Source organism: Gallibacterium faecale, from assembly GCF_027920745.1.
In the GTDB taxonomy this organism is placed as follows: domain Bacteria; phylum Pseudomonadota; class Gammaproteobacteria; order Enterobacterales; family Pasteurellaceae; genus Gallibacterium; species Gallibacterium faecale.
Genome location: NZ_JAQIBB010000079.1, coordinates 1 through 57,671, shown reverse-complemented (window position 1 = coordinate 57,671; position 57,671 = coordinate 1). Strand labels below are relative to the sequence as shown.

Annotated in this window: 47 protein-coding genes, 3 tRNA genes and 1 other annotated feature (1 of these 51 running past the window's edge); of the genes, 43 read left to right on the top strand and 7 right to left on the bottom strand. The window is 37.7% G+C overall.

Annotated features, from left to right (window positions below; translation table 11 throughout):
- The 21 genes from radA to glnE all read left to right on the top strand — a co-directional run.
- A protein-coding gene (gene radA / locus PF272_RS09195; RefSeq protein ID WP_065239471.1) for a DNA repair protein RadA crosses the window boundary here: on the top strand, window positions 1-1,111 show its 3' portion. It extends 260 nt beyond the left edge of the window; the window shows 1,111 of its 1,371 coding nt (coding positions 261-1,371); its start codon lies off the left edge, out of view; the stop codon is at window positions 1,109-1,111.
- A gap of 193 nt (window positions 1,112-1,304) precedes the next feature.
- Complete coding sequence (gene rpsB / locus PF272_RS09190) at window positions 1,305-2,054, top strand: 30S ribosomal protein S2 (protein WP_065233957.1); 750 nt, start codon at window positions 1,305-1,307, stop codon at window positions 2,052-2,054.
- Window positions 2,055-2,184: 130 nt separating this feature from the next.
- On the top strand, window positions 2,185-3,039 hold the full coding sequence (gene tsf / locus PF272_RS09185) for a translation elongation factor Ts (RefSeq protein WP_065237279.1): 855 nt from the start codon (window positions 2,185-2,187) through the stop codon (window positions 3,037-3,039).
- Window positions 3,040-3,171: 132 nt separating this feature from the next.
- Window positions 3,172-3,900, top strand: a complete 729-nt coding sequence (gene pyrH / locus PF272_RS09180) for a UMP kinase (RefSeq protein ID WP_065233955.1) — start codon at window positions 3,172-3,174, stop codon at window positions 3,898-3,900.
- Window positions 3,901-3,974: 74 nt separating this feature from the next.
- Window positions 3,975-4,532, top strand: coding sequence for a ribosome recycling factor (frr, locus tag PF272_RS09175; protein ID WP_065237278.1), 558 nt, complete (start codon window positions 3,975-3,977; stop codon window positions 4,530-4,532).
- Window positions 4,533-4,608: 76 nt separating this feature from the next.
- Window positions 4,609-5,796: a 1-deoxy-D-xylulose-5-phosphate reductoisomerase gene (ispC, locus tag PF272_RS09170; RefSeq protein ID WP_271142511.1), complete on the top strand. Its 1,188-nt coding sequence runs from the start codon at window positions 4,609-4,611 to the stop codon at window positions 5,794-5,796.
- A 59-nt stretch (window positions 5,797-5,855) separates the two neighbouring features.
- On the top strand, window positions 5,856-6,581 hold the full coding sequence (gene uppS / locus PF272_RS09165; RefSeq protein ID WP_271142524.1) for a polyprenyl diphosphate synthase: 726 nt from the start codon (window positions 5,856-5,858) through the stop codon (window positions 6,579-6,581).
- A gap of 12 nt (window positions 6,582-6,593) precedes the next feature.
- The gene (locus PF272_RS09160; protein WP_271142510.1) at window positions 6,594-7,460 is read left to right on the top strand and encodes a CDP-archaeol synthase; all 867 of its coding nucleotides are present in this window, start codon (window positions 6,594-6,596) and stop codon (window positions 7,458-7,460) included.
- Between the two features lie 12 nt (window positions 7,461-7,472).
- Window positions 7,473-8,813 carry a sigma E protease regulator RseP gene (gene rseP / locus PF272_RS09155; protein WP_271142509.1) on the top strand — a complete coding sequence of 447 codons (1,341 nt, stop codon included), beginning with the start codon at window positions 7,473-7,475 and terminating at the stop codon, window positions 8,811-8,813.
- A gap of 55 nt (window positions 8,814-8,868) precedes the next feature.
- Complete coding sequence (bamA, locus tag PF272_RS09150; RefSeq protein ID WP_271142523.1) at window positions 8,869-11,280, top strand: outer membrane protein assembly factor BamA; 2,412 nt, start codon at window positions 8,869-8,871, stop codon at window positions 11,278-11,280.
- A gap of 79 nt (window positions 11,281-11,359) precedes the next feature.
- The gene (locus PF272_RS09145; protein ID WP_271142508.1) at window positions 11,360-11,893 is read left to right on the top strand and encodes an OmpH/Skp family outer membrane protein; all 534 of its coding nucleotides are present in this window, start codon (window positions 11,360-11,362) and stop codon (window positions 11,891-11,893) included.
- A 15-nt stretch (window positions 11,894-11,908) separates the two neighbouring features.
- Complete coding sequence (gene lpxD / locus PF272_RS09140) at window positions 11,909-12,943, top strand: UDP-3-O-(3-hydroxymyristoyl)glucosamine N-acyltransferase (protein WP_271142507.1); 1,035 nt, start codon at window positions 11,909-11,911, stop codon at window positions 12,941-12,943.
- Between the two features lie 27 nt (window positions 12,944-12,970).
- The gene (fabZ, locus tag PF272_RS09135; protein ID WP_065239479.1) at window positions 12,971-13,426 is read left to right on the top strand and encodes a 3-hydroxyacyl-ACP dehydratase FabZ; all 456 of its coding nucleotides are present in this window, start codon (window positions 12,971-12,973) and stop codon (window positions 13,424-13,426) included.
- Between the two features lies 1 nt (window position 13,427).
- The gene (gene lpxA, locus PF272_RS09130; RefSeq protein ID WP_271142506.1) at window positions 13,428-14,216 is read left to right on the top strand and encodes an acyl-ACP--UDP-N-acetylglucosamine O-acyltransferase; all 789 of its coding nucleotides are present in this window, start codon (window positions 13,428-13,430) and stop codon (window positions 14,214-14,216) included.
- 80 nt (window positions 14,217-14,296) lie between these two features.
- Window positions 14,297-15,487, top strand: a complete 1,191-nt coding sequence (lpxB, locus tag PF272_RS09125; RefSeq protein ID WP_271142505.1) for a lipid-A-disaccharide synthase — start codon at window positions 14,297-14,299, stop codon at window positions 15,485-15,487.
- A gap of 1 nt (window position 15,488) precedes the next feature.
- Window positions 15,489-16,079, top strand: a complete 591-nt coding sequence (rnhB, locus tag PF272_RS09120) for a ribonuclease HII (RefSeq protein WP_271142504.1) — start codon at window positions 15,489-15,491, stop codon at window positions 16,077-16,079.
- A 3-nt stretch (window positions 16,080-16,082) separates the two neighbouring features.
- Window positions 16,083-16,769, top strand: a complete 687-nt coding sequence (gene dsbC, locus PF272_RS09115; RefSeq protein ID WP_271142503.1) for a bifunctional protein-disulfide isomerase/oxidoreductase DsbC — start codon at window positions 16,083-16,085, stop codon at window positions 16,767-16,769.
- A 76-nt stretch (window positions 16,770-16,845) separates the two neighbouring features.
- The gene (recJ, locus tag PF272_RS09110; protein ID WP_271142502.1) at window positions 16,846-18,564 is read left to right on the top strand and encodes a single-stranded-DNA-specific exonuclease RecJ; all 1,719 of its coding nucleotides are present in this window, start codon (window positions 16,846-16,848) and stop codon (window positions 18,562-18,564) included.
- Window positions 18,565-18,567: 3 nt separating this feature from the next.
- Window positions 18,568-19,236, top strand: coding sequence for a thioredoxin domain-containing protein (locus tag PF272_RS09105; protein WP_271142501.1), 669 nt, complete (start codon window positions 18,568-18,570; stop codon window positions 19,234-19,236).
- Entirely contained in the window at window positions 19,233-19,928 is a 696-nt protein-coding gene (gene mtnN, locus PF272_RS09100) for a 5'-methylthioadenosine/S-adenosylhomocysteine nucleosidase (RefSeq protein WP_065237264.1), read from the top strand. The genes PF272_RS09105 and mtnN overlap by 4 nt, the downstream gene beginning before the upstream one ends.
- Window positions 19,929-19,985: 57 nt before the next feature.
- The gene (gene glnE, locus PF272_RS09095) at window positions 19,986-22,892 is read left to right on the top strand and encodes a bifunctional [glutamate--ammonia ligase]-adenylyl-L-tyrosine phosphorylase/[glutamate--ammonia-ligase] adenylyltransferase (RefSeq protein ID WP_271142500.1); all 2,907 of its coding nucleotides are present in this window, start codon (window positions 19,986-19,988) and stop codon (window positions 22,890-22,892) included.
- Between the two features lie 2 nt (window positions 22,893-22,894).
- Here the strand turns inward: glnE and folK are convergent, their stop codons facing one another.
- The 3 genes from folK to dksA form a co-directional block, all read right to left on the bottom strand.
- Window positions 22,895-23,395 (bottom strand): 2-amino-4-hydroxy-6-hydroxymethyldihydropteridine diphosphokinase, encoded by a 501-nt coding sequence (gene folK / locus PF272_RS09090; protein ID WP_271142499.1) that lies wholly within the window; start codon window positions 23,393-23,395, stop codon window positions 22,895-22,897.
- Window positions 23,396-23,398: 3 nt separating this feature from the next.
- A complete protein-coding gene (gene pcnB / locus PF272_RS09085) occupies window positions 23,399-24,835 on the bottom strand; it encodes a polynucleotide adenylyltransferase PcnB (RefSeq protein ID WP_413789445.1) in 1,437 nt (478 codons plus the stop codon).
- 175 nt (window positions 24,836-25,010) lie between these two features.
- Window positions 25,011-25,460 carry an RNA polymerase-binding protein DksA gene (gene dksA / locus PF272_RS09080; protein ID WP_271142497.1) on the bottom strand — a complete coding sequence of 150 codons (450 nt, stop codon included), beginning with the start codon at window positions 25,458-25,460 and terminating at the stop codon, window positions 25,011-25,013.
- Window positions 25,461-25,819: 359 nt separating this feature from the next.
- On the opposite strand from dksA, the gene PF272_RS09075 reads away from it, so the two are divergent.
- The 7 genes from PF272_RS09075 (at window position 25,820) to pgsA (ending at window position 34,450) form a co-directional block, all read left to right on the top strand.
- Window positions 25,820-28,246 (top strand): DNA internalization-related competence protein ComEC/Rec2, encoded by a 2,427-nt coding sequence (locus PF272_RS09075; protein ID WP_271142496.1) that lies wholly within the window; start codon window positions 25,820-25,822, stop codon window positions 28,244-28,246.
- 37 nt (window positions 28,247-28,283) lie between these two features.
- Window positions 28,284-30,032, top strand: coding sequence for a lipid A ABC transporter ATP-binding protein/permease MsbA (msbA, locus tag PF272_RS09070; protein WP_271142495.1), 1,749 nt, complete (start codon window positions 28,284-28,286; stop codon window positions 30,030-30,032).
- Between the two features lie 11 nt (window positions 30,033-30,043).
- Window positions 30,044-31,018, top strand: coding sequence for a tetraacyldisaccharide 4'-kinase (gene lpxK, locus PF272_RS09065; RefSeq protein ID WP_271142494.1), 975 nt, complete (start codon window positions 30,044-30,046; stop codon window positions 31,016-31,018).
- 2 nt (window positions 31,019-31,020) lie between these two features.
- Window positions 31,021-31,215: a Trm112 family protein gene (locus PF272_RS09060; RefSeq protein ID WP_271142493.1), complete on the top strand. Its 195-nt coding sequence runs from the start codon at window positions 31,021-31,023 to the stop codon at window positions 31,213-31,215.
- A 1-nt stretch (window position 31,216) separates the two neighbouring features.
- Window positions 31,217-31,993 carry a 3-deoxy-manno-octulosonate cytidylyltransferase gene (kdsB, locus tag PF272_RS09055; RefSeq protein ID WP_271142492.1) on the top strand — a complete coding sequence of 259 codons (777 nt, stop codon included), beginning with the start codon at window positions 31,217-31,219 and terminating at the stop codon, window positions 31,991-31,993.
- A gap of 5 nt (window positions 31,994-31,998) precedes the next feature.
- On the top strand, window positions 31,999-33,822 hold the full coding sequence (gene uvrC / locus PF272_RS09050) for an excinuclease ABC subunit UvrC (protein ID WP_271142491.1): 1,824 nt from the start codon (window positions 31,999-32,001) through the stop codon (window positions 33,820-33,822).
- A 73-nt stretch (window positions 33,823-33,895) separates the two neighbouring features.
- On the top strand, window positions 33,896-34,450 hold the full coding sequence (gene pgsA, locus PF272_RS09045) for a CDP-diacylglycerol--glycerol-3-phosphate 3-phosphatidyltransferase (RefSeq protein ID WP_065233929.1): 555 nt from the start codon (window positions 33,896-33,898) through the stop codon (window positions 34,448-34,450).
- Between the two features lie 65 nt (window positions 34,451-34,515).
- Here pgsA and gntR read toward each other — a convergent pair whose 3' ends face one another.
- Both gntR and typA read right to left on the bottom strand, forming a co-directional pair.
- Window positions 34,516-35,517 carry a gluconate operon transcriptional repressor GntR gene (gene gntR / locus PF272_RS09040; protein ID WP_271142490.1) on the bottom strand — a complete coding sequence of 334 codons (1,002 nt, stop codon included), beginning with the start codon at window positions 35,515-35,517 and terminating at the stop codon, window positions 34,516-34,518.
- A 68-nt stretch (window positions 35,518-35,585) separates the two neighbouring features.
- On the bottom strand, window positions 35,586-37,439 hold the full coding sequence (typA, locus tag PF272_RS09035) for a translational GTPase TypA (protein ID WP_271142489.1): 1,854 nt from the start codon (window positions 37,437-37,439) through the stop codon (window positions 35,586-35,588).
- A gap of 316 nt (window positions 37,440-37,755) precedes the next feature.
- Between typA and glnA the strand changes: the two genes are divergently transcribed.
- From glnA to pdxR, 11 genes are all read left to right on the top strand, one after another.
- Window positions 37,756-39,177 carry a glutamate--ammonia ligase gene (gene glnA, locus PF272_RS09030; protein ID WP_065233926.1) on the top strand — a complete coding sequence of 474 codons (1,422 nt, stop codon included), beginning with the start codon at window positions 37,756-37,758 and terminating at the stop codon, window positions 39,175-39,177.
- Between the two features lie 148 nt (window positions 39,178-39,325).
- A complete protein-coding gene (grxB, locus tag PF272_RS09025) occupies window positions 39,326-39,973 on the top strand; it encodes a glutaredoxin 2 (protein ID WP_271142522.1) in 648 nt (215 codons plus the stop codon).
- Window positions 39,974-40,115: 142 nt separating this feature from the next.
- Window positions 40,116-40,236, top strand: a sequence feature (His leader region).
- Between the two features lie 24 nt (window positions 40,237-40,260).
- Complete coding sequence (gene hisC / locus PF272_RS09020; protein WP_271142488.1) at window positions 40,261-41,331, top strand: histidinol-phosphate transaminase; 1,071 nt, start codon at window positions 40,261-40,263, stop codon at window positions 41,329-41,331.
- 1 nt (window position 41,332) lies between these two features.
- Entirely contained in the window at window positions 41,333-42,427 is a 1,095-nt protein-coding gene (hisB, locus tag PF272_RS09015; RefSeq protein ID WP_065239495.1) for a bifunctional histidinol-phosphatase/imidazoleglycerol-phosphate dehydratase HisB, read from the top strand.
- A 111-nt stretch (window positions 42,428-42,538) separates the two neighbouring features.
- Window positions 42,539-43,132, top strand: coding sequence for an imidazole glycerol phosphate synthase subunit HisH (gene hisH / locus PF272_RS09010; protein WP_271142487.1), 594 nt, complete (start codon window positions 42,539-42,541; stop codon window positions 43,130-43,132).
- Window positions 43,133-43,152: 20 nt separating this feature from the next.
- A complete protein-coding gene (gene hisA, locus PF272_RS09005; protein WP_271142486.1) occupies window positions 43,153-43,899 on the top strand; it encodes a 1-(5-phosphoribosyl)-5-[(5-phosphoribosylamino)methylideneamino]imidazole-4-carboxamide isomerase in 747 nt (248 codons plus the stop codon).
- Window positions 43,881-44,654 (top strand): imidazole glycerol phosphate synthase subunit HisF, encoded by a 774-nt coding sequence (gene hisF / locus PF272_RS09000; RefSeq protein WP_271142485.1) that lies wholly within the window; start codon window positions 43,881-43,883, stop codon window positions 44,652-44,654. Before hisA ends, hisF begins: the two co-directional genes overlap by 19 nt.
- A 24-nt stretch (window positions 44,655-44,678) precedes the next feature.
- Entirely contained in the window at window positions 44,679-45,281 is a 603-nt protein-coding gene (gene hisIE / locus PF272_RS08995; RefSeq protein ID WP_271142521.1) for a bifunctional phosphoribosyl-AMP cyclohydrolase/phosphoribosyl-ATP diphosphatase HisIE, read from the top strand.
- Between the two features lie 282 nt (window positions 45,282-45,563).
- The gene (gltB, locus tag PF272_RS08990; protein WP_271142484.1) at window positions 45,564-50,030 is read left to right on the top strand and encodes a glutamate synthase large subunit; all 4,467 of its coding nucleotides are present in this window, start codon (window positions 45,564-45,566) and stop codon (window positions 50,028-50,030) included.
- A gap of 63 nt (window positions 50,031-50,093) precedes the next feature.
- Window positions 50,094-51,521 (top strand): FAD-dependent oxidoreductase, encoded by a 1,428-nt coding sequence (locus tag PF272_RS08985; protein WP_065239460.1) that lies wholly within the window; start codon window positions 50,094-50,096, stop codon window positions 51,519-51,521.
- A 103-nt stretch (window positions 51,522-51,624) separates the two neighbouring features.
- Window positions 51,625-53,052, top strand: coding sequence for a MocR-like pyridoxine biosynthesis transcription factor PdxR (pdxR, locus tag PF272_RS08980; protein WP_271142483.1), 1,428 nt, complete (start codon window positions 51,625-51,627; stop codon window positions 53,050-53,052).
- A gap of 22 nt (window positions 53,053-53,074) precedes the next feature.
- Here pdxR and PF272_RS08975 read toward each other — a convergent pair whose 3' ends face one another.
- Together PF272_RS08975 and hemL are read right to left on the bottom strand one after the other, a co-directional pair.
- Window positions 53,075-54,463, bottom strand: coding sequence for a DegQ family serine endoprotease (locus PF272_RS08975; protein WP_271142482.1), 1,389 nt, complete (start codon window positions 54,461-54,463; stop codon window positions 53,075-53,077).
- Window positions 54,464-54,646: 183 nt separating this feature from the next.
- The gene (hemL, locus tag PF272_RS08970; RefSeq protein WP_271142481.1) at window positions 54,647-55,933 is read right to left on the bottom strand and encodes a glutamate-1-semialdehyde 2,1-aminomutase; all 1,287 of its coding nucleotides are present in this window, start codon (window positions 55,931-55,933) and stop codon (window positions 54,647-54,649) included.
- Between the two features lie 164 nt (window positions 55,934-56,097).
- Here hemL and wecA point away from each other — a divergent pair, with 164 nt between their 5' ends.
- The 4 genes from wecA (at window position 56,098) to PF272_RS08950 (ending at window position 57,664) form a co-directional block, all read left to right on the top strand.
- Window positions 56,098-57,174: a UDP-N-acetylglucosamine--undecaprenyl-phosphate N-acetylglucosaminephosphotransferase gene (gene wecA, locus PF272_RS08965; RefSeq protein ID WP_065234499.1), complete on the top strand. Its 1,077-nt coding sequence runs from the start codon at window positions 56,098-56,100 to the stop codon at window positions 57,172-57,174.
- Between the two features lie 201 nt (window positions 57,175-57,375).
- Window positions 57,376-57,452, top strand: a tRNA-Arg gene (locus PF272_RS08960).
- A 50-nt stretch (window positions 57,453-57,502) separates the two neighbouring features.
- Window positions 57,503-57,578 (top strand) — tRNA-His (locus PF272_RS08955).
- A 9-nt stretch (window positions 57,579-57,587) separates the two neighbouring features.
- A tRNA-Pro gene (locus PF272_RS08950) sits at window positions 57,588-57,664 on the top strand.
- Window positions 57,665-57,671 lie beyond the last annotated feature (7 nt).

Here is a 57,671-nt window from a genome sequence, read left to right as displayed (position 1 = left end):
AATTGTGCCGGGGAGTGCCATTCTGATTGGTGGACATCCGGGCGCAGGGAAAAGTACCTTATTGCTGCAAGTGATGTGTGGTTTAGCACAACAAATGCCAACGTTATATGTGACAGGTGAAGAATCATTACAACAGGTGGCGATGCGAGCTAAACGCTTAAATCTGCCGACAGAGAATTTACAGGTTTTATCGGAAACATCAGTAGAACAAATTTGTCTGCACGCAGATCAATTACAGCCAAAAATTATGGTAATTGATTCAATTCAAGTAATGCATTTAGCCGATATTCAATCCTCACCAGGGAGTGTGGCTCAGGTACGCGAGTGTGCCTCTTTTCTCACACGTTATGCGAAGACCAAACAAGTGGCGATTATTATGGTGGGGCATGTAACGAAAGATGGAACCTTAGCTGGGCCGAAAGTATTGGAACACTGTATTGACTGTTCTATTTTATTAGAGGGGGAAGCAGATTCCCGTTTTCGTACATTGCGCAGTCAGAAAAATCGTTTTGGTGCGGTAAATGAGTTAGGGGTTTTTGGTATGACTGAGCAAGGATTAAAAGAGGTGAAAAATCCTTCTGCAATCTTTTTAAGTCGAGGTGAAGAACAAACACCAGGCAGCTCAGTAGTTGTATTATGGGAAGGAACAAGACCGCTGTTAGTTGAGATTCAGGCATTAGTGGATCACTCTATGTTAGCCAATCCAAGACGAGTTGCTGTGGGGTTAGATCATAACCGAGTAGCGCTGTTATTGGCGGTTTTACATCGTCATGGCGGCTTACAGATGGCGGATCAAGATATTTTTGTGAATGTGGTTGGTGGGGTAAAGGTCAGTGAAACCAGTGCGGATTTGGCTTTATTGCTTGCATTAATTTCTAGTTTTCGTAATCGTGCGCTACCACGAGATTTAGTCGTGTTTGGTGAAGTTGGCTTGGCAGGTGAAATTCGTCCAGTGCCAAGTGGTCAAGAACGAATTAGTGAGGCGGCAAAGCATGGCTTTCGTCGTGCGATAGTGCCTTATGCGAATCGACCAAAAAATCCTATCGATAATATGCAAGTTTTTGTAGTGAAGAAATTGAGTGATGCCCTGCAAGTATTAGATGGCTTTTAAATAAAATATTTCTCGATAAGCATTGGTTTTTAGTACGTTTTATGGTATAAAACGCACCGCCTTTTTGTCGTAAAATTTTTGAAAGGCAAATTTATTATTTCACACACATATCTATACTAACAATCGGGGTGCCAAACGGTCGATTGTCTAGGGGTATGTGGAGGCTAAACCCCAATTAAATAAGGAAAAAATTATGGCACAAGTTACAATGCGTGAAATGCTACAAGCTGGCGTTCATTTCGGTCACCAAACTCGTTACTGGAACCCAAAAATGAAACCATTCATTTTCGGACCACGTAATGGCGTTCATATCATCAACTTAGAAAAAACTTTACCTATGTTTAATGCAGCGTTAGAAGAGTTAAAACGTATTGCAGCAAATAACGGTAAAATTCTTTTCGTTGGTACAAAACGTGCCGCAACTGATCCAGTACAAGCAGCAGCATTAGATTGCCAACAATACTATGTTAACCACCGTTGGTTAGGTGGTATGTTGACTAACTGGAAAACAGTTCGTCAATCAATCAAACGCTTAAAAGATTTAGAAACTCAATCTCAAGACGGTACTTTTGATAAATTAACCAAAAAAGAAGCGTTAATGCGTACTCGTGAGATGGAAAAATTAGAGTTAAGTCTTGGCGGTATCAAAGATATGGGCGGTTTACCAGATGCATTATTTGTTATTGCAGCTGATCACGAACATATCGCAATCAAAGAAGCAAATAATCTTGGTATTCCTGTGTTTGCAATTGTTGATACTAACTCTGATCCAGATGGCGTTGATTATGTGATTCCTGGTAACGATGACGCAGTAAGAGCAATCCAACTTTACTTAACTGCAGCAGCAGACGCTGTTAAAGAAGGTAAAGCACAAGCTCAAGGTGCAGTTGCAGAAGAAGCTTTTGAACAATTAGCAGCAGAAGCGGAAGCTAAAGCAGAATAATCTTATTGGGATCTAATAAGGTTAAATCCCTTATTAACCACAGTAAACTCATTGGTTAGCAGGGGACTCATTAGGGTTCCCTGTTTTATATAAAATGTGGTCTTATTTGACACAGAAAGAGGATTTAAAAATGGCTGAAATTACAGCATCATTAGTAAAAGAACTTCGTGAACGTACTGGCGCAGGTATGATGGAGTGCAAAAAAGCACTTGTTGAAGCTAATGGCGACATCGAATTAGCAATTGACAATATGCGTAAATCAGGTCAAGCGAAAGCAGCTAAAAAAGCAGGTCGTGTAGCAGCAGAAGGTGTTATCATCGTGCGTATTCAAGACGGTTACGGTGTTGCTGTTGAAATGAACTGTGAAACTGACTTCGTTGCAAAAGATGCAGGTTTCTTAGGATTAGCAAACAAAGTTGCTGATTATGCATTAGAAAATAAAGTAACTGATATCGAAGTATTAAAAGCTCACTTTGAAGATGAACGTGCAGCATTAGTTGCAAAAATCGGTGAAAATATGAATATCCGCCGTGTTGCAGCAATCAATGGTGCAGCAGTAGGTTCATACTTACACGGTGCGAAAATTGGTGTATTAGTTGCAGCAGAAAATGCTGATGAAGAATTAATGAAACACGTTGCAATGCACATTGCAGCAAGCCGCCCAGAATATGTAAATCCATCTGATGTTCCAGCAGAAGTTGTTGCTCACGAACGTCAAATCCAAGTGGATATTGCAATGCAATCTGGTAAACCACGTGAAATTGCAGAAAAAATGGTTGAAGGCCGTATGAAGAAATTCACTGGTGAAGTTTCTTTAACTGGTCAACCGTTTGTAATGGATCCATCAAAAACTGTTGGTGATTTATTAAAAGAAAAAGGTGCAACAGTTGTTAACTTCATCCGTTTAGAAGTTGGTGAAGGTATCGAGAAAGTTGAAGCAGACTTTGCAGCTGAAGTTGCAGCAATGTCAAAAACTTCTGCTTAATAGCTAAGTGAAAAAAGCGAGGAAACTCGCTTTTTTTATAAGCTGAAAATATAACCAAGTATTTCACTAGGCGAAGGAAGCTAGGTAAATTATTTGCTTATATTTTCACAACAACAAAAGAAGGAAAATCAGATGAGTCAATTAAAACCAGTATATAACCGTATTTTACTGAAACTAAGTGGTGAAGCATTACAAGGTGAAGAAGGCTTTGGGATCGATCCTTCTATTTTGGATCGTATGGCAGCAGAGATTAAAGATTTATTAGAACTAGGTGTTCAAGTTGCTGTTGTATTAGGTGGTGGAAATCTATTCCGTGGCGCTAAATTGGCGAAAGCTGGAATGAATCGTGTTGTTGGTGACCATATGGGAATGTTGGCAACCGTGATGAATGGCTTAGCAATGCGTGATTCATTACATCGTGCGGATGTCAATGCAAAATTAATGTCAGCATTTCCACTTAATGGTGTTTGTGATAGTTATAGTTGGGCACAAGCGATTCGTTTGTTAAGACAAGGTCAAGTTGTGATTTTTTCTGCAGGTACAGGTAACCCATTCTTCACTACAGATTCTGCTGCTTGTTTACGTGGTATAGAAATCGAGGCGGATGTTGTCTTAAAAGCGACTAAAGTAGATGGGGTTTATGACTGCGATCCAGCGACTAATCCTAATGCAAAATTATATTCACAATTAACTTATCAAGAAGTATTAGAAAAAGAGTTAAAAGTGATGGATTTAGCTGCGTTTACGCTTGCGCGTGACCATGGTATGCCAATTCGTGTGTTTAATATGAATAAACCAGGTGCTTTACGTCGTGTCGTGTTAGGTGAGAAAGAAGGCACTTTAATTACAGATAAAAAATAGATTTAAAAAAAGTGTTACATTAGTTAAAATTCGGCGGCAGTTGTTATTCGAGTTAAATTAAAAAGGAATATAGTGTGATTAAAACAATTAAAGATGAAGCGCAACAACGTATGGAAAAAAGCGTAGAAGCGTTAAAAAGTCAAATTTCTAAGATTCGTACTGGGCGTGCGCATCCAAGCCTATTAGATGGTATCCATGTCGAGTATTATGGTGCAGCAACACCATTACGCCAAGTGGCAAATGTGGTTGCTGAAGATGCTCGTACATTAGCAGTCACTGTATTTGATCGTAGCTTAATCTCAGCAGTAGAAAAAGCAATTATGGCTTCTGATCTTGGGCTAAACCCGGCGTCTGCGGGAACAACTATTCGTGTTCCATTACCGCCATTAACCGAAGAACGTCGCCGTGATTTAACTAAAGTTGTACGTGGTGAAGCAGAGCAAGGTCGTGTTGCGGTACGTAATATCCGTCGTGATGCGAATGATAAGATTAAAGCGCTATTAAAAGATAAAGAAATTAGTGAAAACGAAGAACGTAAAGCGCAAGAAGAGATCCAAAAATTAACTGATCTTTATGTGAAAAAAGTTGATGAAGCATTAGCTGAAAAAGAAAAAGAGCTAATGGATTTCTAATTTTTTCTTTTGGTAACTGGCGATCCTGTTCGCCAGTTATTTTTTTGTTCCCTCAATATAAGCCGCACATACTATTATGAAAAATATCATTATCTTAGGTTCTACTGGTTCTATTGGACAAAGTACACTTTCTGTAATTAAACAAAACAAGCAATATCAAGTTTTTGCTTTAGTTGCGAATAGCAATGTAGAGTTAGTGACGAAACAGTGTTTAGAATTTGAACCTGTATTTGTGGCGATGGCTAATCACGATGCAGCGAAACAAGTTGCAGAGAAATTGAAACATCAAGGTTGTGCAACAGAGGTAGTCGCTGGTGAACAAGCGATTTGTGAATTAGCAGCCCATGAAAAAGTAGATATGGTAATGGCAGCCATTGTTGGTGCAGCTGGATTGTTACCAACATTATCTGCAATTAAAGCTGGTAAACGTATTTTATTAGCAAATAAAGAATCTTTGGTAACTTGTGGCCAAGTGTTTTTAGATGCAGTGAAAAAATATGGTGCGACTTTATTACCTGTGGATAGTGAACATAATGCGATTTTTCAATCATTACCAGTAGAAGCACAACAAAATATTGGTTTTTGTGATTTGGCTGGACTAGGTATAAGTAAAATTGTTCTAACTGGCTCAGGTGGCCCATTTAGAACAAAACCTTTAGATGAGTTTGAGAGTATTACGCCAGCTCAGGCAATAGCTCATCCTAACTGGTCAATGGGAGCAAAAATTTCTGTTGATTCAGCTACGATGATGAATAAAGGATTGGAATACATTGAAGCGCGTTGGTTATTTAATGCAAGTGCGGAACAGATGGAAATTATTATTCATCCACAATCAATTATTCACTCTATGGTGCGTTATATTGATGGAAGCGTGATTGCACAAATGGGTAATCCTGATATGCGTACCCCGATAGCAGAAACAATGTCTTATCCACAGCGGATTGTGTCTGGCGTTGCACCATTAGATTTCACTAAACTCACTGAATTAACGTTTATGGCGCCAGATTTTCAACGTTATCCTAATCTCAAATTGGCTATTGAAGCGTTTGAAGCAGGGCAATATGCGACAACGGCAATGAATGCTGCAAATGAAGTGGCTGTAGATGCTTTTTTACATGACAGAATTAGCTTTACCCAAATTGCACAATTAAATCGCTTTGTGGTCGAAAAAATTCCAAGCCAAGCTATTACGGCGGTAGAGGATGTGTTAGCCGTTGATAAAATCGCCAGAGAAATAGCGAATGATCGGATTTTAAGTTTTTAATTAGTGGCTTGCGTGGTATATTGTCGCTCGACGTGAGCAACATTATTTTAAATTATTATATGGCGTTAGATCCTGAGAATATCCCACAACACGTTGCTATCATTATGGATGGTAATGGTCGTTGGGCAAAACAAAAAGGCAAGTTAAGAGTGTTTGGACACCGTAATGGTGTACAAGCGGTAAGGCGTGCCGTTTATTATGCTGCACAGACAGGAATTAAATATTTAACTCTGTATGCCTTTAGTAGTGAAAATTGGCAAAGACCTGAGTCAGAGGTTAATGCATTAATGGATCTCTTTATAAGAATGTTAGATCTTGAGGTGAGTAAATTACATAAAAATAATATTCGCCTGAAGATTTTGGGGGATACTTCCCGTTTTAGTGAAGGTTTACAAAAACGTATCCGTCATGCAGAAGAGCTTACTCAACATAATACCCAATTAACTTTAAACATTGCTGCCAATTACGGTGGATGTTGGGATATTTTACAAGCGACGAAACGTATTTGTAATGATGTACAAGCTGGTCATTTAGCTTTACAGCAATTAGATGAAAATAAGTTTGCAGAGTATCTGACAACTGCGGATCAACCGATGGTTGATTTATTGATCCGTACCAGTGGTGAACAGCGAATTAGTAATTTTTTATTGTGGCAAGTGGCCTATGCAGAACTCTATTTTACTGAAGTATTATGGCCTGATTTTTCAGAAAAAGAGTTTGAAGACGCATTAGATTTTTATCAACAACGAGAGCGCCGTTTTGGCTCTCTTTCTAAACAATCATAATAGGAGTTTATTTTGTTAAAGGCTCGAATCTTATCGGCACTGGTATTAGTTAGCCTAGTATTTATTGTGTTGTTTGTGTTTCCACCCCTATTATTTGCTTGTACCTGTGCATTATTAATTGTGCTAGCCGTTTGGGAATGGACACAATTTGCCAACATTAAACAACCTATTTTACGTTGGATTATTACAAGTATTGCCGCTGCATTTTTATATCTATTTATATATGCCAATAGTGATTTTATCGCTAGTGGTAAGATTTTAAATAATGTGTCTGAATTATTAATTGTGTCATCCTTAATTTGGTGGATTGTTGCCTTTATTTTGGTAATGACTTATCCGAAAAGTACGGCTTTTTGGGGAAATTCGACTATTGCTCAAATCTTATTTGCTTTCTTCACATTAGTTCCTTTCTTTTTAAGTTTACTTGCGCTCCGTTTTTATCATTACAATAGTAGTGCTTATCAAGGTATTACTTTATTACTGTATGTATTTTTATTGGTATGGGCAGCAGATACTGGAGCTTATTTTGCAGGAAGAAAGTTTGGTAAGCATAAACTTGCGGAAACAGTTTCACCCAAGAAAACGTGGGAAGGGGTTATTGGTGGAATTGTCCTCACGGTGATTGTGGCTGCAATTTTCTTAACGATTACCCCATTATATGAAGCAACTCGCTTATCTTTTGTGGAATTAGTTTCTGTTTCCGTATTAACTGTTGTTGTTTCTATTTTAGGTGATTTAACTGAGAGTATGTTGAAACGCCACTGCGGTATCAAAGATAGTAGCCAACTGATTCCAGGACATGGTGGGATTTTAGATCGTGTTGATAGTTTAACTGCTGCGTTACCAGTGTTTAGTGCATTCTTCTTTATTTTAACTTGATCGGAATTGAGTATGTTTTCGTTTTTATGGACTGTTGCTTCATTTATTATTGTTATCGCTGTCTTAGTTTTTGTACATGAACTAGGGCATTTTTGGGTAGCAAGGCGATGTGGAGTAGCGGTACAACGATTCTCTATCGGTTTCGGTAAAGTGTTATGGCGAAAGGTTGATAAACAAGGGACAGAGTTTGTTGTCTCGATGATCCCGCTTGGTGGCTACGTTAGAATGTTAGATGAACGTAATGAAGACGTGCCGCCTGAATTATTAGCTAAAGCATTTAATCGCCAGCCAGTCCGTTCTAGAATTATGATTTATGCAGCCGGACCTTTAGCTAATTTTATTTTCGCTTTACTTGCATTTTGGGTTGTTTATTTACTCGGTATTCCTACCTTAAAACCAATCATTGCTGATTTGCGTCAGAACTCCCTTGCGGCACAAGCTGCACTACCAACTAACTATCAAATTACAGCAATTGATAATGAACCTATCCATAACTGGGAAGATGTCAATTTGGTGTTGGCAGCAAAAATGGGAGATGGTGAAGTCGCATTCCGTTTACAAGATACAGATTCAGATAAAACCACTCAACGTACTATTGACTTATCGAATTGGAAGTTTGATCCAAGTAATGAAACTGCTTTTACCTCGTTAGGCATTGAGCCAAAAAGAGCTAAAGTTGATAATACAATCGCCAAAGTATCAGAAAATTCACCTGCTGAAAAAAGTGGTTTAATAGCCGGCGATAAAATTGTTGCCGTGGATGGTCAGAAAGTGGATTGGCAACAATTTGTTACTCAAATTCAGAAACATCCAAAACAAGCTATGGCGATTACAATTGAACGCAATGGTGAGCAGCAAATAATTTCATTAACGCCAGCATTAAACGATAAAGGGAAGCCGTATGTGGGTTTAGTACCTGTGGTACATTCTCTTAATCCACAAGATATTGAAATGCAACGTTATGGTCTATTGTCGGCTTTTTCTCATTCATGGCAAATGGTCGGACAACTTTCTTGGGCAACAATTAAGATTATTGGTAAACTTTTTACTGGAGAAGTAAGTCTAAACAGCCTGGGTGGTCCAATTTCTATTGCACAAGGTGCAGGGATATCATCAGAGAATGGTCTTACCTATTTTTTACGCTTTATGGCATTAATTAGTGTGAATTTAGGTATTATGAATCTATTCCCGCTGCCAGTATTAGATGGCGGACAACTTGTGTTTTTATTTATTGAAGGTTTGACTAAGAAACCAGTGCCAGAAAAAATACAGAATATGGCATATCGGCTTGGTGTGGCGTTATTGTTATGGCTTACGGTTTTTGTGTTATTTAATGATATAATGCGTTTATAATATGGCAGTAAATTTCACTTTTACTGTTATTGAAAAAACAACAGGATTGAACAATATGAAGAAACTTTTATTAACTAGTTTATTATTTAGCAGTACCGCAACGTTTGCTGCACCATTTGTCGTGAAAGATATTCGCTTAGATGGTGTTTCAGAAGGGAATAGAAGTGCAATTATGGCACATTTACCAGTCAAAGTTGGGCAAACTATTACCGATCAAGATATCTCTAATCTTGTTCGAGCATTATATCTGAATGGTTCCTTTTCTAATGTTCAAGCTTCTCGAGAAGGAAATACTTTAGTTCTTCATATTGCTGAAAGAGCTGTGATTAATAGCTTAGAGTTTTCTGGAAATGATTCGATTCCAAAAGATGCCTTGCAAGATAACCTCAATGCGAATGATATCAAAGCAGGCAGCTTACTTAATCGTGAAAAGTTAGATGCATTTAAAACTGAATTAGAAAATTATTATCACTCTATTGGTTTTTATAATGCCAAAGTTAATTTCGATATTGATCAAGTTGCAAGCAGCCAAGCTAATGTGAAATTAAATATCACTGAAGGCGATCGTGCATTAGTGAAAGAGATTAATTTTTCAGGCAATAAAGCATTCGATAAAGATACATTATTAGATCAAATGGAAGTTCAACCGGATGTTTCTTGGTGGAATTTCTTTGCAAGTAGTAAATTAGATCAACAAAAATTCCAAAATGATCTACAAGCGATTAAGACTTTTTATCTAAATAAAGGTTATCCAAAATTTAATATTACTGATGTAAAAACAAAAGTCAGTGATGATAAAAAAGATATTGCAATTACCATTGATGTTTCTGAAGGTGAACAATACACCGTAAGTGGCGTTCGTATTATAGGGGATACTGCGGGATTAATGCCACAAATGGAACCATTATTGAAGAAAATTTATGTAGGTGAATTGTTTAATGGTGATAATGCGAAAGATGTTGAAGATGGGATTAAAACTATCTTAGGTGACAATAGTTATGCTGCACCACAAGTGAATTTAGTGCCTGAATTTAATGAAGAAAAACATGAAGTGAATTTAATTTATGTGGTGGATGCAGGACGCCGTTATTACGTACGTAACATCTTATTCAAAGGTAATGATGCGAGTGCAGATAAAACATTACGTCAAGAAATGCGTCAACAAGAAGGTGCATTATATTCTTTATCTGCTATTCAACTAGGTAAATTACGCCTAGAACGTACAGGTTTCTTTGAAACTGTGAATAGTTCTACGGAAATGGTGAAAGGCACTAATGACCAAATGGATGTTATCTATAAAGTAAAAGAGCGCAATACCGGAAGTATTAACTTCGGTATTGGTTACGGTACAGAAAGTGGCTTGAGTTATAACGCAAGTGTAAAACAAGATAACTTCTTAGGAACTGGTGCATCAGCAAGCTTATCTGGAACACGCAATGACTATGGAATGAGTATCGCGTTAGGTTATAACGAACCGTATTTTACTAAAGATGGTGTGAGTCTTGGTGGTAATGTTTATTATGAAACATACGATAACTCAAAGAATAATAACCAAGCTTCTTACTCTAAAACCTCATATGGTATTGATACAACTTTAGGTTTCCCAGTAGATGAAAATAACTCTTACTATGTGGGATTAGGTTATGCACATAATAAATTGAAAGATATTGAGCCTGAATATAACCGTGCACTTTATTTGCAATCAATTGAAGCAAAAGAGTGGGAGTTTTCTAACCATGATTTCGATTTCAGCTTAGGTTGGGGATATAACAGCTTAAATCGTGGTTTCTTCCCAACACAAGGGATTAAAGCTAATATCGGCGGACGTATTAGTATCCCAGGTTCAGATAATAAATATTATAAATTGAATGCAAATATCGTAGGTTATTATCCATTAAATCGTGCGGAAACTTGGGTACTTTCTGGTAAAGCAGGATTCAATTATGCAAATGGATTTGGTGGTAAAAAATTACCGTTCTATCAATACTATACTGCTGGTGGAATTGGTTCATTGCGTGGTTTCTCTTATGGTGCGGTAGGTCCTAATGCGTTTTATCTTACTAATAACGCACCTAGCGGATGTTTAGATGGCACAATCCATAACGAATTTGAGTGTTATGTGAATGGACAAAGTACCGATGTTATTGGTGGTAATGCAATGGCAACTACCAGCATCGAATTGATTGTGCCGACACCATTTGTGAGTGATAAAAATCAAACAACAGTAAGAACCTCATTTTTTGTTGATGCCGCAAGTGTTTGGAATACACATTGGGATAAATCATTATCTACAAAATATAATTTACCAGATTACAGTGATCCGAGTCGGGTAAGAGCATCTGCAGGGATTTCATTCCAATGGCAATCACCAATTGGACCATTGGTATTCTCATATGCGAAACCAATCAAAAAATATGATGGTGATGATGTAGAACAGTTCCAATTTAGTATTGGTGGTACATTCTAAAAAATTTATGAGAACTTATTTATAAATAAGTTCTCTAATACAACCCAATTTAATTAATAAATATACTCTAGGAGTTTTTATGAAAAAATCTTTAAAAGTTGCAGGATTAACTTTAGCATTAGCAAGCAGTGCATTATTTGCTTCAGTAGCAAATGCAGAAGAAAATATTGCATTTATCAATTCTGCTTATATCTTCCAAAATGCACCAGAACGTCAAGCTGCATTGAAAAAATTGGATGAAGAATTTAAAGCACCTGTTGAACAGTTACGTGCAAAAGAACAAGCAATTGTAGATAAAATCCAAAAATTACAAAAAGACGGTAAGAATCTACGTCAAGCAGATATCAAAAAACGTGAAGATGAAATCAATAAATTACGTGCTGACTATGATAAAGAAGCTAATGAATTACAACAAAAAATCAACCAACGTCGTTCAGAAGAAGACAATAAAGTTGTAGAGTCTATCCAAAAAGTGGTTAATGAAATTGCAAAAGAGAAAAAATATACTTTCGTAATTGATGCTAATGCAGTGGCTTTTGCAGTTGATGGCAAAAACATTACTAAAGATGTGATGGATAAACTTGCTCCAGCAGCACAACCAGCGAAAAAATAAGGAATAGCTGGAATTATGCAACAATACCGTCTAAGTGAGTTGGCGGAAAAAGTCGGCGGTACTCTAAAGGGTAACGCCGATATTTTCGTAGAAAGTATCGCACCTTTAGAGCGCGCAACCTCACAACATTTAACATTTATTTCAAATCCTAAATTCCGCCCATTATTGGCTGAAAGTCAGGCGGGTGCATTATTAGTAAGCGAAGCAGATCTTCCACATTGTTCAGATAAACAAAATCTGATTGTGGTGAAAGATCCTTATGTTGCTTATGCGATTTTGGCACAATATATGGATAAAACACCGAAACCAGCAACAGAGATTGCTGAAAGTGCAGTCATTTCAGTAACCGCACTGTTAGGTAAGAATGTGAGTATCGGTGCTAATGCAGTCATCGAAGATGGAGTTGTTTTAGGTGATGATGTTTGTATTGGCGCTGGTTGTTTTATTGGTAAGAATGCCAAAATTGGTGCTAGAACAAAATTGTGGGCTAATGTTTCGGTTTACCATGAAGTAGAAATTGGTACAGATTGTTTAATTCAATCTTCTGCTGTGATTGGTAGTGATGGCTTTGGCTATGCAAATGAGCGTGGAAAATGGATTAAAATTCCACAAACAGGAACAGTGATTATTGGTAATCATGTCGAAATTGGTGCTTGCACTTGTATCGATCGTGGCGCATTAGATGCGACAGTAATTGAAGATAATGTGATTATTGATAATCTTTGTCAGATTGCACATAACGTACATATCGGTACAGGAACTGCAGTGGCTGGTGGTGTAATTATGGCGGGTAGTTTACACGTGGGACGTTATTGCTTAATTGGTGGCGCAAGTGTCATTAATGGACATATGGAAATTTGCGATGGTGTAACTATTACTGGAATGGGAATGGTTATGCGCCCAATTACTGAGCCAGGCGTTTATTCTTCAGGTATTCCATTACAACCTAATAAAGAGTGGCGTAAAACAGCAGCGCTTACATTAGGAATTAATGATATGAATAAGCGACTAAAAGAATTAGAAAAACAAATTAAAAATATCAGCGAATGATATAAATATTATTAAGGGGCAACCAAAGTGACAATTGAACGAGAACCAAGAATAGTTGATATCGACGAAATTATGCAGCTTTTGCCACACCGTTACCCATTTTTATTGGTTGATCGTGTGTTAGATTTTGAAGAAGGTAAATGGCTCAAAGCAGTAAAAAACGTGAGTGTGAATGAACCTTGTTTTACTGGGCATTTCCCACAAAAACCGATTTTTCCAGGGGTACTAATTTTAGAAGCGTTAGCACAATCTGCAGGGGTGTTAGCATTTAAGACAACACAACTTTCACCAAATGAGTTGTACTATTTTGCTGCAATTGATAATGCGCGCTTTAAGAAACCTGTGTTACCAGGCGATCAATTAATATTGCAAATTGAATTTGAACGTGAAAGACGTGGTGTGATGCGTTTTAAAGGAATTGCGACCGTTGATGGGCAATTAGTTTGTGAAGCCGATTTAATGTGTGCTAGACGAGGAGTTTAAGATGATCCATCCAAGTGCGAAAATCCATCCAACATCGATTGTTGAAGAAGGGACAACCATTGGTGCCAATGTCGTTATTGGGCCGTTTTGTATCATTGAAAAAGATGTAGAAATTGGTGCGAATACTGTATTGAATTCACATATCGTGATCAAAGGTAAAACCAAAATTGGTGAAAATAACCAAATTTATCAATTTGCGACAATTGGTGAAGTTAACCAAGATCTTAAATATAAAGGTGAACCAACATTAACCGTTATAGGTAATAACAATCGTATCCGTGAACACGTGACTATCCATCGTGGTACGGTACAGGGTGGTGGCACAACGAAGGTTGGTGACAATAATCTCTTTATGGTGAATGCACATATTGCACATGACTGCCAGATCAAAAATAACTGTATCCTAGCGAATAATGCGACATTAGCGGGACACGTTGAATTAGATGATTTTGTGATTGTTGGTGGAATGTCAGCTATTCATCAATTTGTAATCGTTGGGGCTCACGTTATGTTAGGTGGTGGTTCAATGGTAAGCCAAGATGTACCGCCTTATGTTATGGCTCAAGGTAACCACGCGCGCCCATTTGGGATCAATATTGAAGGTTTAAAACGTCGTGGTTTTGATAAACCAACATTACACGTTATTCGTAGCGTCTATAAATTGATCTATCGTAGTGAGAAAACGTTGGAACAAGTGATGCCTGAAATCGAACAAATTGCAGAAACTGAATCATCAATTAGTTTCTTCTTAGATTTCTTTAAACGTTCAACACGTGGCATTATCCGCTAATCATTCACTATTGAAACCGCACTCACTATCTGTTTTTGCGGATAGGGTGCGGTTTATTTATATCTGTTGAGGAGAAAATTATGCAACAAGCTGTTTCTGTGATTCCTTATGCGCCAAAAATTGCGATTGTCGCTGGTGAAGCATCAGGTGATATTTTAGGTGCAGGGTTAATTAATGCATTAAAAATTCGCTACCCTCAAGCGAAATTTATCGGTATTGCGGGACAGAAAATGTTGCAAGCAGGGTGTGAAACCTTATTTGATATGGAAGAGCTTAGCGTAATGGGGTTGGTTGAAGTGATTAAACATCTTCCTCGATTGCTCAAAATCCGCCAATCGTTGATTGAAAGTTTAATCAATATTAAGCCAGATATTTTTATTGGTATTGATGCGCCAGATTTTAATATTGGTGTTGAGCTGAAATTGAAGCAGCATGGAATTAAAACATTACACTATGTTAGCCCGTCAGTATGGGCTTGGCGTCAAAATCGTATTCACAAAATTGCTCAAGCAGTGAATATGATGTTGGTGTTTATGCCGTTTGAAAAAGCTTTTTATGATCAACACCAAGTTCCTTGTCGTTTTATTGGACATACCTTAGCGGATGCGTTGCCACTGAACCCCGATCGTTTGGAAGCTTGTGAGTTTTTACAGATCGATCCAACACAACGTTATTTAGCGATTTTAGTGGGCAGTCGTCATAATGAAGTGGCATTCTTAACAGAAACGTTTATCAAAACAGCCATTTTGTTACAGCAACAGTATCCTGATATAAAATTATTGGTGCCACTAGCAAATCAGAAACGTCGTCAGCAATTTGAACAGATTTTGCAACAAGTAGCGCCAAATTTAGAGGTCATTTTGATTGATGGTCATGCGAAACAGGCAATGATTGCGGCGGAGGCAACATTACTTGCGTCTGGGACAGCAGCATTAGAGGCAATGTTGTGTAAATCACCTATGGTCGTTGGTTATAAAATGAAAGCAAGTACATATTGGCTGGCGAAACGTTTGGTGAAAACAAATTATATTTCACTACCGAATATTTTAGCGAATGATCTGCTTGTGCCAGAAATGATCCAAGAACAGTGTGAGCCAGAGTTATTAGCAGCAAAATTAGCGATTTATTTTTCCAAAGAGGAACAAGATCTGCGGCATAAAGCTCAATTACGACAAACTTTTACGGATTTACATCGTTCAATTCAACAAGATGCAGATAAATTAGCTGCTGAAGCAGTGGTTACTTTATTAGAAAGTGAAGCGAGGATTTAAGATGGAATTTATTTATCCACCCGCTAACCTGATTGCAGGTGTGGATGAAGTGGGGCGAGGTCCACTGATTGGTGCGGTAGTTACGGCGGCAGTGATTCTTGATCCGAATAAACCGATTCAAGGTTTAGCTGATTCAAAAAAATTATCAGAAAAGAAACGTTTAATATTAGCGGAAGAGATTAAAGAAAAGGCTTTAGCTTGGAGTTTAGGCAGAGCTGAAGCTAATGAAATTGATCAAATTAATATTTTGCAAGCAACAATGTTAGCGATGTGTCGTGCAGTACAAGGATTACATATTCAGCCAGATTTTGTCTTGATTGATGGTAATCGTATTCCAAAAGATTTGGGGATTGCAGCACAGGCTGTGGTGAAAGGCGATAGTTTAGTTGCAGAGATTAGCGCAGCCTCGATTTTGGCGAAAGTGGCCCGAGATCAAGAGATGATCGAGTTACATCAAAGATACCCAGAGTATGGTTTTGATCGACATAAAGGCTATCCGACGGCCTTGCACCTAGAAAATTTGGCAAAATATGGTATTTTGCCTGAACACCGTAAAAGTTTTGCGCCTGTAAAACAATATATAAAAGGATAAATTATGAAGAAAAGTGCTCTAGCTCTATTACTTGCAATGACAACCACTGCTGCATTAGCCGATGATGCACAAATTACCTCAGAATTAAAAAAATTAGGGGTAAAGGAGGTACAAATTACGCCTTCGCCATTAGCAGGAATTAAGACAGCTGTGACTGATAAAGGAATTGTTTATGTATCAGAAGATGGTAAGTATGTGTTATATGGCAATCTTTACCAAATTACTGATAAAGGACCAGTAAATATGTCAAATAAATTACTGTTTGATCAGGTTGAAAAACTTTCTAAACAGATGATTGTATATCCTGCAAAAAATGAGAAATATGTTGTTACTGTGTTTATGGATATTACCTGTCATTACTGCCATTTGTTGCATGAACAGATGAAAGACTATAACGATCTTGGTATTACTGTGCGTTATTTAGCCTTTCCACGTGGTGGATTAGGTGGACAAGTTGCTCAACAAATGGAGAGTATTTGGACTGCCAAAGATCCTGCTTTTGCTTTAGACGAGGCTGAAAAAGGCAATCCACCGAAAGAGTTAAAAACACCACAAATGGTGGCGAAGCATTATCAATTAGGTCTGCAATATGGGGTAAATGGAACACCAAGTATTATCTTACCAAATGGTGAATTATTAGGCGGATACGTTCCACCGAAAGAATTATTGCAGATATTACAAGAGCCATAAGTTATTTCGCATTATAATAGGTGATGTTGGTATAAAAATATTGTTGTTGAAGTTGTAATAGAAAAAGGTTGTTGTTGTGATCAAAAAAATTGAAAGGAGAGCATTATCTGATGGAATTGCGGTAAGTCATGATCCTTTATTGGATCGTATTTACCGAAGCAGAGGGATCACAACAGACCAACATCTGAACTATGCTTTAAAATTTATGTTACCTCCTGCGTTGCTTACTCATTTAGAGCAGGCAACCACCTTACTAATTCAAGCCTATCAACAGCAGCAAAAAATTGTTATTGTCGGAGATTTTGATGCAGATGGTGCTACAAGTATTGCGTTAACTGTGTTTGCATTGCGTCAATTAGGATTTCAATTTGTTGATTATTTAGTACCGGATCGCTTTGAACAAGGGTATGGTTTAAGCGTTTCAGTCGCTGAACAAGTACTGGCAAGACAAGCTGATTTGGTGATTACTGTGGATAATGGTGTCTCTTCATTTGAGGGAATTACTTATTTGAAGCAGCATCAAATTAAAGTGATTGTGACAGATCATCACTTACCAGGCGAACAATTACCTGAGGCTGATGTGATTGTAAATCCAAATTTACGTGATTGCGGTTTTCCATCTAAATATTTAGCGGGTGTTGGTGTTGCGTTTTACTTAATGGTAGCGTTGCGTGCCGCATTTCGTGATCAAGGGCTTTTTGCTGATAAACAAGAACCAAATTTTGCCGAGTTATTGGACTTAGTTGCATTAGGCACCGTCGCTGATGTCGTGCCATTAGATTACAATAATCGTATTTTGGTTTCACAGGGTTTAGCGAGAATTCGTGCTGAACGTTGCCATTGTGGAATCAGAGCATTAATTGAAGTTGCTAATTTAGAGATTTCTCAAGTTGTGGCGAGTAATTTAGGGTTCTCAGTTGCACCACGTTTGAACGCTGCTGGGCGTATCGATAATATGTCGATTGGGGTTGAGTTGTTGTTGGCGGAAAGTATGGAGCAAGCACGTGCTTTGGCCCTGGAGCTGGATAGTTTGAATCAAACGCGTAAAGAAATTGAAACCGGAATGAAGCAAGAGGCTTTACATTTCTTACGTGAATTAAAACACGTCTATCAACAAGATACATTTGCGATAGCGTTATATCAACCTGATTGGCATCAAGGGGTATTGGGAATTTTAGCAGCAAGAATGAAAGATCAATTTCATCGGCCAACAGCAGTATTTGCCCAGGAAGAGGAAGGGATTTTACGTGGATCAGCCCGTTCTATTGAAGGGTTACATATTCGAGATTTATTAGAGTATATTCATAGTCAACACCCTGAAATCATTATTAAGTTTGGTGGCCACGCGATGGCGGCTGGTTTGAGTATTCATGAACAGTATTTCACTAAGTTTCAACAGTTATTTAATCAATATGCAAAAGCATGGTTAGATGAAAAATCATTACAAGGTGTGATTTATACAGATGGTGAGTTAGTGTCACAACAGATGAATGTTGAAACGGCAGAGAAATTACAATTTGCTGGCCCTTGGGGACAGCATTTTCCTGAGCCGCAATTTGATGGAGAATTTCGTATCTTACAGCAACGTATTGTAGGAGAAAAACATTTAAAAATGTTGGTAGAGCCTATTACCGGGGGTAATATGTTTGATGCCATTCAATTTAATGTAGATACTCGCTTATATCCAGATTTATCAATTAAATCAGCTAGAATGGTTTACCACCTAGCGGTCAATGAATATCGGGGAAATAGACAAGTACAATTATTAGTCAATTATATAGAAGCGTTAGGATAAGCAATGAATCGGATAAGATTTGTGATACGTTTTTTGGGGTTAGCTTGGCTAAGTGTTGTATTATCAACTAGTTACGCCGAACAATTACCTATTTTTAAGGATGGTAAGGATTATTTTTCCTATAAAAAACCATTACAGGAAGCGCCTTTACCAGAGAAAAAGGTCAAAATTAAATTTTTCTTTGCCTATGAATGTCGTATTTGTTTAATGGCAGCGGATAATTTAAGTTTATATAAGCGTATGAATCCGAATGATGTTGATATTGAATGGATTCCAGCGGCAACGGATACAGGACATTATTCTGCGTCTGTATATTATGCGTTAGAAAACCTAGGTCGTCCGGATCTTGCTGATCTATTTATTTTTGATACAGCAGAATTGAAATTTGACCAAAATCGTAAAGGACGTGGCGAATTTCTACAACAGTGGTTAGAGCGCAAGAAAGTCAATATCAATGCCTTTTCAGAGTTATTAAATTCACCTGTGACAGAAAGTAAAGTACAGAAAGCGATTGCTGACACTAAAAAATATGGGGTCTTTACCTTGCCTTTTGTTGCGGTTGGTGGACGTTATGTTTTAACAGAAAGTACGCTCTATAATGATGATTACACTATGGCCGTTTTAGATTCTCTCACAGATAAACTTTTACAAGAACAACGAGGACATAAATGAAAATCGGAATTGTTGGTGCAATGGCACAAGAAGTTGAAATTTTACAAGGTTTAATGCAAGACAAACAAGAAAAGCAGTTAGCGACTTGTACGATTTATGAAGGAAAAATTGGTCAACATGATGTGGCATTATTGAAATCTGGGATTGGTAAAAGTGCTGCAGCGATGGGAACAACAGCATTAATTTTAACTTGTCAGCCAGATTGTATTATCAATACTGGATCAGCGGGTGGTTTAGATCCAGAACTCAATATTGGCGATATTATCATTTCAGATCTGGTTTGTTACCATGATGCAGATGTGACCGCATTTGGTTATGCCAAAGGGCAGCTACCAGCTTGTCCAGAGAAATTTGTTGCCGATCAGAAGTTAATTGATGTGGTAGCAACAGTTGTGGAAGAGCAGGGGCAACACGCAGTGACTGGCTTGATTTGTTCAGGTGATCAATTTATCAATGGTATTGAGGCAATAGCACGTATTCGTCAAGATTTTCCAACTGTTGCCGCAGTAGAAATGGAAGCCGCAGCCATTGCACATATTTGTTATGCTTTTAAAGTACCGTTTGTGGTGATTCGTGCAATTTCTGATGTGGCAGATAAAGAATCTCATATCTCTTTTGATGAATTTTTACCGACAGCCGTCAAACATTCTTCACAAATTGTTTTAGCGACCTTAGAAAAATTGGTAAATTAATAGCCATGATTTCTCTCTCGGCAGTGGAGCACTGCCGAGCAAAATAAGGATTCGCTTATGCAACTTTCGCCAACACAACAACAACGTTTATTCGATCTATTACAAACAGCCCATCTTGATCAACAATATTCACTTCCGCTTGAAATTAATGCTTTACCAACGGGATTAAAACAGATAGCAATAGCAATCTATTTCTCTGATTTTGTTGCGGACACACTGCATAAATATCCAAATTTATTTCAGCAATGGCTTGCTTCACCACCACAATTTTCCGATTGCGATAATTATCAACAACGCTTACGAGAAAAATTGGCAGAGATCACAGATGAAACTCAGCTTTATCAAATATTGCGTCATTTTCGTCATCATGAGATGGCAAAATTAAGTTTTTGTCAGAGCCTAAATTTAGCCAGTGTTGAACAAATTTTCCGTCAACTTTCTGCTTTAGCTGAAGCGATTATTGTTGTGACCAAAGATTGGTTATATGAAAAGTTATGTGCCGAATTAGGAACACCAATGAATTCGGAAGGTGAAGCACAAAAATTAATTATTTTAGGAATGGGAAAATTAGGTGGTAGAGAGCTGAATTTTTCATCAGATATTGATCTCATTTTTACTTATCCAGATCACGGTGAAACCGTAGGCGCAAGACGAAGTATTGATAATGGACAATTCTTTGTACGTTTAGGGCAACGTTTTATTAAAGCATTAGAACAACAAACGATTGATGGCTTTGTGTATCGGGTTGATATGCGTTTACGCCCGTTTGGTGATGCGGGTGCATTAGCACTCAGTTTTGCTTCAATGGAAGATTATTACCAAGAACAAGGGCGAGATTGGGAGCGTTATGCCATGATTAAAGCGCGGATTATGGGGGAAGATAGCAACGATATTAACCATCGCTATTTGAATCAACTGTTACGTCCATTTGTTTATCGCCGTTATATTGATTTTAGTGCGATCCAGTCCTTGCGTGATATGAAGCAAAAGATTAATGCGGAAGTTCGGCGGCGTGGTTTAGTTGATAATATTAAATTAGGCGCAGGTGGAATCCGAGAAATTGAATTTATTGTACAAGTTTTTCAACTTATTCGTGGTGGACGTGAAAAGAGCTTACAACAACGAGAGTTATTAGCCATCTTACCGAAATTAGTCGAGTTAGACTTGTTAAAACAGTTGGAAGCGAACCATTTATCACAAGCGTACCTCTTTTTAAGACGAGTGGAGAATGTATTACAAGCGATTAATGATCAGCAAACTCAACTGTTGCCAACCAATGAACAGGATAAACAACGCTTAGTTGAAGCTTGCCGTGCATTTACTTATTTTAATCAACAAGGGCAGGTGGTGACGCTAGAGTATCCAATTTATGATTGGCAAAGTTTTTATCAAATTTTGACTCAACACCAACAAAATGTGCGAGAAGTGTTCCACCATTTGATTGGCAGTGAAGATGAAAAAGATGAAGCGACCGAAAGTGAATGGCAGGACTTTCTTGGTATCAGTTTTAATTTGCAAGATGTGACCACGTTATTAGCTTCATTGGCAATTGATAATCAGGAAAAAATTGCTGAAGATCTTTGGCAGTTTAAACAAGATATCTTACGCAAATCTATTGGTGTTCGAGGACGGGATGTATTAGAGCAGTTGTTACCTGTATTAATTGATGAAATGCTAGCAATGGAACAAGCGGCAGTATTAGTTCCTCGGATTTTAGAAATTATTGGCCGAATTGCAACACGTACTACCTATTTGGAATTGCTACGTGAAAATCCAAATTCACGTACATTATTAATGAAATTGTGTAGTGCTTCGCCTTTTGTGGCAAGACAGATTGCAGATTATCCACTGTTGTTAGATGAGTTATTAAATCCTAATACCTTATTATCACCACCGCCATTTACACAGTATCAAGCAGAATTAGAACATTATTTGTTACGTGTACCACAAGAAGATGAAGAACAGATGATTGATGTGCTGCGCCAATTTAAGTTAGCAACGCAATTACGTGTTGCTGCTGCTGATATTTTAGGTGCATTGCCTGTCATGAAGGTGAGTGATCATTTAACTTATTTAGCGGAAGCGATTATTGCGAGTGTCGTTAATTTAGCATGGCGACAAGTCACACAGCGTTTTGGTACGCCGGATCATTTACAAGGTGATGAGAAATCGTTCTTAGTGGTTGGTTATGGAAAACTTGGAGGCATTGAATTAGGGTATAAATCAGATTTAGATTTAGTATTTTTATATGATGCACCGGCGAATGGTCAAACTGTTGGGGGGAAACGTAGTATTGATAGTGGGCAGTTTTATTTACGCTTGGCACAAAAGATTAATAGTATCTTTAATATTAATACAAATTCTGGGATTTTATATGAAGTCGATATGCGATTGCGTCCTTCAGGCAGTGCAGGGTTGTTAGTCAGCTCAATTCATGCGTTTCATGATTACCAACAAAATGAAGCTTGGACTTGGGAGAAACAAGCCTTAGTCAGAGCAAGAGCAGTATATGGAGAAACAGTGATGCGTCAGCAGTTTAATTCAATTCGCCGTGCCGTGTTATCGACAGCTCAAGATCAACAACGTTTAAAAAACGATGTGCGAGAAATGCGAGAAAAGATGTATGAACATTTATCGCATACTCCAGCAGGTTACTTTGATATTAAGAAAGATCGTGGCGGGATTACCGATATTGAATTTATTGCACAATATTTGATGTTAGCAAATGCACCAACAACCCCAGAATTGGCAACTTGGTCTGATAATGTACGTATTTTTGAGGATATGGTGAAATACCAAGTGATTTCAGCCGAAATTGGACAACGCTTAACAGATATTTATGTTGAACTACGCAACCACATTCACCATTTAAATTTAGCTGGCAAAAATTCAGTAGTGGAAGAAATGCCTTTTGCTGAAATGCGTACTTTTATTGGTGAAGTGTGGCAACAGTTATTTGATTAATGTTATTTAGGAGAGAGTGGATATTGTGCCACTCTCTGCATCGTATGCTGACGAAAAGGCATTACTGCGGTGGCAAGTGATTCACCATCAGGCAGTATCAGTTGTGGTGCAATATCAAATAACGGGATTAGGACGAATTCCCGATTTTTCATCTCTTTATGCGGTACGGTTAAACGTTCCGTATCAATAATTTCCTGATTGAATAACAAAATATCAAGATCGAGTGTGCGTTCACCCCAACGGCGTAAACGTATTCGCCCTTGTTGTTGTTCAACTGATTGTAATAGGTCAAGCAGCGCAAGCGGCTCAAGGGAGGTCTGTATTTGCGCAACTGCATTTACATAATCAGGCTGATCTTGTGGACCAAGCGGTTTACTAGAATAGAGCGGGCTGACCGCAATAAGTTGAATAGCGGGCTGCTGTTGTAAATAATCTAAGGCAGTAGTCAGTTGTAAAATAGGTTGATTGAGATTACTGCCTAAAGCAATGTAAACATTATTCATCAGTTATTGTTTATTTTCACTAAAGCGTCTTTTCTTGCGATTGTTACGGTAACGACGACGTGGTTTGCGTTTATTTGGCACACCATGTTCAGCTTGTCGTTTTTGTTGAATTTGGATTAATTCATTACGTTGTGAAGTATTACTTTGTTGATATTCGTACCACCATGTTGCTAATTCGATCGTTTCACCATGCTCAATTTCAGCACGTAAAGCAAGTAAGTCATAAGCAGCACGGAATTTTTGGTGTTCCAAGGTTAATTGTGGACGTTTACCGGTGCGTTTAGTAAATAACAGTTGTAATGACCAAATATCGCGAATAGTTGCGGTATGACGACGTAAAATAGCAACGCGTTGGCAGACGAGATGGAGTAAATCATTACTTGCCAAAGAATAAGCATCAAAATTATTCAAACCACCTTCATTTTTTAAGATTTCAATTCGTTCACGTAACGGATACCAAAAGAATGCTGCAAATAAAAAGGCAGGATTAATTCTTAAATGGTCTGCAATACGTTCATCCGTTGAGCGTAATGCTTTGATTAACATCTTTTCAGTAAATGAATCGCCGTTTTCAGTGAAAAATGGCGTTAATACAGGGAAAAGTTGTTGGAATAATTGATATTTATAAAGGAGATGATAGGTTTTTTCACCTTGCCCAGTTTGTAGTAATTTTAATGATTCATCGAATAAACGTGCTGCTGGGATATTTTGTAGTAATGGTGCAAGTTCATAGATTGGTTGTTCACAACGTTTATCTAAAAACATTTCTAATTTTGCCATAAAGCGAATTGCACGTAGCATTCGCACAGGATCTTCTTGATAACGTTGAACAGGATCACCAATTAAAACTAAACGGCCTGCACGTAAATCTTTAATGCCATTAAAGAAATCATATAACTGATCTTTGTTTGGATTGTAATAAAAAGCGTTCACTGTGAAATCACGGCGTGCAGCATCATCTTCTAAATTACCATATACGTTATCACGCAATAACATACCTTCCGCACTTTGTTTAGCAAATTGATCATTATTCACGGTATCGTGTGCTGCACGGAAAGTTGCTACTTCAATGATTTCTTTACCAAACAGAATATGCGCTAAGCGGAAACGATGCCCAACTAACCGGCATTGACGCTGAAAGATCTTCTGAATTTGTTCAGGACGTGCATTGGTCGCAATATCAAAATCTTTAGGGGTTTTCTCTAATAAAATATCACGTAAACAGCCACCAACAACGTAGGCTTCAAAACCATTATTTTGTAATTTTTCAATAACTTGAAGAGCTTGACGGCTGATAAGATGAGGATAAATACCGTAATCTGAAGCTTTTAGGATATGTGAACGATGCACAGCAGAAGATGCTTTGCGTTGTGATGTTTTCTTTCTTTCTGTTTGTTTTTTCTTGCTAGTTTCGATTGTGGGTTGACTAGCAGGCTGGATAGTTTCCTCTTTCGTATTACTTTTATGAAAGAGTTTACGAATATAATTAAAAATAGTTCACCTCAGTTATGACTTATCTGTTTCTTATTAAAAATAAGAACCTCTCCCTAATTAAATTAGGGAGAGGAAAGCGAATTTTTCGTTACAATACATTGAGTTAAACGATGGTAAAAAATTAACCACCGATCTGTTTTTCACGAATTTCTGCAAGTGTTTTACAATCAATGCAGAGATCTGCTGTTGGTCTTGCTTCTAAACGTCTGATCCCGATTTCTACACCACAAGATTCGCAATAACCAAAATCTTCTGATTCAATCTTTTTAATGGTGCGTTCAATTTTTTTCAATAACTTACGCTCGCGATCACGGTTACGTAATTCTAAACTAAATTCTTCTTCTTGGGTTGCACGATCAGATGGATCTGGGAAATTTGATGCTTCATCACGCATATGCGTAACGGTACGATCTGCTTCACCAACAATTTGAGCATGCCATGCAGTTAAAATCTTTTTAAAATGAAGCAGTTGAGCTTCATTCATATATTCTTCACCAACTTTCTCTTGATAAGGTTCTACATCGGCAAGAGCTAAAATACTTAGTGATGATTTTGGCGTGTTTGCTGTCATGTTTAATCTCTCCTAGACACCAAAATTGATAATACAAGCAACTGTCGGAACTCCATTATGAGCGAGTAATGCATCAATATTTAGGAGGTTGTTAAATACAAATTTCCGCCAATTTTTATACTGCTTGGAGGGGTCTTCCAAAAAGCCGCATATAAATAGCAGAACTTCTAATTTTTAGCAAACGAAATTTGTGAGATTGCTGTTTATTTATACAGAAATTAGAGTGAAAAAAGCGGTTTTTTGTAAATTCTCGAGAGAGTTCACATTTTTGCTGTTTGGTTTTTGTTCAATAAGATAAAAGAAGATTAAAGTGTTTACTTAAAGAATTATGAATCTAAAAATAATTTCATTGTAAAAATATGGAGCGGATTTGTTTAGTTTTGATTGTCGTTTGCCTATCAATTATGTATCTCCCTTTAACTTGGTTACAAGCTTCTGATTGGCAGTTAGGATTAATAATAGTGCTGTCTGTTTGTACCCTTGTATGTTGGTGGAAAAAGAAAAAACAATTGGCATTGATAGTCGTGGCGATAGTGATTTCAGGCGTATGGAGTGTTATCAATATAAAAGGACTAGTGATACAAACTCAGCAAGTACCAGTTTATTTTGCGAATACAAAACCAGTTATCATCAAAATTGAAAAAGTACTTCATCAAGGCGATTACCAAACTGCAATCGCATTATTACAAACGACAGAAGCTGCGGAGCAGTATCGTTTTTATCTTACTTGGCTACCAAAACAACCGCTACAATCAGGGCAAATTTGGCGAGGAGAAATTAAGTTAAAACCGTTTACTTCAAGATTAAATCAAGGTGGATTCCAACGGCAAAAATGGTTTTATGCCAACCGAATTGTGGGAACGGCTAATGTTAAGCAAGCAAGATTATTGTCCGATCAACCTAATTTACGCCAACATTTACTGCGTTTTGCAGAACGGCAATTAAAGGATCACCCTAGTACAGGATTATTATTGGCATTAGGTTTTGCTGAAAAATACCATTTAACACAAGAACAATTAAGACTTTTTCAACAAACCGGAACTGCGCATTTAATTGCTATTTCAGGATTACATATTGGTCTAGTATTTTTCTTTGGGTTGTTAGTGGGACGAGGGATTCAATATCTTTTACCTACTCGCAAGATTACCCCAATCTTACCACTATTATGTGGTGGTGCACTGGCGATCTTTTATAGCTATTTAGCTGATTTCTCTATTCCAACAACGCGAGCTGCTATTGGATTAATTTTATTATTGTTATTACGTTTTCGGCGATGTCATCTTACTTGGTGGCAACTCTATCTTCGTTGCCTTGCCCTTTTTATTATGTTTGATCCCATTATTTTATTAAGTGATAGCTTTTGGTTATCGGCATCAGCTGTTTTCTGTTTATTAGTATGGAATGAATTACTGCCTTTATCCGTATGGCAGTGGCGAGGAAAACCATTATCACAATTAGGAAAGGTACCTTATTATCTGTTGGGTTTGTTGCATATCCAAATTGGCTTAAGCTTACTATTTACGCCAATTACCTTGTTATTTTTTCATGGTATCAATCTACAAAATGTATTAATTAACTTATGGATTGTACCGCTATTTAGTTTATTACTGATCCCTTGCATTTTGCTGTCAATTATTACATTCAATGGCTTAGGAAGTTGGCAATGGTGTGTAACAATCGCAACAAAAAGTTTAGAGTGGTTAATGCCATGGCAAACAACATGGCGTGAATTTTCTTTATCAGAATCATTGTGGGTGAGATTAATTTGTCTGTGTATGGTGCTGATTATAGGGTGGTATGTTTACTATCAGAAGCAGCACTTAAACAAAAATAGCACCTTATTAGCTCAATTACAGCCTCAAATAATCAGTTTTAATCGAGAACAGCTACCAGATATAAAACGGTTACATTATCTGATTATAAGCGTGATAGTGGGCTTAATTTGGCAGTTGATGTTGTTAGGACACCACTATTATCAGCATTGGCAAACAAGATGGTCGTTAGAAATGTTAGATGTCGGGCAAGGGTTATCTGTGTTGATTCGCCAAGGTGATAAAGGTGTTCTCTATGATACTGGAGCAAGTTGGCAAGGTGGAAGTATGGCGGAATTAGAGATCTTGCCTTATTTACAACGTCAAGGGATTAAACTAGAGAAAATTATATTGAGTCATGATGATAATGATCATAGTGGCGGAGCGACTAAATTATTAATGCATTACCCCAAAGCAGAGCTCTATACACCTTCCCAAGTAACTTATGCCAATCGTTCACCGTTACCTTGTATGCGTGGTAAAGAGATGCAATGGCGTACTTTGCGTATTTCGATGCTAGCGCCAGAACAGATTGTCGCCCAAGCTCGTAATCAGCATACTTGTGTATTGTTGATAGAGGATGGGCGGTATCAAGTATTGCTAACAGGGGATTTGGATAGAAAGAGCGAATTGCGTTATTTATCTTTTTTGCCAAAGGTCGATATCGTACAAATTGCCCATCATGGGAGTAAAACCTCGACGAGTCAGCCTTTTTTACAGCAAATTGATGCAAAAATTGCATTAATTTCTTCTGGTTTGGGAAATCGTTGGCATTTTCCACATTCAGAGGTGTTAGAACGTTTAGCGATGCAGAAAATGCAAATTTTGAATACGGGGTGGGATGGACAAATTAGATTATGCTTTATGCGAAATAATGAATTAATCATTACAACTGAGCGTCATCAAAGGACGGCGTGGTTTAACCAGCTGGATGAGGTGGGCGGTTGGAGAAATAGCAGATTAAAGGTAGAATAGCGCTTTAATTTTATTTTTATATCATAAAATTCTTTGTATGAATGATAAAGACTACTCTACGAAAGAGACCTTTAAACGCCTATGGCCAATGATTTGGCAATATAAATTAGGGATTTTAGTTGCAATTATTGCGTTAGTATTTAATGCCTTAACTGAAGCTGGATTAATTTATTTATTAAAACCATTATTAGATGAAGGCTTTGGCAAGGCAGATCTGACTTTTCTCAAATGGCTACCTATTATTGTCATCCTATTAATCATATTGCGTGGATGTACCAGTTTCGTCTCAGATTATAGTTTGTCATGGGTATCAGGCAATGTGGTGATGGTGATGCGGCGAATGCTATTTAAGCATTTAATGTATATGCCGGTGAGTTTCTTCGATCACCAAGCAGCTGGAAAATTGCTTTCTCGAATTACTTATGATTCAGAACAGGTAGCAAACTCTTCGTCTAATGCCTTAATTACTATTGTTAAAGAAAGTGCCACTGTCATTTCTTTATTAGCGTTAATGTTATATACCAGTTGGCAGTTATCTTTAGTGGTATTTGTCGTTGGTCCAGTTATTTCGATTTTGATCCGTATTGTTTCTAAACATTTCCGCCGTTTAAGTAAAAATATGCAAAACTCAATGGGGGAATTAACTGCCAGTGCGGAACAAATGTTGAAAGGGCATCGTGTAGTGCTTTCCTTTGGCGGCCAAAAAGTAGAAGAAGAACGCTTTAATTTAGTTAGTGATGATATGCGTAGAAAAAGCCTTAAAATGATGGCAATGAGCGCAATTTCTGATCCGATCGTACAGATTATAGCGTCTTTTGCTTTAGCGGTTGTGCTTTATCTTGCTACTGTACCAACGATGATGGGGGGACAACTCACTGCTGGCGATTTTACTTTAGTTTTCTCTTCTATGTTTGCTTTATTGCGTCCGTTAAAATCATTAACGAATGTTAATGCACAGTTTCAGCGTGGTATGGCGGCGTGTCAAACCTTATTTGCCATTCTTGATTTAAAGAAAGAAGAAGATCAAGGGCAGTACATTACTGAACAAGTAAAAGGGAATGTTAGGTTTGATGATGTAAGCTTCTATTATGAAGGGAAAGATGAACCTGCACTATCACATATCTCTTTTTCAATTCCAGCAGGTAAAACCGTTGCATTAGTCGGACGTTCTGGATCAGGAAAATCAACAATTGCCAATTTAATTACGCGTTTTTATGACATTCAACAAGGCGCGATTTATTTAGATGAACATAATATTAAGGATTATACCTTAGCCAATTTACGTCAGCATTGTGCTGTGGTTTCGCAACAAGTTCATTTATTCAATGATACGGTGGCGAATAATATTGCGTATGCCGCTACTGAAAAATATAGCCGTGAGCAGATTATTGCTGCGGCAAAAGCGGCGCACGCAATGGAATTTATTGAAAAAATGGAACATGGGTTAGATACCATGATAGGTGAGAATGGAGTTTCTTTATCTGGTGGGCAACGTCAACGTTTAGCTATTGCACGTGCATTATTACGTAATGCGTCCGTGTTAATTTTAGATGAAGCGACATCTGCATTAGATACAGAATCAGAGCGTGCAATTCAGCGAGCATTAGAAGAGCTACAGCAACACAAAACATTACTTGTTATCGCTCACCGTCTATCTACCATTGAAAAAGCTGATGAAATTATTGTTATCGATCAAGGACAAATTGTAGAGCGAGGCACACATCAACAGCTATTACAACAAGGGCAAGTTTATGCACAGTTGCATAAAATGCAATTTGATGGTTAATCAGAGGTAATATGAAATTTTGGTATCAACAGTCGTGGTTACAATGGTTACTATTACCATTCGCTTGGTTATTTCAATTAATCACCTATCTACGGAGAAAGGCTTATCAAACGGGGATTTTTGCTAGTTGGAAAGCACCTTGTCCAGTGGTCGTAGTAGGCAATCTTTCTGTTGGTGGTAATGGGAAAACGCCATTAGTCGTCTGTTTAGTAGAACAATTACAAGCAAAAGGTATTCGTGTCGGTGTTATTTCACGTGGTTATGGTGGATCAAGTACAGAATATCCTTTTTTAGTTTGCGCTAATTCAGATCCACAAAAGACGGGTGATGAACCTGTTTTAATTGCAAAGCGTACCTCAGCACCAGTTGCAATTTCCCCTAATCGCCGTGAAAGTATAGAGTTGTTATATAAAGCTTACCATCCACAAGTGATTATCAGTGATGATGGTTTGCAGCATTATAAGTTACAACGAGATGTGGAATTGGTTGTTGTCGATGGCGAACGCCGTTTTGGGAATGGACATCTATTGCCTGCTGGACCGTTACGTGAGTTACCACAACAACGTTTAGCCGAAGTTGATGCAGTCATCTGTAATGGCGGAATTGCACAAGATGGCGAAATTGCAATGCAATTAGCGCCCGAAGTCGCCATAAATTTAGTCACAGGTGAACAGCGCTTATTGACAACTTTTTCACAAGTCAATGCAGTAGCAGGAATTGGGCATCCTCCTCGCTTTTTTGCCACCTTGCAGCAGCAGGGATTAACATTGGTAAAACAGTATGCGTTTGCTGATCATTATGCTTTTCAAGCAACAGATTTTCAGCCTATTGATAATGCAGAGATCCCTTTATTGATGACAGAAAAAGATGCCGTGAAATGTACCGCTTTTGCACAGGAGAATTGGTGGTACGTTCCTGTTTCTGCACAGATTGAAACAACGCAGTTAAATCATTTAATTGAAAAAATTATGTCTAAGGTCATCTAAGAATGAAACAAAAAGTTATTTCAATGTTAGCTTGTCCGCATTGTCATCAACCATTAAGTTTTGATGCGGAACAACAGCGTTTTATTTGTCAAAATGAACAGCTAGCTTATCCAGTGATTAATGGAATACCCGCTTTATTACCTGAAAATGCGGTACCTCTCGCATCACCTTCTACATCAGAAGCACAAGGAGCCTAAAATGAGTTTTAGTGTGATTATTCCTGCCCGTTATGCCTCTAGTCGTTTACCGGGAAAACCGTTAGCAGATATTGCAGGTAAACCGATGATTCAACATGTATGGGAAAAAGCACAGTTATCTGGCGCTAAACGTGTGATTGTAGCAACGGATCATCCACAAATTGTAGAAGTGGTTAATGCTTTTGGTGGAGAAGTATGTTTGACTTCAGAACACCACTCTTCAGGTACTGAGCGTTTGGCTGAAGTGGTAAGTCAATTAGCGTTGGTAGATGATGAAATCATTGTGAATATTCAAGGAGATGAACCTTTAATCCCACCTGTGATTGTGAAACAGGTTGCGGAAAATTTACAAAAATATCAAGTGAATATGGCAACTTTATCAGTTGAAATTGATGATCCAACAGAGTTATTCAATTCGAATGTGGTGAAGGTATTAACGGATAAAAATGGTTATGTACTCTATTTTTCGCGTGCTGTGATTCCTTGGCATCGTGATCAATTTACTACGGTGTATCAACAGCCAGAACAGATTCCTAATTTAGCGATCGAGCAGCAACATTATCAACGCCATATCGGAATTTATGCTTATAAAGCAGGCTTTATTCGTCAATATGTTACTTGGCAGCCAACAAGCTTAGAAAAATGTGAATCACTAGAACAGTTGCGGGTATTATGGAATGGTGAACGTATTCATTGTGAGCTAGCGTTAGAAGTTCCCGCTGTTGGCGTGGATACAATGGAAGATCTGGTTAAAGTACGAGAATTATTATCACGTTAAAGCCAATGTTTGATGCAAAAGTTTTTCTACGCGATGCGCCAGAGCAACCTGGTGTATATCGGATGTATGATCGTAATGACACGGTTATTTATGTTGGTAAGGCAAAAAATTTAAAAAAACGCCTTTCAAGCTATTTCAGAAAGCAAGTTAGTAGTAAAAAAACAGAAGCCTTAGTTGCTGCGATTGATCACATTGACACCACAATCACACATTCAGAAACTGAGGCTTTACTGCTAGAGCATAATTTTATCAAGCAGTATCAGCCACGTTATAACGTGTTATTGCGAGATGATAAGTCTTATCCTTTTATTTTATTAACGAATGAACGACATCCTCGTATTACCTCTTATCGTGGGGCGAAAAAAATAGCAGGAGAGTATTTTGGCCCTTATCCACACTCATCAGCAGTGCGTGAAACCTTATCGTTAATGCAAAAGCTATTTCCAATACGTCAATGTGAAAATAGTATCTATAACAACCGTTCGCGACCTTGTTTACAGTATCAGATTAAACGCTGTTTAGCGCCTTGTGTTGCGGGTTATGTGAGTGATGAAGAGTATCAACAACAGGTTGAGTTAGCACGATTATTTTTACAAGGTAAAGATCAACAAGTTGTCACTCATTTGATTCAGAAAATGGAGCAGGCTAGTCAAGAATTGGATTTTGAGAATGCAGCCCGCTTTCGTGATCAGATTCAAGCGGTTCGTTCAGTGATGGAAAAACAATTTGTGAGTAATGATCGCCTTGATGATATTGATATTATTGCGATTGCGTATAAATCGGGCTTGGCTTGTGTACAAGTATTATTTATTCGTCATGGTAAAATTTTGGGTAATCGTAGTTATTTCCCTAAAATTCCAGCAGATACGACTTTATCAGAAGTTATTGAAACCTTTTTAGGGCAATTTTATTTACAAGCGCATCAAGGACGTAGTATTCCAGATAGTATTGTATTAGATCATACCTTAGCCGATAAAAGTATGTTGGAAACTTTACTTAGTGAACAGGCTGGGCGACAAATTCAGATTCAAGATAAAGTGAAAGGGGATAAGAATCGCTATTTGCAGTTAGCACAAACTAATGCCAAAGTGGCACTGACAACGCAATTACAACAACAAGGACGAATTGAGGAACGTTATCAAACGCTACAAACCTTATTAGGTATCACAAAAATTCAACGTATGGAGTGTTTTGATATTAGTCATACTATGGGAGAAAATACCGTGGCTTCTTGTGTGGTATTTGGCGCAGAAGGGCCATTAAAAGCGGAATATCGCCGTTTTAATATTGAAGGGACTCATGGTGATGATTATGCAGCGATGGAGCAAGCATTATATAAGCGTTATGACAAAGATCTGAGTGCCGATAAAATTCCTGACATCATTTTTATTGATGGTGGAAAAGGACAATTAAATCGAGCCTTATCGGTATTTGAACAATTAAAGGTAAGTTGGAATAAAGATAAACCGCTTCTGATTGGTGTAGCAAAAGGGGTTGATCGTAAAGCTGGTTTAGAAACTCTATTAATCGGTAGTTCAGAGCGCGAGATTCATCTCGAACCTGATAATTTAGCCTTACACCTGATTCAGCATATTCGTGATGAATCGCATAATCATGCAATTTCAGGACATCGTAAGAAACGGCAAAAAGCCTTTATGCAGAGTGGTCTGGAGAGTATCGAAGGTGTTGGGGCAAAACGCCGTCAGGCATTATTAAAATATCTTGGTGGTTTGCAAGGTGTCAAAGCGGCTACTGTGGAAGAAATCGCTTCAGTTCCGGGGATTTCTCGGGCATTAGCCGAAAAAATTTTTGAAATTTTAAAACATTGATTTTGCTTATAGGCAAAGCCAGTGAATATGTTTACAATAGTGATGCGTAGTGTTAAGTGATCTGGTGATCAAGATGAAATTAAATATTCCAACCTTTTTAACCTTTTTTCGAGTTGTACTGATTCCATTCTTTATTATTTTATTTTATTTACCTTTTAGTTGGGCGCCATTATGGACCGCAATTATTTTTACCGTAGCGGCAGTAACTGACTGGCTAGATGGTTTTTTAGCGAGAAGATGGAAACAAACAACGCGTTTTGGTGCTTTTCTTGATCCTGTTGCTGATAAAGTGATGGTGGCAGCAGCGTTAGTGTTAGTAGTACAACACTACCATGTATTTTGGATTACCATTCCTGCTATTGTAATGATTTCTCGAGAAATTATTATTTCTGCATTACGTGAATGGATGGCAGAATTAGGTGATCGTAATAAAGTTGCGGTGTCTTGGTTAGGTAAAGTAAAAACGACCTCACAAATGATAGCGTTAATTGGTTTATTATGGCGTTATAACCCAACCATGGAGATCATTGCTATCATTGCCTTATATGTGGCAGTGATTTTAACCGTATGGTCAATGTGGCAATATTTATCTTTAGCCAAAGAAAGTTTGCTAAAAGAAGATGAGTAAACAATTAATTAAAAAAATTGCCTTAGTTAGTCGCTAAGGCAATTTTGTATCTGGCTTTTGTAAAATCAAATACTTTCACCAATATGAATATGATAGCCGAGATCAATAATGCTACTTTGCTGTTGGATACCATTAATGCGATTTAGCAACTCTTCTGCTGCACGTTGGCCAATAGCAAGACGTGGGGTAATTACACTGGCGAGTTGAGGATTCATAGCCTGCCCAACATCATGACCATGGAAACCAGCAATACCAATCTGTTCAGGCACATTAATGCCTAAACGTTGGCATTCAAATAATGCACCAACCGCTAAGTCATCATTGGTACACATAATTCCATCCATATCAGGATATTTAGCTAATGCTTGATGTAATAATTCTGCACCTAGTGAAAATGAAGAAGGAAATTCAGTGATCATACTATGTGGCGTTAATCCATGTTTTTTCATTGCCAGTTCATAGCCTTGCATTTTAAGTTTTGTCCGTTTATCCATACGGGCAGTAAAATAAATAATATGCTGATGACCACGTTGGATCATTGTTTCCACCATCGCTTGGGCAGCGACAGTATTATCGAAACCGATGACTTGCTGAATGCCTAATTGGTTACTATCCATAATTTCAATCACTGGTATATTAGCGATTTCAATCATTTTTAAGGTTCTGTCAGAGTGTTGATTTTCAGACAAAATTAAACCATCTACATTGTAAGAAAGTAACGATTCAACACGTTGTTCTTCTTTCTCTAAACTATAACCATAGTGGGCCAGCATTGTTTGATAACCTGCTTTATCTGTGATTTTTTCGATTCCTTTAATCACATCAGCAAAAACTTGGTTCGTTAATGATGGTACTAATACACCAATAGCACGACTTTTGGCATTGGATAACATATTTGGCGCACGATTAGGAATATAACCGAATTGTTCAATTGCTTTAGCGATTCTTTCTCGAGTATCAGGTGCAACAGAATCAGGATTACGTAAATAACGGCTAATCGTCATTTTGGTGACACCGAGATGATCAGCAATAGTTTGTAAGGTTGGACGTTTATGTGGTGTGTTCATGATGACAACAAAACAATAAAAAAACTCCCTCTATTCTAGGCGAAATAGAGGGAGGAGAAAATCAGAATTTAACGTGTACTGGTACTAGTCGTTGTACGATTAGCACGTTTACGCTCAACTTCTGTTAAGTATTTCTTACGAATACGGATTGAAGCTGGTGTAACTTCGACTAATTCATCATCATCAATAAATTCTAATGCTTGTTCTAGTGTGAAACGTACTGGTGGAACTAATACAACAGCTTCGTCTTTTCCAGCTGCACGCATATTGGTTAATTTCTTACCTTGTAAACAGTTTACAGTTAAGTCATTAGAACGGCTATGAATACCAATAACTTGCCCTTCATAAACTTCAGCACCATGGTCAATCATTAATTTACCACGATCTTGTAAACCGAATAGTGCATAAGCGAGTGCTTTACCAGTTGCGTTTGAGATTAATACCCCATTTTGACGTTGGCCAATTTCGCCTGGTCTAACATCGTCATAATGGCTGAAACTTGAGTAGAGTAAGCCAGTACCTGAGGTCATTGTCATAAATTCATTACGGAAACCAATTAGACCACGGCTTGGAATAATGTATTCTAAGCGAGTACGACCTTTACCGTCTGGCACCATATCGCGTACTTCACCTTTACGAATACCTAATGCTTCCATTACCGCACCTTGATGTTGTTCTTCAATATCAATGGTAACTTGTTCAAATGGTTCTTGTTTACGACCATCAATTTGGCGGAAAATAACTTTCGGGCGAGAAACCGCTAATTCATATCCCTCACGACGCATATTTTCAATTAACACAGAAAGATGTAATTCACCACGACCAGAAACACGGAAAGCATCTGGGTCTTCGGTTTCTTCAACACGTAATGCAACGTTATGAACTAATTCTTTATTTAAACGTTCAAGAATTTGGCGAGAGGTGACATATTTACCTTCACGGCCACAGAATGGTGAAGTATTAACGCAGAAGAACATGGTTACAGTTGGCTCATCAACCGTTAATGCTGGTAAGGCTTCAACGTTATTTACATCACAGATAGTATCGGAGATATTTAATTCACCTAAACCAGTTAATGCAATAATGTCACCTGCATTCGCGATATCTTCTTCATAACGTTGTAAACCAAGGTGACCTAATACTTGACCAACACGTGCATTGCGGGTCTTATCTTCACTGTCAATAATAACAACGGCTTGATTTGGTTTTACTGAACCACGTTTAATTCGACCAATACCAATGACACCAACATAGCTGTTGTAATCTAATTGAGAAATTTGCATTTGGAATGGTTTATCTAATTCTACTTTTGGCGGTTCAACATATTTCACGATAGCTTCAAATAATGGGGTCATATCATCAGCTAACTCTTCATGTTCTAAACCAGCAACACCATTTAATGCTGAAGCATAAATAATCGGGAAGTCGAGTTGTTCATCGGTTGCACCAAGATTCACAAAAAGATCAAATACTTGATCAACAACCCAATCTGGTCTTGCGCCTGGGCGATCGACTTTATTGATAACAACAATTGGTTTTAAACCATGAGCAAACGCTTTTTGGGTAACGAAACGAGTTTGTGGCATTGGACCATCAAACGCATCAACTAATAGAAGAACGCTATCTACCATTGATAATACACGTTCTACTTCACCACCAAAATCGGCGTGTCCCGGTGTATCAACAATATTAATCCGATAATCATTCCAGTTAATCGCGGTATTCTTTGCCAAAATGGTGATACCGCGTTCTTTTTCTAAAGCATTAGAGTCCATTACACGTTCATCTGTATCACCAGTGCGCGAGGCTTCTAATGTACCTGATTGTTGGAGTAGTTTATCAACAAGCGTAGTTTTACCGTGGTCAACGTGCGCAATGATCGCAATATTACGCAACTTACTAATATCTAAATCGTTTTTCATGTGAAAATTATCTTCGTTTATTCGGGTTGTAGTATTTTGAAATAGTTTGGCTTTCGTTATACTGAATACTGCTTGTTGCCTTATAGAAAGCCCAACGTTAACAGCATAACGGGTGAAAAGGTGGCAAATTATACTGCGTTTTAATACAGACGGCTATTAAATAATGTAGGTACCTATTTTTTGTTTTTAGATATTTTTTTGAAAAAAACAAAAAAATCTATTTTATTTTTAATAAAAATAGGATATTGTTTATCTGAATTCAAAAAAACAACATTATCTTTATAAATTAACTACTCCAAAATTAAGAGGATTGATTATGGCAAACACACAAGCAATTGATAAAGTTTTCGAACTTATTGAAGAACACGGTATCCGTTTTGTTGATCTTCGTTTTACTGATATTAGAGGTAAAGAACAACACGTTTCTGTACCAGTAAGTGCAGTAGATGAAGATTTCTTTGAAGACGGTAAAATGTTTGATGGTTCTTCTATCGCAGGTTGGAAAACAATTAACAAATCAGACATGGTTTTAATGCCAATCCCTGAAAGCGCATTGGTCGATCCATTCTTCAGCGTACCAACATTGTCAATTCGTTGTAATGTTTATGAACCAACTACTATGCAAGGTTATGATCGTGACCCACGTTCAATTGCAATCCGTGCAGAAGAATATCTAAAAGCATCTGGTATTGCTGACAGTGTATTAGTTGGTCCAGAACCAGAATTCTTCTTGTTTGATGATGTACGTTTCAAAACTGGTATGTCTGGTTCTTTCTATCAAATTGATGATATTGAAGCGAGCTGGAATACAGATAAAGAATATGAAGGTGGTAACAAAGGACACCGTCCTGCAACCAAAGGCGGTTATTTCCCAGTTCCTCCAGTCGATTCATCACAAGATTTACGTTCTGAAATGTGTTTAGTAATGGAAGATATGGGCCTTGTGATTGAAGCACACCACCATGAAGTGGCAACTGCTGGTCAAAACGAAATTGCTTGCCGTTTTAACACATTAACTTTAAAAGCGGATGAAACTCAAATTTATAAATATGTAGTACATAACGTTGCGTTTGAACATGGTAAAACAGCGTGCTTTATGCCAAAACCATTATTCGGTGATAACGGTTCAGGTATGCACTGCCACATCTCTTTAGGTAAAGATGGTGTGAACTTATTCGCAGGTGATAAATATGCTGGATTATCTGAATTATCACTTTACTTCATCGGTGGGGTAATTAAACACGCTAAAGCGTTGAATGCGTTTACTAACCCAACAACTAACTCTTATAAACGTTTAGTACCAGGATATGAAGCACCGGTATTATTAGCTTACTCAGCAAGTAACCGTTCTGCATCAATTCGTATCCCAACTGTATCTAGCCCGAAAGCACGTCGTATTGAAGTGCGTTTCCCAGATCCAGGTGCGAACCCATACTTAGCATTTTCTGCACTTCTCATGGCAGGTTTAGACGGTATTATCAATAAGATTCACCCAGGTGATGCAATGGATAAAAACCTCTATGACTTACCGCCTGAAGAGTTAAAAGAGATCCCAACAGTAGCAGGTTCATTAGATGAAGCACTTGCAGCATTAGCCGCAGATCACGAATTCTTAACTCGTGGCGGTGTATTCAGCAATGATTTCATCGAAGCATACATTGAATTGAAAAACAAAGAAGTTGATCGTGTACGCTTATTACCACACCCAGCAGAGTTTGAATTATATTACTCACTCTAATAGGTTGGTTTAACAAATAAATTGAAAAGACCTCATAGGGTAAAACTTATGGGGTTTTTTATTTGTGATAATGGCAAGTACGAAACTTGATCAAATGAGTATTTTATTGAAGAATAGTGATGGATTTAACTCAAATGGGGAGCAAATGATGAGACTTTATACTTATGAACATTGTCCATATTGCGTGCGTGCAAGAATGATTTTTGGACTCAAAAATATTCCAGTTGATGTGATTGTATTAGCCAATCATCACGATGAAACACCAATGAAATTAGTAGGTAAAAAAGTCGTTCCCATCTTAGCAGATAGTGAAGGCATGGTAATGCCAGAAAGCCTAGATATTGTACGTTATGTGGATAAAAAGTTTGGTGAACCTTGCTTAAAAGAGTTATTGCGTGAAGAAGTTGATCAATGGTTGAAGAAGGTTTCAAGTTACCATAATCATTTGGTTTTACCACGTTTTACGCAAATTGGCTTAAAAGAGTTTGAAATGCCTGAGTCAGTAGAGTATTTCACGATGAAAAAAAGTAAGGTAATTGGTAGTTTTGCTGAAAACCTTGCACAAACACCAGAGTATCTCGCTAGAATTAATCAAGATCTTTTAGAGTTAAATGATTTGATTGTGAGTCCAAAAGCGAGTTCGGGTGAATTAGCTATTGAAGATATTGTGTTATTCCCAATTTTGCGTAATTTAACGATTGTTAAAGGAATTGAATTTCCAAATAAAGTTGCAGCTTATGTACAGAAAATGTCATTAATGACTGGAGTGGAGCTTTATACAGATCGGGCGGTGTGATAGAAAAATTTGCGTTTTATTGTAATTAAAAAATTTCCCGAGAAAAGCTATTGCATTTTTTTGTGTAATCCAGTAGTGTAACTAGCAGTTTTTATATTAAGGATAAACAAATGAATTTTACTCGAATTGCTCATCATCACCATCATCACCATCATCAACCTGATTAATCTTTCAGGCGATGGTGCGTGGAAGATTAACTGATCTTCCGAGCATTCGACAACAATCACAATCCTCTCGGAAGACAATTTCGAGAGGATTTTTTATTATTACAGATAGGAAAAAATAGTATGAGCATAACACAACTTTCACGTAAAAATATTCAAGCATTGACCCCTTATCAATCTGCACGCCGTTTAGGTGGAAAAGGCGATGTTTGGTTAAATGCTAATGAATATCCTGTTTCTCCCGATTTCTCTTTAATTAGTAAAAATTTTAATCGTTATCCAGAAGCACAACCACAAGCAGTTATTCAAGGTTATGCCAATTATGCAGGGGTATTACCAGAGAATGTATTAGTAAGTCGTGGTGGAGATGAAAGTATCGAATTGATTATTCGAGCTTTTTGTGAACCAGAACAAGATGCAATTTTATATTGCCCGCCAACTTATGGTATGTATTCAGTCAGTGCGGAAACCTGCGGAATTAATTGTAAAAAAGCACCACTAACAGACGATTTTCAATTAAATCTAGTGGAAATTGAACGCCAATTAGATGGTGTAAAAGTGGTGTTTGTATGTAGTCCAAATAATCCAACAGGAAATCTAGTAAATCGCCAAGATTTAATCGCATTATTAGAGATGACCAAAGGACGAGCAATCGTTGTTGTTGATGAAGCTTATATTGAGTTTTGTCCAAGTGCAACGATGGTGACAGAATTAAAAAATTATCCTCATTTAGCGATTATCCGTACCTTGTCTAAAGCTTTTGCTTTAGCGGGATTACGTTGTGGCTTTACATTAGCCAATGCAGAATTAATTGCAGTATTACAAAAAGTTATTGCTCCTTATCCATTGCCAACGCCAGTGGCAGATATTGCAGCACAAGCGTTGTCAGCTGAAGGTTTGGCAATGATGAAACAACGTGTTGAAGATGTGCTTGCTAATCGTAGTTGGTTAATTACTCAATTAAAACAATGTCCTTTAGTGGAAAATGTCTATACAAGCGAAGCGAATTATTTGTTATTTAAAGCAAAAAATGGACAAAAACTATTCCAATTTTTATGGGATAACGGCATTATTTTGCGTAATCAAAATAGCCAATTAAGACTAGAAAATTGTATTCGGATTACTATTGGTACGAAAGAAGAAAACCAACGTACTATGCAAGCAATTAACCAATTTACACAACAAGGAAACTAATATGCAAAAACAAAATGTTCTTTTTATTGATCGTGATGGCACTCTCATTGACGAACCAAAAACAGATTTCCAAATTGATAGTTTAGAAAAACTTAAATTAGAACCGAACGTTATTCCGGCGCTATTAACTTTACAGCAAGCTGGTTACCGTTTAGTGATGGTGAGTAACCAAGATGGTCTAGGAACAGACTCATTCCCGCAAGCAGATTTCGATAAACCACATAATGCGATGATGCAAATTTTTAATTCGCAGGGTATTCAGTTTGATGATGTTTTAATTTGTCCACATAAACCAGAAGATGGTTGTGAATGTCGTAAGCCAAAATTAGGGTTGTTGAAAAAATATACGAAGAAAGGTGCTTTGGATAAGCAACATAGCTACGTGATTGGTGATCGAGCAACTGATATGCAATTAGCTGAAAATTTAGGGGTTACAGGCTTACAGTATCATCCGAAAAAATTAACTTGGGATCTGATTGTTGAGAAAATTCTGGCGAAGAATACTACACCTGAAGGACATTCACCACGCCATGCTGTGGTAACACGTACAACCAAAGAAACAGATATTAAAGTTGAAGTTTGGTTAGATGAACAAGGTATTAATCAAATTAATACGGGGGTAGGATTTTTTGATCATATGTTGGATCAAATTGCTACACATGGTGGTTTCCGTATGAATGTTGAAGTGAAAGGGGATTTACACATTGATGATCACCATACAGTTGAGGATACTGCTCTAGCTTTAGGAGAAGCCTTGAAACAAGCATTAGGTAATAAACGAGGCATTGCTCGTTTTGGTTTTGTATTACCTATGGATGAGTGCAAAGCAGAATGCGCCTTAGATTTATCAGGTCGCCCATATCTTAAATTTAAAGCGAAATTTGGACGTGACAAAGTGGGGGATTTTAGTACAGAAATGGTTGAACATTTCTTTATGTCACTGACTTATGCGTTAGCTTGTACCTTACATTTAAAAGTAAAAGGCTCAAATACACATCATCAAGTTGAAGCAATTTTTAAATGCTTTGGGCGAACACTGCGTCAAGCGATTCGTATTGAAGGTAATGAATTACCGAGTAGTAAAGGGGTACTGTAATATTGTTCAAGAAAGTTATTTAGTTCTTCTGTAGAAGATCTAGATTAAGTAATAAAAATACTGAAGTTTTGAACAAAGAATAAATCAATAGAAAAATAAACAGGAATTAGAATGACGAAAATCATTATTATTGATACAGGGTGTGCCAATCTTTCATCGGTAAAATTTGCGATTGATCGATTAGGTTATCAAGCTGAAATCAGCAGAGATTTAACCCAAATTCAACAAGCAGATAAATTATTATTGCCGGGAGTGGGGACTGCAAATGCTGCAATGAATAATTTACAACAGCGTAATCTAATCAATACTATTCAACAATTAACACAGCCTGTATTAGGTATCTGTCTTGGGATGCAGTTAATGACACAATTTTCTCAAGAGGGTAATTTATCGACTTTAGGTTTAATTGATGGTCAAACAGAGAAGTTACCAGAAGCAGGGTTGCCGTTACCACATATGGGGTGGAATCAGGTGAATTTTGTAGAGGATCAACCCTTATTTGCGGATATTCCTAACGGCAGTTATTTCTATTTTGTGCATAGTTTTGCGGTATTACCAAATCAGCACACGATTGCTACTTGCGATTATGGTGTCCCATTTTCAGCAGCATTGAATAATGGCAATTTTTATGGTGTACAGTTCCATCCGGAACGTTCAGGTAAGGTTGGTGCACAGTTATTACGTAATTTTATTGAAAAACTATAAGGTAAAAGGCAAGGTTACTTATGACAAAATCTATCATTATCCCTGCATTAGATTTGATTAATGGTCAAGTTGTACGTTTACATCAAGGGGATTATGCAAAACAAACAACTTATAGTGATAATCCGATTGAGCAGTTTGCTGATTATGTGGCACAAGGCGCAGAACAGTTACATTTGGTGGATTTAACAGGAGCAAAAGATCCGAATGCTCGCCAAACAGCGTTAATTGGTAAAATTATTGCTGCAACAGATTGTCCAGTACAAGTTGGTGGTGGTATTCGTAGTGAACAAGATGTTGCTGATTTACTGAATGTTGGTGCAAGTCGAGTTGTCATTGGTTCGACTGCAATTAAACAACCAGAAATGGTAAAAGCCTGGTTTAAGCAATATGGTGCCGAAAAATTTGTGTTGGCATTAGATATTAATATTGTTGATGGTAAAAAACTGATTGCAATTCATGGTTGGCAAGAAACCAGCAGCTTGACATTAGAACAAGTGATTGACGATTTTGCACAAGTAGGATTACAACACGTTTTATGCACGGATATTTCAAAAGATGGTACGTTAGCTGGTTCTAATGTTGCCCTTTATCGTGAAATTTGTCAGAAATATCCAACTATTCAATTCCAATCTTCTGGTGGTATTGGATCATTATCTGATATTGAAGCGCTCAAAGGTTCGGGGGTGGCAGGGGTGATTGTTGGTCGTGCTTTATTAGAAGGAAAATTTACAGTAGCGGAGGCAATCGAATGTTGGCAAAACGGATAATTCCTTGTTTAGATGTACGTGATGGACAAGTTGTGAAAGGGGTGCAATTCCGTAATCATGAAATTATTGGTGATATTGTGCCACTTGCAAAACGTTATGCAGAAGAGGGGGCTGATGAACTGGTATTTTATGATATTACCGCATCTTCTGATGGACGTACGGTGGATAAAAGCTGGGTAGAACGTGTTGCACAAGTAATTGATATTCCTTTTTGTGTAGCAGGAGGGATTAAAACAATCGAAGATGCAGAACAAATTTTTGCGTTTGGGGCGGATAAAATTTCAATCAATTCCCCTGCCTTAGCTAATCCTGATCTGATCAATCAATTAGTAGATCGTTTTGGTGTACAGGCGATTGTCGTGGGGATTGATAGCTGGTTTGAACAGGAAACAGGAAAATATTGGGTAAATCAATATACCGGTGATGAGAAACGTACTCGCCAAACGAATTGGCAAACAATAGATTGGGTACAAGAAGTACAAAAACGTGGTGCAGGTGAAATTGTACTTAATATGATGAACCAAGATGGCGTGCGTAATGGTTATGACTTAGTGCAACTGAAAAAAGTACGTGCTGTATGTCAAGTGCCACTAATTGCTTCAGGTGGTGCAGGGGAGATGATACATTTCCGTGATGCCTTTATTGAAGCAAATGTAGATGGGGCTTTAGCCGCGAGTGTTTTCCATAAGCAGATTATTAATATTGGTGAATTAAAACAGTATTTAAAACATGAAAATATTGCAATTAGATGTTAGGTAGTGATTATGTTAGAAAAACAAATGATTGAAACAATTAACTGGGAAAAAGTGGATGGCTTATTGCCAGTAATTGTGCAAAATGCAGATACTTGTGAAGTATTGATGTTGGGTTATATGAACCAAGAGGCGTTAGCAAAAACATTGACAGAGAAGAAAGTGACTTTCTTTTCACGGACTAAGCAACGTTTATGGACAAAAGGTGAAACCTCAGGAAATTTCTTGAATGTAGTAGATTACACATTAGATTGTGATAAAGATACTTTGCTAATTTTAGCTAATCCTGTTGGTGCAACTTGTCATGAAGGAACAGATAGCTGTTTTTCTGCAATTTCGGAAACACCAAATTGGATCTTTTTCAGTAAATTAGAAAAATTATTAAATGAGCGGAAAAATGCAGATCCAGCAAGTTCTTATACAGCTTCTTTGTATGTAAGAGGAACAAAACGCATTGCACAAAAAGTAGGTGAAGAAGGTGTAGAAACAGCGTTAGCGGCTACGGTAAAAGATCGTGAAGAAACTATCTGTGAAGCAGCAGATTTAGCCTACCATTTAACGGTATTACTACAAGATGCGAATTTAACGTGGGCGGATGTGATCGCTAAATTAAAAGAACGTCATCAGTAATATCATCAGTCTGGAAACCTCATACTTAACAAAAGTATGAGGTTTTCTTTTTTGGGAAACCACAATATTTTTATTAAATTTGAGAATTATTCTCATCTAAATATAAGCAGATTTATTGATAGATGTATAAGAAAAAAAGAGAAAAATCATATAAGGATTAATAAAAAAACAAAAATAGTAAAATCTATCAAAAAGGCTTTGACTAATATTTGCCTTTTTTGGTATGTTCAAATTCTTCTAATAAATAATAAAACAATAAACACAACATTTAAGGAATCTATTATGCTTTATAACAAAGATGAGGTTCGGGAGAACTGTGGCTTTGGCTTAATTGCACATCTTGAAGGTGAGCAGAGCCATAAAGTTGTGCGTACAGCCATTTTAGGATTATCAAGAATGCAGCACCGTGGCGCTGTATTATCAGATGGTAAAACGGGAGATGGATGTGGATTACACTTACAAATGCCAAAACGTTTTTTCCATTTTATTGCTGAAGAGCAAGGATTTAAGCTCAATAAAAACTTTGGGGTTGGACAAATCTTTTTCCCAACAGATCCTGAATTAATTGAACAATATAGTGCGATCATTAAGGAAGAGTTAACTAAAGAAACGCTAACGATTACAGCATGGCGTGATGTAGCAATTAATCCTTCTGTATTGGGATCTATCGCCGCAGCAAGTTTACCTGCTATTAAACAAGTCTTTGTGAATGTGCCTGCTGGTTGGGGAATTAAAGATATGGAACGTCGCTTATTTATGGCACGTCGTCGTATCGAAAATCGTATTGATCACCCTGATTTTTATATTTGTAGTTTTTCTAGCCAAATTATTATCTATAAAGGATTATGTATTCCAAAAGATTTGCCTAAGTTCTATTTGGATTTAGCCGATTTACGTATGGAAAGTGGAATTTGTCTATTCCATCAACGTTTTTCTACCAATACATTGCCAAAATGGAAATTAGCTCAGCCATTCCGTTACTTAGCGCATAACGGTGAAATTAATACAATTTCAGGTAACCGTGCATGGGCAAGAGCGCGTGCTTATAAATATCACACACCTCTCATTCCAGACTTACAAACAATCGCACCATTTGTTAATGAAACAGGTTCTGACTCTAGTTCATTAGATAATATGTTAGAGTTGTTTGTAAATGGCGGAATGGACTTATTCCGAGCAATGCGTTTACTTATTCCACCTGCATGGCAACATAATCCAGATATGGATGATGATCTTCGTGCATTCTATGATTTTAACTCAATGCATATGGAGCCATGGGATGGGCCAGCAGGTATCGTGTTAAGTGATGGTCGTCATGTAGCGTGTAACTTAGACCGTAATGGTTTACGTCCAGCACGTTACGTAATTACTCAAGATAAATTAATTACGATTGCCAGTGAAGTGGGGATCTGGGATTACGCACCTGATGAAGTGATTGAAAAAGGGCGTATTGGACCAGGGGAATTGTTAGTTATTGATACAGAACAAGGCAAATTAATTCACTCACAAGAAATTGATAAAGAATTAAAAGAACGTCACCCATATCGTGAATGGTTAAATCGTAATGTTCATTGTTTGATTCCATTTGAAAATATTCCTGATGATAAGATTGGGCAAGCTGAGTTTGATGCGCAACAATTATTAACTTACCAAAAACAATTTGCATACGATAAAGAAGAGCTAGAAAGTTTAATTCGTGTATTAGGTGAAAATGGTCAAGAAGCTGTTGGCTCAATGGGGGATGATACACCATTTGCTGTATTATCTACTCGTCCACGTGTGATTTATGATTATTTCCGCCAATACTTTGCTCAAGTGACAAACCCACCAATTGACCCATTACGTGAAGCGCATGTAATGAGTTTAAATACCAGTATTGGGCAAGAAATGAGTGTGTTCTTTGAAACTGAAGGGATGTCACATCGGGTTAATTTTAAATCTCCAGTCTTGCTCTATTCAGATATGCAGCAATTACTCGCATTACCACAAGAATACTATAAACATGAAATTCTTGATGCGACTTACAACCCAGAAGAGATGGGGTTAAAACAAGCGATTGAAAATTTAGCGAAGCAAGCAGAAGAGGCAGCACGTCAAGGTGCAGTATTAGTTGTATTATCTGATCGTCAAATTTCAGCAAAACGCGTACCAATTCCTGCTGCGTTATCAGTTGGGGCGGTACAACAACGATTAGTTGAGAAAAACTTACGTTGTGATTCCAATATTATTGTAGAAACAGGTTCAGCACGTAATCCGCACCACTTTGCGGTATTGTTGGGATTAGGTGCAACCGCAGTTTACCCATATCTTGCTTATGAAAGTTTAAGTGAAATGGTGGCAAGTGGTGCAATTACTAAACCATTACGCACTGTATTACTGAATTTCCGTAAAGGTATTGATAAAGGGTTATACAAAATTATTTCTAAGATGGGGATTTCAACAATTTCCTCTTATCGTTGTGCTCATTTATTTGAGGCAGTTGGATTTAACCGTGAAATTGTAGAACTTTGTTTTAAACGTATTACTTGCCGTATTGAAGGCGCATCATTTGCCGATTTAGATCAAGATATGCAGGATTTACAACGTCAGGCATGGCGAGCAAGTCAAGCGTTACCAACCGGTGGTTTGTTAAAATATAAGCCAGATGGTGAATATCATGCCTATAACCCAGATGTTGTGAACTATTTACAACAAGCGGTAAATAGTGGTGATTATCAGATCTATCAAAAATATGCGGATACTGTGAATAACCGTCCAATTGCGACTATTCGTGATATGTTGAAATTAAACATTGACGAAAGTAAAGCGATTACATTGGATAAAGTTGAGCCAGCAGAAAATCTTTATAAACGTTTTGATACGGCAGCAATGAGTATCGGTGCATTAAGTCCAGAAGCTCACGAAGCATTAGCCACAGCGATGAATCGTTTGGGAGGATACTCAAACTCAGGTGAGGGTGGGGAAGATCCACGTCGTTATGGTACAGAGCGTGTTTCTCGAATTAAACAAGTTGCATCAGGTCGTTTTGGGGTAACACCAGCTTATTTAATGAGTGCTGATGTGATCCAAATTAAAGTGGCACAAGGGGCAAAACCGGGTGAGGGTGGTCAATTACCAGGTGATAAAGTAACGCCATATATTGCTCAATTACGTTATGCTGTGCCGGGTTCAACCTTGATTTCTCCACCACCACATCATGATATTTATTCGATCGAAGATTTGGCACAATTAATTTTTGATTTGAAACAGATCAATCCAAAAGCGTTAATTTCTGTGAAATTAGTTTCTTTACCGGGAGTAGGAACTATCGCAACAGGTGTTGCAAAAGCGTATGCAGATTTAATTACGATTGCTGGTTACGATGGTGGTACAGGTGCTAGCCCTTTATCCAGTGTGAAATATGCAGGTTCTCCATGGGAATTAGGGTTAGCAGAAGCACAACAAGCTTTAGTTGAAAATAATCTTCGTCATAAAGTGCGTTTACAAGTCGATGGTGGATTAAAAACAGGCTTAGATGTGATTAAAGCGGCTATTTTAGGTGCAGAAAGCTTTGGTTTCGGTACAGGGCCAATGATTGCATTAGGTTGCCGTTACTTAAGAATTTGTCACCTTAATAACTGTGCGACCGGTATTGCAACACAAGATGAAAAACTCAGAAATGAGCATTATCATGGCTTACCAGAAAAAGCGATGAATTACTTTAAATTTATTGCTCAAGACGTGCGTGAGTGGTTAGCAAAATTGGGTGTAGAAAAATTAACAGATTTAATTGGACGTACCGATTTGTTGAGTGTGATTGAAGGACAAACTGCAAAACAACGTGGTTTAGATCTAACAAAATTACTTTATGCACCACAAGTGCCGGCGGGTAGTGCAAGATATTGCACCCAAAGCAATCCGCCAATGGATCAAGGCTTATTGAATAAAGCGATTTTGAAAGAAGTTGGCGATGCGTTTGATTACAACGATGAACAACACCTTGACTTAACCTTTGATGTGAATAATACCGATCGTTCTGTGGGGGCAACACTTTCAGGAATGATCGCCAATAAATATGGCAATAATGGTCATGCACGTAAGAAAGTAGATATTCGCTTAAATGGTACTGTGGGACAAAGTTTTGGTGTTTGGTTAGCCGGTGGCGTTAGCCTATATCTCACAGGTGATGCAAATGACTATGTGGGTAAAGGTATGGCTGGCGGTAAAATTGTGATTCGTCCACATACTGGGGTAAGTTTCCAACCAGAATTTTCAACGATTGCAGGTAATACTTGTCTTTATGGTGCAACGGGAGGAAATCTTTTTGCATCAGGTAGAGTTGGTGAGCGTTTTGCAGTACGTAACTCAGGTGCAACCGCGGTTGTTGAAGGTATTGGTGATAACGGTTGTGAATATATGACTGGCGGTGTGGTTTGTGTACTCGGTAAAACTGGCATTAACTTTGGTGCTGGTATGACGGGAGGATTTGCTTATGTTCTTGATACTGATGGAAAATTCTGTAGCCGAATTAATCCAGAGTTAGTAGAAGGGTTAGCAATTACCGATTTACCAACCCACCAAGAACATTTACGTGGTTTATTAACACGTCATTATGAGGAAACTCATAGTCCTTTAGCAGAACGTATTTTGCATAATTGGGCTGATTACGCAGATAAATTTGTGTTAGTGAAGCCAAAAGCAAATGATCTAAATGCGTTACTAGGACATCAACGTCGTACCGTAAATGAACTAGGTGTGGTAACCCAATAATTTTCCATCGCCTTAATCTTAATGGTTAAGGCGAATATTAAGATAAATAAAAGGAAAACGAACATGAGCCAGCAAGGAAATATATATCAATTTATAGATTTGCCGAGAATTGATCCTCAGAAAAAATCACTTGAGCAACGGAAAACTAAATTTATTGAAATTTACCAAATTTTTGATGAAACCCAAGCGAAAGCACAAGCTGATCGTTGTTTAGCGTGTGGCAATCCTTATTGTCAGCACCGTTGTCCACTACACAATAATATTCCAGATTGGTTAAAGTTAACTTATGAAGGAAGAATTATTGAGGCAGCAGAATTAGCCCATGAAACAAATACTTTACCAGAAGTTTGTGGTCGAGTTTGTCCGCAAGATCGTTTATGTGAAGGATCTTGTACATTAAATGCGGAGTTTGGGGCAGTTACGATTGGTAATATTGAAAAGTATATTACTGAAACCGCTTTTGAAATGGGATGGCGTCCAAAAGTTAAAGATGTGCCTCATTCAGGAAAACGCGTTGCCGTGATTGGAGCTGGTCCAGCAGGATTAGGCTGTGCAGAATTTTTAATCCGCAATGGTGTTGCAGTGACAGTTTATGAACGTCAAGCAGAAATCGGAGGATTACTTACTTACGGTATCCCAGCATTTAAGTTAGAAAAAGATGTAATGAGTCGCCGTCGTGAAATTTTTACTGAAATGGGCATTGAGTTTAAATTAGGCGTAACGATTGGTGAAGATGTTCAATTATCAGAATTAGTGGAACAATATGATGCGGTATTCCTTGGGGTAGGAACTTATCAAGGGATGAAAGCGGATATTCCAAATGAAGATGCGGAAGGAGTACATTCAGCGTTACCATTCTTAATTGCAAATACTCAACAGTTACTAGGACAAAATCCAGCAAATTATGTGTCGATGGCTGGAAAACGCGTTGTTGTACTTGGTGGTGGTGATACAGCTATGGACTGTGTTCGTACCTCAGTACGTCAACAAGCCGCAGAAGTGACTTGTGTGTATCGCCGCGATCAAGCCAATATGCCAGGTAGTAGAAAAGAGTTTGTTAATGCGAAAGAAGAAGGGGTGAAATTCCAATTTAATGCTCAACCTGTTGCTATTGAGGCAGAGCCTATCGCAGTAGTAACAGAGCAAGGTCACGTAACTGGAATTAAAGTGGTTGAAACAACGATGGGTGAGCCAGATCAAAATGGTCGCCGTAGAGCAGAAATTGTAGAGGGTAGCGAACGAGTTATTCCTTGTGATGCAATTATTGTCGCATTCGGGTTTGCACCACATGCTATGCCATTCTTAGCAGATATTGGTGTAACAACAGATAACCGCGGTCGTATTGAAGTAAAAGGTAACTTTAAGCAACAAACTGCAAACCCTAAAGTTTTTGCTGGTGGTGATGTGACCAGAGGATCTGATTTAGTGGTGACTGCTATTGCAGAAGGGCGAGATGCGGCGAAGAGTATCTTAGATTACTTAAATGTTTAAATTATGATTTAATAAACAATCTGAAGAGTTGGTTTCTTAGTCGATGCCAACTCTTTTTATTTCTTATTCGTTACGTTTCTAGAGAAATCATTCTTATAACTCAATGAAATATTTAGCATATCAACTTGATAAATCATCAGCTCAACCGCTTTATTTACAACTTTATCAACAAATTAAAGATGCCATTCATCAAGGGAAACTGGTACAAGGAGAAGTCCTGCCCTCTAAAAGACAATTATGTGAATATTTAAAAATTAGTCAAAATACAGTAGAAAATTGTTATTCCCAATTATTGGCAGAAGGTTATATAGAGTCAAAGCCTCGAGTGGGATATTTTGTGACAACACAATTATTACCCATCAATGTATCGATTAACCAAATAAGTCATCAATCAATTCGTGAGCAGCAAATGAGTTGGCGTTATGACTTTAATCCGAATGTTATCGATGAACGGCAATTCCCATTTGATAAATGGAAAAAAATCCAGAAACACTTTTTTACTCGACAATATGCTTATTTATTAAGTTTAGGCGATAAACAAGGTGAGCTTAATTTACGACAACAGATAGCAGAATATTTGCGTTCTGCTCGAGGTGTGGAATGTTCAGCAGAACAGATCGTGATTAATGCAGGTGTAGAACTCTGTCTTATTCAATTAATGTTGTTATGGCAACACCGTTATCCGAATCAACAAGCACAATATGCGATGGAGGAATTTGGCTATCCAGTAGTAGAAAAACTATGGCAAAGCTATGCTCATCAGGTTTTGAAATTGCCGATTGATAATCAAACGTTAAAAGTAGATCTAACAGTCTTATCGGAACATGATATTGATCTATTGTATATTACACCTTCACATCAATATCCATTTGCAAGTGTATTAAGTGTTAATGAGCGACAACAATTATTATCTTGGGCAAGCCAGAAAACGGGGAGATATTTAATTGAAGATGATTACGATAGTGAGTTTCGCTATCAAGGTAAACCTATTCCTGCATTAAAAAGCTTGGATCAACACGATAAAGTTATTTATCTAGGATCATTTTCTAAATTAATGATGCCGTCTATTCGTATCTCTTTTATGGTGTTACCTGAGTCTTTATTGCATAGTTATCGACAAGCCATTAATTTTTTTAATCCATCTGTATCTCGTCTGGATCAAAATGTTTTGGCTGATTTTATGGCTCAAGGGCAGTTTGAGAAACATATTAATCGGATGCGAAAACATTATCGACGTAAAATGGACGTGTTGTGCCAATATTTAAAACAGTATGCTGGGAAAATACGCTTTTTTGGTGAAAGTTCAGGATTTTATCTATTAATAGAATTGCTTGATGAATCTAGGAGTATTGGAGAACTTACTGAGTTAGCAACACAGCAGCAAATAAAAGTGTATCCAATTCATTTTTATCACCGCCGTTTATTTGTTTTAGGGTTTGGTAATTTCACGGAAAAGGAATTGCTGGAAGGAATCGAAGCATTATGTCAATGCTGGCAAAATAAAAAAGCCTACTCAGTAGGAACTGAATAGGCTTGGTTCGTTAAGGAGAATATTAACGAATGAATAGGTAGAAGTTATTGTTGCCACGAACGATATTTAACGCTACCGCAGATGGTTTGCTATCTAGGATTTTACGTAATTCACCAAGATTATTAATCTTATGACGGTTAATACCAACGATGACATCGCCTTTCTTCAAGCCAAGCTGTTCTGCTTTAGAGTTTTGCTTAACTTCAGCAATGACAACACCTTTTAGATCTTTTTCATTGTAATTTTTTAAGTCTGCACCATCTAATCCAGGGATTACAGTATTACCACTTGCTGTAGTTTCGTTATCAGCTTGCAGTTTCACTTTTACAGTATTTGATTTTCCATCACGCAAATAGGTGATTTCCATTTCTTTTCCTGCACCTGTGGTTGCAATTTTGGCACGTAATTCAGAGAAACTATTAATCGTTTGGTCATTTAAACCAGTAATAATATCGCCTGCTTTTAAGCCAGCTTTTGCAGCCGCAGAATCAGGTAATACTTCGCTAACAAAAGCACCTTTTTGTGCTTTGACATCAAAGGCTTGAGCAAGATCAGCATTGAGTTCACCACCTTTAATACCTAATACACCACGTTTTACTTGACCAAATTCGATAATTTGCTGTGCTAAACTATTTGCCATATTGCTCGGGATAGCAAATGCAATACCAACATTACCACCACTTGGGGCGATAATTGCCGTATTAATACCGACTAACTCACCTTTGAGATTTAATAATGGACCGCCAGAATTACCACGGTTTACTGCAGCATCGGTCTGAATATAATTTTGGTAACTATCTGTACCATCATCAGCAGAACGACCTAAAGCAGAAATAATTCCTGAAGTAACAGTTTGCCCTAAACCAAAAGGATTACCAACTGCCATTACAAAATCACCAACTTGTACTTTATCTGAGTCAGCCATCTTGATTTGAGTTAAATCTTTAGCATTTTCTAATTTTAATAAAGCAACATCTGACATAGCGTCATTACCTAATAGTTTTGCTTTATATTCTCTGCCATCATTTAATGTTACGGTAATCTTATCCGCACCATCTACAACATGGTTATTGGTCAAAACATAGCCTTTATCAGCGTTAATAATGACACCCGATCCTAAACCTTTAAATTGACGAGGTGTACGTCCGCCGAATTGATCACCGAAGAAAAATTGAAATTCTGGTGGCAAATCAGCAAAAGGATTATTGGATGCTGAATCTTCGCTGGTGCCTTCTACAGAAATAGTGACTACGGCAGGTAATACTTGTTGAATAACCGGTGCTAAGCTTGGCGTAGCATTAGCGGTATTTTCTAAAAGAGGTACTGGGACATTAGCTTGGCTAGGTAATGAAGCACAAAGTACACTTAATCCCAAAGCAATACTTGTTAATACAAATTTTTTCTTTGTCATATAAACATCCCTAATGAATAAAAGTAATTTCTTACGAAATAATTTTCGCGACGATTAAGACAACAAAGTAAGAAAGAATGTTCCCAAAATAAGGTGTGTTTAGCCAAAAAATAAGCAAATTACCGTATTTGGGGTAAAGAAAACGGCATATTATTAAGTATGCCGTATCTTGATAAAGAGTGATTAAGCCTTTAATGCTTGGAAGGCAACATCTGCAGCTTTGAGGGTATTTTGAATATCTTCATCAGTATGAGCTAGTGACATAAAACCAGCTTCAAAGGCTGATGGAGCAAGATAGACACCTTGTGATAACATATGATGGAAGAAAGTTTTAAAACGCTCAATATTGCAATTCATCACATCAGCATAGCTTTCGACCGTTTCACTTTCAGTGAAGAAAATTCCAAACATACCACCAACATAATTGACAACAAATGGAATATGGTGTTTTTCAGCAAGTGTTTTTAAGCCTTCAGCTAATGTTTTTGTTTTTGTCGCTAATAAGGCTTCATTTCCTGGTTTAGCTAGCTCTGTGAGGCAAGCAATACCTGCTGCCATAGCAATTGGGTTGCCGGATAAAGTACCAGCTTGATACACTGGGCCAGTAGGAGCAATGTATTGCATGATCTCTTTTTTACCACCAAATGCACCAACAGGCATACCACCACCAATAATTTTACCTAAGCAAGTAAGATCAGGCTGTACACCATAATAAGATTGTGCACCAGCTAGTGCAACACGGAATCCTGTCATAACTTCATCAATAATGAGTAATGCATTATATTGATCACATAATTGGCGAAGCCCTTGTAAAAAGCCTGGTTTTGGCGGTACGCAGTTCATATTTCCAGCAACGGGTTCAACAATGATACAAGCGATCTCATCTGGATAGCGTTTAAAGGTTTCTTCAACAGAATGAAGATCATTATAAGTGCAGGTTAGGGTATGTTTAGCAAAATCAGCAGGCACACCAGGTGAGCTAGGTTGGCCTAATGTTAATGCACCAGATCCAGCTTTAACTAATAAAGAATCGGCATGTCCATGATAGCATCCTTCAAATTTAATGATTTTATCTCTTTTGGTATAACCGCGAGCAAGACGAATCGCAGACATAGTTGCTTCTGTACCAGAATTAACCATTCTGACCATTTCAATGGAAGGAACAAGTTTACATACTAACTCAGCAAGTTTAATTTCTAGTTCAGTTGGGGCACCGAAACTTAATCCATTTTGTGCAGTTTCAATAACAGCATTTAAAATAGTAGGATGATTGTGACCTAGTACCATTGGCCCCCAAGATCCTACATAGTCAATATATTGTTTTCCCTCTTCATCATAGAGATAAGCACCTTGAGCTTTATGAATAAAAACAGGTGTACTACCTACACCATTAAAGGCTCTTACGGGTGAATTAACACCGCCAGGAATGACTTTTTGTGCTTGTGCAAATAATGTAGTTGAAGATGTCATAATTTATTTTTCTCATGATTGTTTAAAAGTGCTCAGTATTGTACTTGAAATCAAGAAATAATGAAAAAAAACAAATGTATTAGAGATTACTTTATGCTATTCTCTGCAACCATTCCAGCCCAATATATCAATGTCACAACACGTATTTAAGGGGTGTTTTTTATATGTGGTTGAGTTTTCTATTAACGTTTTTAAGCTCATTTCTTGCATTAATTTTAATGCGTCCAGTTGCAGTCAAAATTGGTCTTGTAGATAAACCAAATTATCGTAAGCGTCATCAAGGATTAATTCCATTAATTGGTGGGATTGCACTTTTTATTAGTAATGCGTGTTATTACTTCCTTGAATGGCACGATATGCGATTGCCTTATCTCTATCTAACCTGTGTGACAATTTTATTGATAATCGGTGTATTAGATGATCGCTTTGACCTTAGTCCATTCTTACGCGCGATTGTGCAGGCGGCATTAGCGTTATCTATGATTTATATTGGTGATCTCTCGCTCAATAATCTTGGTGAAATTATTGGCCCATTCCAAGTAACATTAGGTACTGCGGGTGTTGTGATTACAGTATTTGCAACAATTGCTATTGTTAATGCATTTAATATGATTGATGGTATTGATGGGTTGCTAGGTGGATTATCAAGTGTATCCTTTGCAGCGATTGGTATCCTGTTAATGTTGGATGGACAAGTTGATTTGGGAGCATGGTGCTTTGCTCTAATTCTTTGCCTTATTCCTTATATTCTGTTTAATCTCTCAATCTTTGGGGTGAAGAATAAAGTCTTTATGGGGGACTCTGGAAGTACGTTGATCGGTTTTACAATGATCTGGATTTTACTACTAAGTACCCAAGGCCAGGGGCACCCAATTAAACCGATTACTGCATTATGGTTAATTGCAATTCCGTTGATTGATATGATTTGTGTGGTGATTCGTCGTTTAAAGAAAAAGAAAAGTCCTTTCAGACCAGATCGCTTACACGTACACCATTTAATGGTCAGAGCAGGGTTAACCTCGAGACAAGCATTTTTAGCAATTACTTTGATGGCAGCTATCTGTGCTGGATTTGGAATATTAGGCGAGATTTATTATGTAAATGAATGGCTAATGTTCTTTGGATTTATTGCGCTAATTTTCTTATATGGCTATTCAATTACAAGAGCATGGCGCGTAACCCGCTTTATTCGTCGTATTCAACGCCGTTGGCGTAAAGCGAAAGGTGTTATCATCAAATAAAAATGACCGAATAAGGATAAATTTGTGCTGTATTAATTTAAGAATTGCACCATTAAAGTTCATAATTGAACATTAATTAGTAGAAAAACGACTAAAAAATATTAATAAAGCACAAATTATCGACAAACAAAAAAAATATGAAAAAAAAACTAGACAGCCAAAATGAAAGTCATTAATATACGCCCCGCAACGACGCGATGAGCGCTCGTAGCTCAGTTGGATAGAGCGTTGGCCTCCGGAGCCAAAGGTCTCAGGTTCGAATCCTGTCGAGCGCGCCAGCTCGGTAGATTTGCTAAGGTAACGCAATATCAAACAAAATTTTTCAATGGTGGCTATAGCTCAGTTGGTAGAGCCCCGGATTGTGATTCCGGTTGTCGTGAGTTCGAGTCTCATTAGCCACCCCATTATTCTGACGGCGAGTAGCGCAGTTTGGTAGCGCAACTGGTTTGGGACCAGTGGGTCGTAGGTTCAAATCCTATCTCGCCGACCATTTTTTT

Bases quoted from the DNA above. Each gene is read 5' to 3' on its own strand.
- wecA (WP_065234499.1), top strand. From the start codon at position 56,098: ATGTGGTTGAGTTTTCTATTAACGTTTTTAAGCTCATTTCTTGCATTA.
- folK (WP_271142499.1), bottom strand. From the start codon at position 23,395: ATGAATAATGTTTACATTGCTTTAGGCAGTAATCTCAATCAACCTATT.
- PF272_RS09145 (WP_271142508.1), top strand. From the start codon at position 11,360: ATGAAAAAATCTTTAAAAGTTGCAGGATTAACTTTAGCATTAGCAAGC.
- tsf (WP_065237279.1), top strand. From the start codon at position 2,185: ATGGCTGAAATTACAGCATCATTAGTAAAAGAACTTCGTGAACGTACT.
- bamA (WP_271142523.1), top strand. From the start codon at position 8,869: ATGAAGAAACTTTTATTAACTAGTTTATTATTTAGCAGTACCGCAACG.
- PF272_RS09075 (WP_271142496.1), top strand. From the start codon at position 25,820: ATGGAGCGGATTTGTTTAGTTTTGATTGTCGTTTGCCTATCAATTATG.
- grxB (WP_271142522.1), top strand. From the start codon at position 39,326: ATGAGACTTTATACTTATGAACATTGTCCATATTGCGTGCGTGCAAGA.
- msbA (WP_271142495.1), top strand. From the start codon at position 28,284: ATGAATGATAAAGACTACTCTACGAAAGAGACCTTTAAACGCCTATGG.
- lpxD (WP_271142507.1), top strand. From the start codon at position 11,909: ATGCAACAATACCGTCTAAGTGAGTTGGCGGAAAAAGTCGGCGGTACT.
- pgsA (WP_065233929.1), top strand. From the start codon at position 33,896: ATGAAATTAAATATTCCAACCTTTTTAACCTTTTTTCGAGTTGTACTG.
- hisA (WP_271142486.1), top strand. From the start codon at position 43,153: ATGACAAAATCTATCATTATCCCTGCATTAGATTTGATTAATGGTCAA.
- PF272_RS09105 (WP_271142501.1), top strand. From the start codon at position 18,568: ATGAATCGGATAAGATTTGTGATACGTTTTTTGGGGTTAGCTTGGCTA.
- rnhB (WP_271142504.1), top strand. From the start codon at position 15,489: ATGGAATTTATTTATCCACCCGCTAACCTGATTGCAGGTGTGGATGAA.
- mtnN (WP_065237264.1), top strand. From the start codon at position 19,233: ATGAAAATCGGAATTGTTGGTGCAATGGCACAAGAAGTTGAAATTTTA.
- gltB (WP_271142484.1), top strand. From the start codon at position 45,564: ATGCTTTATAACAAAGATGAGGTTCGGGAGAACTGTGGCTTTGGCTTA.
- hisIE (WP_271142521.1), top strand. From the start codon at position 44,679: ATGATTGAAACAATTAACTGGGAAAAAGTGGATGGCTTATTGCCAGTA.
- glnA (WP_065233926.1), top strand. From the start codon at position 37,756: ATGGCAAACACACAAGCAATTGATAAAGTTTTCGAACTTATTGAAGAA.
- dsbC (WP_271142503.1), top strand. From the start codon at position 16,083: ATGAAGAAAAGTGCTCTAGCTCTATTACTTGCAATGACAACCACTGCT.
- lpxB (WP_271142505.1), top strand. From the start codon at position 14,297: ATGCAACAAGCTGTTTCTGTGATTCCTTATGCGCCAAAAATTGCGATT.
- rpsB (WP_065233957.1), top strand. From the start codon at position 1,305: ATGGCACAAGTTACAATGCGTGAAATGCTACAAGCTGGCGTTCATTTC.
- PF272_RS08975 (WP_271142482.1), bottom strand. From the start codon at position 54,463: ATGACAAAGAAAAAATTTGTATTAACAAGTATTGCTTTGGGATTAAGT.
- uvrC (WP_271142491.1), top strand. From the start codon at position 31,999: ATGTTTGATGCAAAAGTTTTTCTACGCGATGCGCCAGAGCAACCTGGT.
- hemL (WP_271142481.1), bottom strand. From the start codon at position 55,933: ATGACATCTTCAACTACATTATTTGCACAAGCACAAAAAGTCATTCCT.
- hisB (WP_065239495.1), top strand. From the start codon at position 41,333: ATGCAAAAACAAAATGTTCTTTTTATTGATCGTGATGGCACTCTCATT.
- rseP (WP_271142509.1), top strand. From the start codon at position 7,473: ATGTTTTCGTTTTTATGGACTGTTGCTTCATTTATTATTGTTATCGCT.
- typA (WP_271142489.1), bottom strand. From the start codon at position 37,439: ATGAAAAACGATTTAGATATTAGTAAGTTGCGTAATATTGCGATCATT.
- uppS (WP_271142524.1), top strand. From the start codon at position 5,856: ATGGCGTTAGATCCTGAGAATATCCCACAACACGTTGCTATCATTATG.
- kdsB (WP_271142492.1), top strand. From the start codon at position 31,217: ATGAGTTTTAGTGTGATTATTCCTGCCCGTTATGCCTCTAGTCGTTTA.
- hisF (WP_271142485.1), top strand. From the start codon at position 43,881: ATGTTGGCAAAACGGATAATTCCTTGTTTAGATGTACGTGATGGACAA.
- lpxA (WP_271142506.1), top strand. From the start codon at position 13,428: ATGATCCATCCAAGTGCGAAAATCCATCCAACATCGATTGTTGAAGAA.
- dksA (WP_271142497.1), bottom strand. From the start codon at position 25,460: ATGACAGCAAACACGCCAAAATCATCACTAAGTATTTTAGCTCTTGCC.
- gntR (WP_271142490.1), bottom strand. From the start codon at position 35,517: ATGAACACACCACATAAACGTCCAACCTTACAAACTATTGCTGATCAT.
- PF272_RS08985 (WP_065239460.1), top strand. From the start codon at position 50,094: ATGAGCCAGCAAGGAAATATATATCAATTTATAGATTTGCCGAGAATT.
- pdxR (WP_271142483.1), top strand. From the start codon at position 51,625: ATGAAATATTTAGCATATCAACTTGATAAATCATCAGCTCAACCGCTT.
- ispC (WP_271142511.1), top strand. From the start codon at position 4,609: ATGAAAAATATCATTATCTTAGGTTCTACTGGTTCTATTGGACAAAGT.
- hisH (WP_271142487.1), top strand. From the start codon at position 42,539: ATGACGAAAATCATTATTATTGATACAGGGTGTGCCAATCTTTCATCG.
- lpxK (WP_271142494.1), top strand. From the start codon at position 30,044: ATGAAATTTTGGTATCAACAGTCGTGGTTACAATGGTTACTATTACCA.
- pyrH (WP_065233955.1), top strand. From the start codon at position 3,172: ATGAGTCAATTAAAACCAGTATATAACCGTATTTTACTGAAACTAAGT.
- glnE (WP_271142500.1), top strand. From the start codon at position 19,986: ATGCAACTTTCGCCAACACAACAACAACGTTTATTCGATCTATTACAA.
- hisC (WP_271142488.1), top strand. From the start codon at position 40,261: ATGAGCATAACACAACTTTCACGTAAAAATATTCAAGCATTGACCCCT.
- PF272_RS09060 (WP_271142493.1), top strand. From the start codon at position 31,021: ATGAAACAAAAAGTTATTTCAATGTTAGCTTGTCCGCATTGTCATCAA.